The sequence below is a fragment of the Micromonospora sp. bgisy143 genome (genome assembly GCF_057708145.1).
Window position 1 is genome coordinate 341,637 of the sequence record NZ_JBYIRN010000001.1, and the last position, 56,337, is coordinate 397,973.

53 protein-coding genes and 1 riboswitch (2 of these 54 running past the window's edge) are annotated in these 56,337 nt (G+C 73.2%); of the genes, 26 read left to right on the plus strand and 27 right to left on the minus strand.

From position 1 onward, the window contains the following. From AC3EN4_RS01615 to AC3EN4_RS01655, 9 genes are all read left to right on the plus strand, one after another. Positions 1-1,941, plus strand: the 3' portion of a protein-coding gene (locus tag AC3EN4_RS01615; protein WP_435204184.1) for a 3-hydroxyacyl-CoA dehydrogenase NAD-binding domain-containing protein. The gene continues 201 nt to the left of window position 1, outside the view; the window shows 1,941 of its 2,142 coding nt (coding positions 202-2,142); its start codon lies off the left edge, out of view; its stop codon occupies positions 1,939-1,941. Continuing rightward, entirely contained in the window at positions 1,938-3,041 is a 1,104-nt protein-coding gene (locus AC3EN4_RS01620; RefSeq protein ID WP_435204185.1) for a CaiB/BaiF CoA transferase family protein, read from the plus strand. Before AC3EN4_RS01615 ends, AC3EN4_RS01620 begins: the two co-directional genes overlap by 4 nt. 90 nt (positions 3,042-3,131) lie before the next feature. Continuing rightward, positions 3,132-3,578 (plus strand): YbaB/EbfC family nucleoid-associated protein, encoded by a 447-nt coding sequence (locus AC3EN4_RS01625; protein ID WP_435204186.1) that lies wholly within the window; start codon positions 3,132-3,134, stop codon positions 3,576-3,578. Between the two features lie 3 nt (positions 3,579-3,581). Next, positions 3,582-3,923 carry a WXG100 family type VII secretion target gene (locus AC3EN4_RS01630; protein WP_435204187.1) on the plus strand — a complete coding sequence of 114 codons (342 nt, stop codon included), beginning with the start codon at positions 3,582-3,584 and terminating at the stop codon, positions 3,921-3,923. Continuing rightward, positions 3,907-4,986 carry a WXG100-like domain-containing protein gene (locus tag AC3EN4_RS01635; RefSeq protein ID WP_488179801.1) on the plus strand — a complete coding sequence of 360 codons (1,080 nt, stop codon included), beginning with the start codon at positions 3,907-3,909 and terminating at the stop codon, positions 4,984-4,986. Before AC3EN4_RS01630 ends, AC3EN4_RS01635 begins: the two co-directional genes overlap by 17 nt. A 14-nt stretch (positions 4,987-5,000) precedes the next feature. Next, entirely contained in the window at positions 5,001-5,279 is a 279-nt protein-coding gene (locus AC3EN4_RS01640; protein WP_422738019.1) for a hypothetical protein, read from the plus strand. Positions 5,280-5,413: 134 nt separating this feature from the next. Continuing rightward, the gene (locus AC3EN4_RS01645) at positions 5,414-6,730 is read left to right on the plus strand and encodes a DUF2786 domain-containing protein (protein WP_435204189.1); all 1,317 of its coding nucleotides are present in this window, start codon (positions 5,414-5,416) and stop codon (positions 6,728-6,730) included. Between the two features lie 147 nt (positions 6,731-6,877). Continuing rightward, entirely contained in the window at positions 6,878-7,234 is a 357-nt protein-coding gene (locus AC3EN4_RS01650; RefSeq protein ID WP_422740561.1) for a YciI family protein, read from the plus strand. After that, positions 7,231-8,484 (plus strand): RNA polymerase sigma factor, encoded by a 1,254-nt coding sequence (locus tag AC3EN4_RS01655; protein ID WP_435204190.1) that lies wholly within the window; start codon positions 7,231-7,233, stop codon positions 8,482-8,484. The genes AC3EN4_RS01650 and AC3EN4_RS01655 overlap by 4 nt, the downstream gene beginning before the upstream one ends. A 21-nt stretch (positions 8,485-8,505) precedes the next feature. On the opposite strand, the gene AC3EN4_RS01660 is transcribed toward AC3EN4_RS01655, so the two are convergent. The 7 genes from AC3EN4_RS01660 to AC3EN4_RS01690 form a co-directional block, all read right to left on the minus strand. Then, the gene (locus AC3EN4_RS01660) at positions 8,506-9,978 is read right to left on the minus strand and encodes an alpha/beta hydrolase (RefSeq protein ID WP_435204191.1); all 1,473 of its coding nucleotides are present in this window, start codon (positions 9,976-9,978) and stop codon (positions 8,506-8,508) included. Positions 9,979-10,100: 122 nt separating this feature from the next. After that, positions 10,101-10,370: a hypothetical protein gene (locus AC3EN4_RS01665; protein ID WP_435204192.1), complete on the minus strand. Its 270-nt coding sequence runs from the start codon at positions 10,368-10,370 to the stop codon at positions 10,101-10,103. Beyond that, positions 10,367-10,702, minus strand: a complete 336-nt coding sequence (locus AC3EN4_RS01670) for an ArsR/SmtB family transcription factor (RefSeq protein WP_435204193.1) — start codon at positions 10,700-10,702, stop codon at positions 10,367-10,369. Before AC3EN4_RS01670 ends, AC3EN4_RS01665 begins: the two co-directional genes overlap by 4 nt. Positions 10,703-10,866: 164 nt before the next feature. Further along, positions 10,867-11,040, minus strand: coding sequence for a CsbD family protein (locus tag AC3EN4_RS01675; protein ID WP_088986618.1), 174 nt, complete (start codon positions 11,038-11,040; stop codon positions 10,867-10,869). A 74-nt stretch (positions 11,041-11,114) separates the two neighbouring features. Further along, positions 11,115-13,364: a heavy metal translocating P-type ATPase gene (locus AC3EN4_RS01680; protein WP_435204194.1), complete on the minus strand. Its 2,250-nt coding sequence runs from the start codon at positions 13,362-13,364 to the stop codon at positions 11,115-11,117. 12 nt (positions 13,365-13,376) lie between these two features. Further along, on the minus strand, positions 13,377-14,315 hold the full coding sequence (locus tag AC3EN4_RS01685) for a hypothetical protein (RefSeq protein WP_435204195.1): 939 nt from the start codon (positions 14,313-14,315) through the stop codon (positions 13,377-13,379). 14 nt (positions 14,316-14,329) lie between these two features. Beyond that, positions 14,330-14,539 (minus strand): heavy-metal-associated domain-containing protein, encoded by a 210-nt coding sequence (locus tag AC3EN4_RS01690; protein WP_422738011.1) that lies wholly within the window; start codon positions 14,537-14,539, stop codon positions 14,330-14,332. Between the two features lie 95 nt (positions 14,540-14,634). Between AC3EN4_RS01690 and AC3EN4_RS01695 the strand changes: the two genes are divergently transcribed. Continuing rightward, positions 14,635-14,931, plus strand: coding sequence for a metal-sensitive transcriptional regulator (locus AC3EN4_RS01695; protein WP_334628460.1), 297 nt, complete (start codon positions 14,635-14,637; stop codon positions 14,929-14,931). A gap of 4 nt (positions 14,932-14,935) precedes the next feature. On the opposite strand, the gene AC3EN4_RS01700 is transcribed toward AC3EN4_RS01695, so the two are convergent. Further along, positions 14,936-16,984 carry a copper-translocating P-type ATPase gene (locus AC3EN4_RS01700; RefSeq protein ID WP_435204196.1) on the minus strand — a complete coding sequence of 683 codons (2,049 nt, stop codon included), beginning with the start codon at positions 16,982-16,984 and terminating at the stop codon, positions 14,936-14,938. A gap of 312 nt (positions 16,985-17,296) precedes the next feature. Here AC3EN4_RS01700 and AC3EN4_RS01705 point away from each other — a divergent pair, with 312 nt between their 5' ends. Both AC3EN4_RS01705 and AC3EN4_RS01710 read left to right on the plus strand, forming a co-directional pair. Further along, positions 17,297-18,655 carry a YibE/F family protein gene (locus AC3EN4_RS01705; protein ID WP_435204197.1) on the plus strand — a complete coding sequence of 453 codons (1,359 nt, stop codon included), beginning with the start codon at positions 17,297-17,299 and terminating at the stop codon, positions 18,653-18,655. A 166-nt stretch (positions 18,656-18,821) separates the two neighbouring features. After that, a riboswitch (cyclic di-AMP (ydaO/yuaA leader) is annotated at positions 18,822-18,952 on the plus strand. A gap of 4 nt (positions 18,953-18,956) precedes the next feature. Next, positions 18,957-19,976, plus strand: a complete 1,020-nt coding sequence (locus tag AC3EN4_RS01710) for a coiled-coil domain-containing protein (protein ID WP_435204198.1) — start codon at positions 18,957-18,959, stop codon at positions 19,974-19,976. A gap of 55 nt (positions 19,977-20,031) precedes the next feature. Here the strand turns inward: AC3EN4_RS01710 and AC3EN4_RS01715 are convergent, their stop codons facing one another. Then, complete coding sequence (locus AC3EN4_RS01715; RefSeq protein WP_435204199.1) at positions 20,032-20,733, minus strand: carbonic anhydrase; 702 nt, start codon at positions 20,731-20,733, stop codon at positions 20,032-20,034. Positions 20,734-20,892: 159 nt separating this feature from the next. On the opposite strand from AC3EN4_RS01715, the gene AC3EN4_RS01720 reads away from it, so the two are divergent. Both AC3EN4_RS01720 and mycP read left to right on the plus strand, forming a co-directional pair. Continuing rightward, positions 20,893-21,210: a helix-turn-helix transcriptional regulator gene (locus tag AC3EN4_RS01720; protein ID WP_435204385.1), complete on the plus strand. Its 318-nt coding sequence runs from the start codon at positions 20,893-20,895 to the stop codon at positions 21,208-21,210. 176 nt (positions 21,211-21,386) lie between these two features. Beyond that, positions 21,387-22,625 carry a type VII secretion-associated serine protease mycosin gene (gene mycP / locus AC3EN4_RS01725; RefSeq protein WP_435204200.1) on the plus strand — a complete coding sequence of 413 codons (1,239 nt, stop codon included), beginning with the start codon at positions 21,387-21,389 and terminating at the stop codon, positions 22,623-22,625. 59 nt (positions 22,626-22,684) lie between these two features. Here the strand turns inward: mycP and AC3EN4_RS01730 are convergent, their stop codons facing one another. From AC3EN4_RS01730 to eccCa, 6 genes are all read right to left on the minus strand, one after another. Beyond that, positions 22,685-24,025, minus strand: coding sequence for a WXG100 family type VII secretion target (locus tag AC3EN4_RS01730; RefSeq protein ID WP_435204201.1), 1,341 nt, complete (start codon positions 24,023-24,025; stop codon positions 22,685-22,687). Between the two features lie 18 nt (positions 24,026-24,043). Further along, positions 24,044-24,607 carry a hypothetical protein gene (locus tag AC3EN4_RS01735; RefSeq protein ID WP_435204202.1) on the minus strand — a complete coding sequence of 188 codons (564 nt, stop codon included), beginning with the start codon at positions 24,605-24,607 and terminating at the stop codon, positions 24,044-24,046. Positions 24,608-24,644: 37 nt separating this feature from the next. After that, positions 24,645-26,045 (minus strand): S8 family serine peptidase, encoded by a 1,401-nt coding sequence (locus AC3EN4_RS01740; RefSeq protein WP_435204203.1) that lies wholly within the window; start codon positions 26,043-26,045, stop codon positions 24,645-24,647. 117 nt (positions 26,046-26,162) lie between these two features. After that, a complete protein-coding gene (locus AC3EN4_RS01745; RefSeq protein ID WP_354855539.1) occupies positions 26,163-26,441 on the minus strand; it encodes a WXG100 family type VII secretion target in 279 nt (92 codons plus the stop codon). Positions 26,442-26,466: 25 nt separating this feature from the next. Beyond that, on the minus strand, positions 26,467-26,775 hold the full coding sequence (locus tag AC3EN4_RS01750) for a WXG100 family type VII secretion target (RefSeq protein ID WP_355049151.1): 309 nt from the start codon (positions 26,773-26,775) through the stop codon (positions 26,467-26,469). A gap of 216 nt (positions 26,776-26,991) precedes the next feature. Continuing rightward, positions 26,992-30,954 carry a type VII secretion protein EccCa gene (eccCa, locus tag AC3EN4_RS01755; RefSeq protein WP_435204204.1) on the minus strand — a complete coding sequence of 1,321 codons (3,963 nt, stop codon included), beginning with the start codon at positions 30,952-30,954 and terminating at the stop codon, positions 26,992-26,994. Positions 30,955-31,120: 166 nt separating this feature from the next. On the opposite strand from eccCa, the gene eccD reads away from it, so the two are divergent. Continuing rightward, on the plus strand, positions 31,121-32,521 hold the full coding sequence (eccD, locus tag AC3EN4_RS01760) for a type VII secretion integral membrane protein EccD (protein ID WP_435204205.1): 1,401 nt from the start codon (positions 31,121-31,123) through the stop codon (positions 32,519-32,521). Between the two features lie 8 nt (positions 32,522-32,529). On the opposite strand, the gene AC3EN4_RS01765 is transcribed toward eccD, so the two are convergent. Next, positions 32,530-33,717: a type VII secretion protein EccE gene (locus tag AC3EN4_RS01765; protein ID WP_435204206.1), complete on the minus strand. Its 1,188-nt coding sequence runs from the start codon at positions 33,715-33,717 to the stop codon at positions 32,530-32,532. A gap of 148 nt (positions 33,718-33,865) precedes the next feature. Here AC3EN4_RS01765 and eccB point away from each other — a divergent pair, with 148 nt between their 5' ends. The 8 genes from eccB (at position 33,866) to AC3EN4_RS01805 (ending at position 40,413) form a co-directional block, all read left to right on the plus strand. After that, positions 33,866-35,392, plus strand: coding sequence for a type VII secretion protein EccB (gene eccB / locus AC3EN4_RS01770; RefSeq protein ID WP_435204207.1), 1,527 nt, complete (start codon positions 33,866-33,868; stop codon positions 35,390-35,392). Positions 35,393-35,479: 87 nt separating this feature from the next. Beyond that, complete coding sequence (locus AC3EN4_RS01775; RefSeq protein WP_422737997.1) at positions 35,480-35,848, plus strand: hypothetical protein; 369 nt, start codon at positions 35,480-35,482, stop codon at positions 35,846-35,848. Beyond that, a complete protein-coding gene (locus AC3EN4_RS01780) occupies positions 35,841-37,124 on the plus strand; it encodes a WXG100 family type VII secretion target (RefSeq protein WP_435204208.1) in 1,284 nt (427 codons plus the stop codon). Before AC3EN4_RS01775 ends, AC3EN4_RS01780 begins: the two co-directional genes overlap by 8 nt. A gap of 190 nt (positions 37,125-37,314) precedes the next feature. Next, complete coding sequence (locus AC3EN4_RS01785) at positions 37,315-37,671, plus strand: hypothetical protein (RefSeq protein ID WP_435204209.1); 357 nt, start codon at positions 37,315-37,317, stop codon at positions 37,669-37,671. 231 nt (positions 37,672-37,902) lie between these two features. Continuing rightward, positions 37,903-38,700 (plus strand): hypothetical protein, encoded by a 798-nt coding sequence (locus AC3EN4_RS01790; RefSeq protein WP_435204210.1) that lies wholly within the window; start codon positions 37,903-37,905, stop codon positions 38,698-38,700. 67 nt (positions 38,701-38,767) lie between these two features. Beyond that, positions 38,768-39,106: a YkvA family protein gene (locus tag AC3EN4_RS01795; protein WP_435204211.1), complete on the plus strand. Its 339-nt coding sequence runs from the start codon at positions 38,768-38,770 to the stop codon at positions 39,104-39,106. Positions 39,107-39,136: 30 nt separating this feature from the next. Next, positions 39,137-39,544 (plus strand): pyridoxamine 5'-phosphate oxidase family protein, encoded by a 408-nt coding sequence (locus tag AC3EN4_RS01800; protein ID WP_435204212.1) that lies wholly within the window; start codon positions 39,137-39,139, stop codon positions 39,542-39,544. A 224-nt stretch (positions 39,545-39,768) separates the two neighbouring features. Beyond that, positions 39,769-40,413 (plus strand): C39 family peptidase, encoded by a 645-nt coding sequence (locus AC3EN4_RS01805; RefSeq protein WP_435204213.1) that lies wholly within the window; start codon positions 39,769-39,771, stop codon positions 40,411-40,413. Positions 40,414-40,421: 8 nt separating this feature from the next. Here AC3EN4_RS01805 and AC3EN4_RS01810 read toward each other — a convergent pair whose 3' ends face one another. After that, positions 40,422-41,744, minus strand: a complete 1,323-nt coding sequence (locus AC3EN4_RS01810) for an FUSC family protein (RefSeq protein ID WP_435204214.1) — start codon at positions 41,742-41,744, stop codon at positions 40,422-40,424. A gap of 180 nt (positions 41,745-41,924) precedes the next feature. Here AC3EN4_RS01810 and AC3EN4_RS01815 point away from each other — a divergent pair, with 180 nt between their 5' ends. Continuing rightward, positions 41,925-42,530 (plus strand): hemerythrin domain-containing protein, encoded by a 606-nt coding sequence (locus AC3EN4_RS01815; protein ID WP_435204215.1) that lies wholly within the window; start codon positions 41,925-41,927, stop codon positions 42,528-42,530. Between the two features lie 70 nt (positions 42,531-42,600). On the opposite strand, the gene AC3EN4_RS01820 is transcribed toward AC3EN4_RS01815, so the two are convergent. Continuing rightward, a complete protein-coding gene (locus AC3EN4_RS01820; protein ID WP_393394344.1) occupies positions 42,601-42,771 on the minus strand; it encodes an antitoxin in 171 nt (56 codons plus the stop codon). A gap of 200 nt (positions 42,772-42,971) precedes the next feature. Here AC3EN4_RS01820 and AC3EN4_RS01825 point away from each other — a divergent pair, with 200 nt between their 5' ends. Beyond that, positions 42,972-44,147, plus strand: a complete 1,176-nt coding sequence (locus AC3EN4_RS01825; RefSeq protein WP_435204216.1) for an AI-2E family transporter — start codon at positions 42,972-42,974, stop codon at positions 44,145-44,147. 9 nt (positions 44,148-44,156) lie between these two features. Here the strand turns inward: AC3EN4_RS01825 and AC3EN4_RS01830 are convergent, their stop codons facing one another. After that, positions 44,157-44,834, minus strand: coding sequence for a dienelactone hydrolase family protein (locus tag AC3EN4_RS01830; RefSeq protein ID WP_435204217.1), 678 nt, complete (start codon positions 44,832-44,834; stop codon positions 44,157-44,159). A gap of 168 nt (positions 44,835-45,002) precedes the next feature. Between AC3EN4_RS01830 and AC3EN4_RS01835 the strand changes: the two genes are divergently transcribed. Next, positions 45,003-45,197, plus strand: a complete 195-nt coding sequence (locus tag AC3EN4_RS01835) for a hypothetical protein (protein WP_435204218.1) — start codon at positions 45,003-45,005, stop codon at positions 45,195-45,197. 45 nt (positions 45,198-45,242) lie between these two features. Here the strand turns inward: AC3EN4_RS01835 and AC3EN4_RS01840 are convergent, their stop codons facing one another. From AC3EN4_RS01840 to AC3EN4_RS01875, 8 genes are all read right to left on the minus strand, one after another. Next, positions 45,243-47,618 carry a glycoside hydrolase family 65 protein gene (locus AC3EN4_RS01840; protein WP_435204219.1) on the minus strand — a complete coding sequence of 792 codons (2,376 nt, stop codon included), beginning with the start codon at positions 47,616-47,618 and terminating at the stop codon, positions 45,243-45,245. Then, positions 47,615-48,391 (minus strand): HAD family hydrolase, encoded by a 777-nt coding sequence (locus AC3EN4_RS01845; RefSeq protein ID WP_435204220.1) that lies wholly within the window; start codon positions 48,389-48,391, stop codon positions 47,615-47,617. The genes AC3EN4_RS01840 and AC3EN4_RS01845 overlap by 4 nt, the downstream gene beginning before the upstream one ends. Before the next feature lie 61 nt (positions 48,392-48,452). After that, positions 48,453-48,917, minus strand: a complete 465-nt coding sequence (locus AC3EN4_RS01850; RefSeq protein ID WP_435204221.1) for a DUF4442 domain-containing protein — start codon at positions 48,915-48,917, stop codon at positions 48,453-48,455. Between the two features lie 59 nt (positions 48,918-48,976). Further along, on the minus strand, positions 48,977-50,017 hold the full coding sequence (locus AC3EN4_RS01855; protein WP_435204222.1) for a hypothetical protein: 1,041 nt from the start codon (positions 50,015-50,017) through the stop codon (positions 48,977-48,979). A gap of 93 nt (positions 50,018-50,110) precedes the next feature. Continuing rightward, complete coding sequence (locus AC3EN4_RS01860; RefSeq protein WP_435204223.1) at positions 50,111-51,412, minus strand: ABC transporter ATP-binding protein; 1,302 nt, start codon at positions 51,410-51,412, stop codon at positions 50,111-50,113. Between the two features lie 132 nt (positions 51,413-51,544). After that, a complete protein-coding gene (locus AC3EN4_RS01865; protein ID WP_435204224.1) occupies positions 51,545-53,755 on the minus strand; it encodes a bifunctional glycosyltransferase/CDP-glycerol:glycerophosphate glycerophosphotransferase in 2,211 nt (736 codons plus the stop codon). A gap of 16 nt (positions 53,756-53,771) precedes the next feature. After that, entirely contained in the window at positions 53,772-55,811 is a 2,040-nt protein-coding gene (locus AC3EN4_RS01870) for a DUF5941 domain-containing protein (RefSeq protein WP_435204225.1), read from the minus strand. Continuing rightward, on the minus strand, positions 55,808-56,337 hold the 3' portion of the coding sequence (locus AC3EN4_RS01875) for an ABC transporter ATP-binding protein (protein ID WP_435204226.1). It continues 217 nt past the right edge of the window; 530 of the gene's 747 nt are visible here — the last part of the coding sequence; its start codon lies off the right edge, out of view; the stop codon is at positions 55,808-55,810. Before AC3EN4_RS01875 ends, AC3EN4_RS01870 begins: the two co-directional genes overlap by 4 nt.

A 56,337-nucleotide genomic window follows, 5' to 3' on the forward strand; every position in this document is an offset into this window, starting at 1 on the left:
CTGCCCGAGATGATCAAGGCCACGCGCGACGACGCGCCCGCGCTGGCCGAGCTGCTCGGCAGCATCAAGCGAGACCTGCGACGGTTGGAGACGCTGGGCAAGCCGGTCGTCGCGGCGGTCAACGGCTCCGCGCTCGGCGGTGGTCTGGAGATCGCGCTCGCCTGCCACCACCGGATCGCGCTGGACGCGCCCGGCAGCCGGCTCGGGCTGCCCGAGGTGACCCTGGGCCTGCTGCCCGGGGCCGGCGGGGTCACCCGGACGGTACGGATGCTCGGCCTGGCCGCGGCGTTGACCACGGTGCTGCTCACCGGCCGGCGGATGCGCCCGGCCGACGCCCTGGCCGCCGGGATCGTCGACGAGGTGGTCGACACGCCCGCCGAGATGCTGGACCGCGCCCGCGCCTGGATCGCCGCGAACCCGCAGCCGAAACAGCCGTGGGACCGGCCGGACTATCGGATGCCCGGCGGCACCCCGGCCAGTCGCTCCCTCGCCGCGCAACTGCCGGCGTTCCCGGCCACGCTGCGCAAGCAGCTCAAGGGCGCCCGGCTGCCCGCGCCGGAGGCGATCCTGGCGACCGCCGTCGAGGGCGCGCAGGTCGACCTGGACACCGCGCTGACCGTGGAGACCCGCCACCTCATCGGCCTGCTCACCGGGCAGGTCGCCAAGAACATGATCGGGGCGTTCTTCTTCGACCTGAAGGCCGTCAACGGCGGCGCGGCCCGACCGTCCGTGGACGTCCCGCCGGTACGAAGGGTGGCGGTGCTCGGCGCCGGGATGATGGGCGCGGGCATCGCGTACGCCTGCGCCAGCGCGGGCCTGGACGTGGTCGTCCGGGACGTCTCGGCGGAGGCCGCCGGGCGGGCCCGGGAGCACGCCGAACGGCTGCTGGCCCGCCGGGTCCGCAGGGGCCGCGCCACCGAGGCGGACGCTCGTACGGTGCTGGACCGGATCACCACCACCGACCAGGTGGACGCCCTCGCCGGCTGCGACGCCGTCATCGAGGCGGTCTTCGAGGACCCGGCCCTGAAGAAGAAGGTGTTCGCCGAGGTGCTTCCGGTGCTCGCGCCGGACGCGCTGCTCGCCTCCAACACCTCCACGCTGCCGATCACCGGCTTGGCCATGGGGGTGGACCGGCCGGCCGACTTCATCGGCATGCACTTCTTCTCGCCGGTGGACCGGATGCCGCTGCTGGAGATCGTCGTCGGCGAGCAGACCGGGGACGTGGCGTTGGCGCGGGCGTTCGACCTGGGCCGGCGGATCGGCAAGACCCCGATCGTGGTCAACGACGGCCGAGGCTTCTTCACCAGCCGGGTCATCGGCCGGTTTCTCGACGAGGCGGTCGGCATGGTCGCCGAGGGTGTTCCCGCCGCGTCGGTGGAGCAGGCCGCCCTTCAGGCCGGCTACCCGACCGGGCCGCTGGCGCTGGCCGACGAGGTGAGCCTCACCCTGATCCAGCGGATCCGCCGCCAGTTCGAGGCCGCCAGCGCGGAGTACCGGCCGCTGCCGGCGCACCGCCTCGTCGACGAGCTGGTCGACGCGTACGACCGGCCCGGTCGGGCCGGCGGGCGCGGCTTCTACGACTACGAGGGCGGCGAGCGGGGTCGGTTGTGGACCGGCCTGGCCGACCTGACCACCGACGCCGGCCGGGCGGTGCCGTTCACCGACCTTCAGGAGCGGATGCTCTTCGCCGAGGCGCTGGACGCGCTGCGCTGCCTCGACGAGGGGGTGCTGCGCACCGAGACCGACGCCAACATCGGCTCGATCTTCGGCATCGGCTTCCCCGCCTGGACCGGCGGCGTGATCCGCTACGTCCGGCAGTACGCGGGCGGACCGGCCGGCTTCGCGGCGCGGGCCACCGAGTTGGCCGACCGGTACGGCGACCGGTTCGCACCCCCCGGTGACCTGGTCGACCGGCTCGCCGCGCCGGTCGGCGTCGCATGAGCGCGGCGGGTGGGCCGCTGGCCGGGGTACGGGTGGTCGAGCTGGCCAGTCTCGCCCCGGCCCCGTTCGGCTGCATGGTGCTCGCCGACCTCGGCGCGGACGTGGTGCGCGTCGACCGGCCGGGCGGCCCGGGCGCCGGTCGACTGGCCGCGCCGAGTGGTGGGCCGTTGCAGCGCGGCCGGCGGGTCACCGCGCTGGACCTGAAGTCCCCGGCCGGGGTGGCGGACCTGCTGCGCCTGGTCGAGCGGGCGGACGTGCTGGTCGAGGCGTACCGGCCGGGGGTCGCCGAGCGGCTGGGCCTCGGCCCGGACGTCTGCCGGGACCGCAACCCCCGGCTGGTGTACGCGCGGATGACCGGCTGGGGTCAGGACGGTCCGCTGGCCGACCGGGCCGGCCACGACATCGACTACATCGCGCTCGCCGGGGCCCTGGAACCGTTGGGCCGGGCCGGTGAGCGGCCACACGCGCCGTTGAACCTGATCGGTGACTTCGCCGGTGGCGGCATGCTGCTGGCCGTGGGCGTGCTGGCCGCGCTGCTGGAACGGGAGCGCTCCGGCCTCGGGCAGGTCGTCGACGCGGCCATGGTGGACGGTTCGGCGCTGCTCACCTCGTTCCTGCACGGGCTGCTCGGCACCGGCCTGTGGGCGGCCCCGCGCGGGCGGAACCTGCTCGACGGCGGAGCGCCCTTCTACGACACGTACGCCACCGCCGACGGTGGCTTCATGGCCGTCGGCGCGCTGGAACCGGCGTTCTACGGCGAACTGCTGGCGGGGCTCGGCCTCGGCGAGGAGGACCTGCCCCCGCAGTACGACCCGAGCGGCTGGGACGAGCTGCGGCGGCGGTTCACCGAACGGTTCGCCGAGCGGACCCGGGACGAGTGGACGGCGGTCTTCGCCGACCGGGACGCCTGTGTCACCCCGGTGCTCGCCCCGGGCGAGGCGCACCGGCACCCGCACAACGCGGCCCGGCGGACGTTCGTCGAGGTGGACGGCGAGGTGCAGCCGGCTCCGGCGCCGCGCTTCGACCGTACGCCGACGAGCCCACCCGTTCCGGAGCGCGACGTGTCACCGGTCGAGGAGATCCTGACCACCTGGCGGTAGCTCCACAGCCGACCTTCCGGGGCAGCCGTACCGGTGTCGCGTTGATACCGTCGTGCACCGACGGTGGATCACGGACCGGAGGGGACACAGATGGCCAGTGGTATCGATCCGTCCGGGCTGAGTCGTTCGCTCGAGGACGCGATGCGCCTGCTCGGCCAGGCTTCGGGCACGATGTCGGCGCAGTCCGGCGACGCCGACGGGTCCGCGCCCGACGCCGAGCAGATGACCGGGCGGGGCACCGGCGGGGACGGTCTCGTCGAGGCGGAGGTCGCCGCCTTCGGCGCACTGCGGAGCCTGGTGATCGACCCGAGCCTGTCCCGGGCCGGCACGACCGTGATCGCCGAGTACGTGCTGGAGGCGGTGCAGGCGGCGCAGGCCGACGAGCGGGCCCGCCGCGCCGACGTGACGGCCGGGGCGCAGGTCGACAGCACCGCCCTGACCCAGCAGCTCGAACGCGTCTCGTCCGAGGCGTTCCGGGGCTTCCAGCAGATGATCGGTGACCTGGACGCGGCCACCCGCCGGATGGATCGTCGCTGAGCCATGTCGGACGGGATCGAGGTCGACGTCGACGCCCTGCACGCCGCGGCGGCGTCACTCGGGGCGACCGGCCAGCAGCTCGGTGAGGCGGTCAGCGGTCTTGAGTCGACGGTGACCGGGTCGGGCAACCCCTGGGGCTCCGACGAGGCGGGTTCACTCTTCGGCGCCGTGTACGTCGAGGTCCTGACGCACGCGCTGGACGTCTACCGGTCGATGGCCGACCAGTTGACCGAGGCCGCGGAGAACCTGGACCTCAGCGCCGACGCGCACGAGGCGACCGACCTCGCCAACGCGGAACTCTTCACGAGGATGGAGCTGCCCGGTGGGTATGCAGCTTCCGCCTGAGCTTGCCGAGGCGCTCGGCTGGGTCGGCTTCACCTGGCCCACCGCCGACGAGGAGTTGCTGTTCGAGGCGTCCCAGCTCTGGTTCGCGTTCGCCGGCCGGCTGCGCACTGCGGCGGGCGAGGCACAGGCGGGCGCGGCGCAGGTCGGGACGACGAACCGCGGCGACGACATCCGCGCGTTCGAGCAGGCGTGGCAGGCCGAGGAGGGTGCGCCGCGCCGCATCGAGGACGGTGCCCAGGCGGCCGAACTGATCGGCATGGCGTTGCTGGTCATGGCCATCATCACGCTGACGCAGAAGATCATCGTGATCGTCCAGTTGACGATCCTGGTGATCCAGGTGGCGATCGCGTTGGCGGCGGCGGCACCGAGCTTCGGCGCCTCGCTGGCCCAGATCCCCGTCTCCATCGGCCTGGCCCGGATGGCGATCCAGCGGATCATCAAAGAGGTCATCGAGAAGGTCGTCAAGGAGATCATCCCGCAGCTGTTGAAGCGCGCGAAGACGTTGCTGCGCCGCTTCACCCGCAAGGGCGCGAAGCGGGGCGGCCCCGGCCGTCGGGGCATCCCCGGCCCGCACACCACCGAGCGGTATCCCAACACCAAGCCGATGCTCGACAAGTACCGCAACGAGCACCTGCCCGGCGGGCACTTCCCCACCGCCGTACGCCGGCTCAGCCCGGAAGAACTCGAACAGCACCGGGTGTTCTTCGACAGCAACGGTGTGCTGCGCAGCGCGCGCAACGGCGAGCCGTTCGACACGTCGAGCGCCCAGACCGTGTTCAGTGGCAACGGCCAGGCGATCTTCGTGATGGACCGCAACGGCAACCTCTACGCGTCCAACTACCAGCGGGTCGGCGACTTCCACCACTCCACGCTGGGCAACGGCAACCCGGTCGCCGCGGCGGGCGAGCTGGTCGTGAAGGACGGTAGGGTCCAGTACGCGACGGCGCGCAGCGGTCACTACCAGCCCGACGTGAGCCACATGGCCAATCTCGACGCCGAGTTCAAGCGCAACGGCGTGGGTGGGGTTCCGATCCTGGGCTGGGACGGCGGCCGGATCTTCTAGGGGAGTCGACAGGCATGGGTACGGACAGTTGGAAGGGCCACGTCAACGGGATCCTCTACGGGGTCCAGTTCGACCGGGCGCTCGACGACGCGGTGGTGACCCGGGTCGCCGACGGGGTGGCCGCCGGGCTCTATCCGGGCGACCGGGCCGAGACGCGGGACGCGCTCGACCAGGCGCTGCGCTACTCGGGCCCGCTCAACGACCAGGCCGAGACGCCGCACAGCGAGGACGACATCCGCTCGTTCTTCCGCCGGCTGTCAGCGGCGCTGGCATCCGCTCCGTCCCCGTCTTGAGCACCAGCGTCCGACGCTAAGATCGACACGAGATCGGTGATATCGGGCCATCCGACTGGCCTGGATAGCGCGACATCACCGATCTCGTGTGGATCTTGCGGCCGGCGGCACGGCCTCTGACGAAGGAGGTGCCGGTGCCGGACGCCGAGGACCTGGTCGCCGACGCGCTGGCGGCGGTGCGCGGCACCGACGTACGGCAGGCCGAGCGGCAGCTCGACCGGCTGATGGTCGGCACCGGCACGGCGGACGGCGCGACGGCGGTGGACGCCGCCCTGGCACGGCGGCTGGTCCGTGGCCTCGGGCGGCTCTGGCCGCGCGGCTGGCAGCCGGTCGACGTACACCGGATCGCCCTGCGGCGGCTCGACGCCGGCGCGGCCCGGCTGGTTCGCGACGCGCTCGCCGCGCAGCGACGCGAGCAGGCCGAGCCGGTCCCCGCCTGGTGGGACGACCAACTCCGCGCGCTGGCCGCCCTGGGCCACGACGACGGCCGGGGCTCAAGCGCCGCCCCGGGCCGGGATGGCGGCCGGGGCTCAAGCGCCGGTCGGGGCCGGGAAGGCGGCCCGGACCTGCTGGCGGCATGGACCGCCGCGGAGGGGCTGGACCGGGTCGACGCGCTGCGCGTGGCCGTCGACGTCCTCGCGCTGGTGGAGAGCCTGCCGCCGATCGCGGTCTTGCGCCCCCCGCCGGGCTCGACCGGAACGGCGCTTCCCCGCGCCGCCGGTACGGCCCGCAGCGGGTCGCCCATACTGGACCGGGTACGCGCGCTGCTGGCCAAGGCCGAGTCGACCACCTTCCCGGCCGAGGCGGAGGCGTTGACCGCCAAGGCGCAGGAGCTGATCGCCCGGCACAGCATCGACGAGGCGCTGCTGGCCGCCGGTGCCGAGCGGGGCGACCAGCCGAGCGGGGTGCGCCTCGGCGTCGACACCCCGTACCCGGGAGCGAAGGCGCTGCTGGTGCAGGAGGTGGCGGCGGCGAACCGGTGCGAGGCGGTCTGGTCCGACGACCTCGGCTTCACCACCGTCCTCGGGTGGCCGGCGGATCTCGTGGCGGTGGAGTTGCTCTACACGTCGCTGCTGGTGCAGGCGACGGCCGCGATGCTGCGCGGGCGGGCCGAGCGCCGGCCGGGTTCAGGCCGGCGGACGAAGGCGTGGGACGAGTCCTTCCTCAACGCGTTCGCGCTGCGGATCGGTGAGCGCCTGCGGGCGGCCACCGACGCGGCGACCGAGGCGGCGGGCCAGACAGAGGCCGGGGCGGATCGGCTGTTGCCGGTGCTCGCCCAGCGGGGCGAGGCGGTCCAGGAGCGGCTGGAGACGCTGTTCCCCGGCGTCACCCGGCACCGGCTCAGCGTGCGGGACACCGACGGCTGGTCGTCCGGCACCTCGGCCGCCGACCGGGCGTCCCTGGACGTCGGCGGCGGCTCCAAGCCCCGGCAGGTGCCGGGCCGGCCCTGACCCGCCCGGCGTGGGAACGCCACCGCCGGAGGTTTCTGCGATTTTCTTCGGTACACGGTAGGGAACGGGGTGACGGCTCCGACCCTCCGGTGAGCCGCACCCCGTCCGGGGCGCGACCAGGAACCGAGGAGCATCCCCGTGAAGTACATGTTGCTGATCTGGAACCGGCCCGGCTTCACCGAGGAGCTGTCCGAGCGGGACCGGACCGCCCTGTTCGGCGAGGTCGACGAGATCATGAAGGAGCTGACCGAGAGCGGCGAGCTGATCGGCGGTCAGGCGCTGGCCGACCCGTCGCAGACGCAGACGGTCCGGCTCGCCGGCGGTCACCCCGAGATCGTCGACGGGCCGTTCATGGAGAGCAAGGAGCAGTTCGCCGGCTACCTGGCCGTGGACTGCGACAGCCCGCAGCGGGCCGCCGAGATCGCCGCCCGCTGGCCGGACGTGCGCTACGGCGGCGCGATGGAGGTCCGCCCGATCATGGACGAGGCCGGGACGGAGATGTGACCGACGACCGGACGGTCGAGGACCTGCTGCGCGCCCTCGCGCCGCAGGTCCTCGGCCTGCTGGTCCGCCGGCACGGTCAGTTCGACAGGTGCGAGGACGCGGTCCAGGAGGCGCTGCTCGCCGCCGCGACGCAGTGGCCCGACCAGGGCGTGCCGGACAACCCGCGCGCCTGGCTGCTCACGGTGGCGACCCGCCGACTCACCGACGAGTGGCGCAGCGAGAGCGCCCGCCGCCAGCGCGAGGTCACGGTGGCGCTGCGCGAGCCGGGGTACGCCCAGGTGGCTGCCCCGGCCGACGCCGAGCCGGCGGTACCGGACGCGGACGACACCCTGACCCTGCTGTTCCTCTGCTGTCATCCGGCGCTGAACGGGTCGGCGCAGGTGGCGCTGACGCTGCGCGCGGTGGGCGGCCTCAGCACCGCCCAGATCGCCCGGGCGCACCTGCTGCCGGAGGCGACCATGAGCCAGCGCATCCGGCGGGCCAAGCAGCGGATCGAGGCGGCCGGCGCACGGTTCGCCATGCCCGGACCGGCCGAGCGGGAGGAGCGGCTGCGCACGGTGCTGCGGGTGCTCTACCTGATCTTCAACGAGGGGTACACCGCGTCGAGCGGGCCGGCCCTGCACCGGGCCGAGCTGACCACCGAGGCGATCCGGCTGGCCCGCGTCCTGCACGGGCTGTTGCCGGACGACGGCGAGGTGACCGGGCTGCTGGCGCTGATGCTGCTCACCGACGCGCACCGGGCGGCCCGGGTGGGTCCCGACGGGGAGCTGGTGCCGCTGGCCGAGCAGGACCGGTCCCGCTGGGACGCCGCCGCCATCGCGGAGGGGATCGCCCTGATCACCGAGGCGTTGACCTGGTCGCCGCCCGGCCCGTACCAGCTTCAGGCGGCCATCGCCGCCGTGCACGCGGAGGCGACGACGGCGGCGGACACGGACTGGCGGCAGATCGTCGCGCTCTACCGGCTGCTGGGCCGGATCGCGCCGAACCCGCTGGTCACGCTCAACCAGGCGGTCGCGGTGGCCATGGTGGACGGGCCCCGGGCCGGGCTCGCCCTGCTCAGCCCGTTGGACGCCGACGAGCGTACGGCCGGACACCACCGGCTCGCCGCCGTCCGGGCGCACCTGTTGGAGCTGGCCGGCGAGCCGGTGGCGGCGCGGGAGGCGTACCTGGCGGCGGCGCGCGGCACCACGAGCCTGCCCGAGCAGCGGTACCTGGAGCTACGTGCCGCCCGGCTGGCGGCGCGGCACTGAGCGCCGCGCCGCCAGCAGGTTTCACACATCGACCGCCGGGCAGCTCGTTCCGCGCGCGGGCACGACCGCATCGAGCAGGTAGGAGTCGACGATCTGCTGCACGCACCCACTCGTGGAGTAGCTGCCGTGCCCCCATCCCTGGTAGGTGAGCAGCACCCCGTGGCGGCCCAACTGTCGGGCCACGTTACGAGCCCAGTTGTAGCCGCTCGCCGGGTCGTGCACGGTGGCGGCGATCAGCAGCGGCACGTCGGTGCGTACCCGCAGCCGGTGCTGCGGGTTGGCGACCGGCGTCGGCGTGCCCAGGCAGGTGACCAGGGCGAACAGCGCCGGCGGGTAGCGCAGGTCGGGCGCGAGCCGGGCGCTGCGGCGCAGCAGCGCGTCGTACTCCCGGTAATCGCGGACCGACAGGTTCCAGTCCTGGCAGAAAACCGCGAAGGGGTACGGGACCACGGCGTCGTCGGCCAGCGTGGTGACACCCGGCGTCGGGGCGCCCCGCAACTTGTCGATCCACTGGGCGAGCCCCGGCCACCGGTCGGTCTCGTAGAGCTTCTTGTGCGCGAGGCGGCTCAGCTCGAAGGGTGCCAGCGGTGCACCGGCCCGGTCCGGGTCGGTCAGCGTGCCGGCCTCGGCCCGGTCGTGCAGCCCGGCCCAGATCGCCCGCACGTCCTGACCGTGCAGCACACAGTCGGCGGACCGGGCACACCAGTCGAGGAACTCGTCGAACGCGTCCTCGGCGGTGACGGCCTGGGTGTCGAGGAAGGCGCGGGTGCCGAGGCTGTGGTCCACCGCCGCCTCCAACACCATGGCCCGCACCCGGTCCGGGAACAGCTCGGCGTACCGCTCGCCCAGCAGGGTGCCGTACGAGCTGCCGTGGAAGGTGAGCTGCCGTTCCCCGAGTGCGGCGCGAACCGCATCCAGGTCACGGGCGGCGCTCGTGGTGTCCACGTGGTCGTAGAGCGCGCCGGTCCGGGCCCGGCAGTCGGCGCGCAGCAGCGCGTTGTTGGTCAGGGTGGCGTCGAACTGGGCCTGGTCGGCGATCACCTGGGGTTGCCGGCCGAGCAGGTCCCGGGAGCAGCGCACCGGGTTACTGGCACCGGTGCCGCGCGGGTCGAAGCTGACGATGTCGAACCGGCGGCGCAGGTCGGCGCTGAACCGGGACATGCCGTTCACCACCCGGTCGACCCCGCTGTCGCCCGGCCCGCCGGGGCCGAAGAACAGCGTGCCCTGCCGGGCGGTCGGGTCGGTGGCGACCCGGCGGGCCAGCGACAGTTCGAACCGCTCCCCCCGGGGTCGGTTCCAGTCGACCGGCAGCGACAGGCTGCCGCACTCGGCCGGGGCCGGATCGGCCGGCGGTTCCTCCTCGGGCACGTCCTCGGCGCAGGGGTGCCAGTCGATGACGGGTCGGGCGGCGGCCGGGCTCGCCGGTGTCAGGCCGGCGGCCGTGAGGGCGAGGGCCACCGCCCAACCGATTCCGGATTTGCGTACGCGCAGCATGGGGTGCTGTCCTCTCCTCAAAGGAGCGTTACCGGTGAAACTCGCCCAGCGGGCGAGGTGATGCTGCCTCCACCCGGGCCGTCGAGTGGCCGCTCGACGGCCCGGGGCCTCGATCTGCGGGGTCAGTCGACCTCGCGCAGCACGCGTTCGAGCGTGACCATCCGGGTCTCCATCCCGCTCAGCCGGCCGTCCATCGCGGCGAGCAGCTTGGCGTTCTCCGCCTGCGCCTGCGCGGCGGTCTCGGCGAGCTTGCGGTAGTCGTCCGCGCGGTCCGCCTCGTACCGGGCCCGCCGGGTCTTGGCGAGCTGTACGACGGTCACCGTGAACACGCTGATCAGCAGGGCGAACACGCCGAACGCCCCGACCACCTCGGTCCAGTCGTGCTCGCTCATGACCGCGCCTCCGGGTCGGGCGCGGTCAGTGTCTCGACCGCCGCAGCGATGACTTCGGGGGTGAGTGTGAGCACGAACGGCTCCACCTCGTAGTAGTTCATGGCCTTCCCGTCCTCCGACAACTCCATGCGGGCGGTGACCAGCCCGGCCGCCGCCAGCTTCCGTAGGTGGACCTGCAACAGCGCGCGGCTGATGCCCAGTTGCCGGGCCAGCCCGCTGACGTACGCGCGCTCGCGGGCCAACGCGGCGACGACCCGCAGCCGGTGCGGGTTGGCCAGGGTGGCCAGCACCCGGACCAGGTCGTCGCCGGTCGGCGGCGGAGCCGCGCTCATAACCAGCCCTTGCACATGCCAAAAGAAGTTAGCAGGTGCCGCGAGGCTGCGGCGCGGCGCGGAAGCGGAATCAGGGGGATCTCAGGGTCGCGGGAAAAGTCCGGACACGACAGCACGCCGGGCCGGTGATGGTCACCGGCCCGGCGTGCGGATTGCGTCGTACGTCAGCTCTTGAAGGCGTCCTTGATCTTCTCGCCGGCCTGCTTGAGCTTGGCCGTGGACTGGTCGGCGCGACCCTCGGCCTCGAGCTGCTCGTTGTCGGTGGCCCGACCGGCGCCTTCCTTCAGCTTGCCGGCCGCGTCCTCGGTGGCGTTGTTGATCTTGTCGTCGAAACCCATTGCCAACCTCCATCGCAAGCGTCGCTACGAGGTCAGAGGTACCCCCGTCGTCACCGGTCCAACCATGTCGGCCGTCACCTGTCGACGGCGGCCGACCGGAAGCGGCGCAGCCGCAGGCTGTTGGCCACCACGAAGACCGACGAGAACGCCATGGTCGCGCCCGCGATCATCGGGTTGAGCAGCCCGGCGGCGGCCAGCGGCAGGGCCGCCACGTTGTAGCCGAACGCCCAGAACAGGTTGCCCCGGATGATGCCGAGCGTGCGCCGGGACAGCCGGATGGCGTCCACCGCGGCGTCCAGGTCGCCCCGCACGAGGGTCAGGTCGGACGCCTCGATCGCCACGTCGGCGCCGGTGCCCATGGCGAGCCCCAGGTCGGCCTGGGCCAGCGCCGGCGCGTCGTTCACGCCGTCACCGACCATCGCCACCGACCGCCCCTGCGCCTGGAGCCGCTTCACCACGTCGACCTTGCCGGTCGGCAACACCTCAGCGATCACCTCGTCCACGCCCACCTCGGCGGCGACCGCCCGGGCCACCGTGGTGTTGTCGCCGGTCAACAGGACCGGGGTGAGCCCCAGGGCGCGCAGCCGCGCCACGGCCGCCCGGCTTGTCGGCCGGACCACGTCGGCGACCGCGAGCACGCCCCGGGCCCGCCCGTCCCAGCCCGCGACGATCGCCGTACGTCCGGCGGCCTCGGCGTCCCGGACGGCCCACTCGACCTCCGGCGGTACGTCGACAGCGCGGTCGCGCAGCAGCCGGACCCGACCGAGCAGCACCACACGGCCCTCGACCGTGCCGGTCACACCCAGCCCTTCGAGGTTGGCGAAGCCGGTCACCGGGGGCAGGTCGCCCGCCTCGGCGGCGCCCACCGCGACGGCCCGGGCGATCGGGTGCTCGGAGGCCGCCTCCACGGCCCCGGCGAGCCGGAGCAGCTCGGCCCGGTCCTCGCCACTGGCCGGCACGACGTCCACCAGCGTCATCCGGCCGGTCGTCACGGTGCCGGTCTTGTCCAGCACGACGGTGTCCACCCGGCGGGTCGACTCCAGCACCTCCGGCCCCTTGATCAGCACGCCGAGCTGGGCCCCGCGACCGGTGCCGACCAGCAGCGCGGTCGGCGTGGCCAGACCCAGGGCGCACGGGCAGGCGATGATCAGCACGGCCACGGCGGCGGTGAACGCGGCGGTCGGCCCGGCACCCGTGCCGAGCCACCAGCCCAGGGTGCCCACGGCCAGGGCGATGACGATCGGCACGAACACCCCGGAGATCCGGTCGGCCAGCCGCTGCACGGCCGCCTTGCCGCTCTGCGCCTGCTCGACCAGGTCGGCCATCCGGGCCAGTTGGGTGTCCGCGCCGACCCGGGTGGCGGTGACGACCAGCCGGCCGCCCGCGTTGATCGTCGCGCCGACCACGGCGTCGCCCGGGCCGACCTCGACCGGCACCGACTCGCCGGTCAGCATGCTGGCGTCGACGGCGGAGGTGCCCTCGTCGACCACACCGTCGGTGGCGATCTTCTCGCCGGGACGGACCACGAACCGGTCGCCGACGACGAGGCGGTCCACCGGGACCAGGGTTTCCACGCCGGCCCGCAGCACCGTCACCTCCTTGGCGCCGAGTTCGAGCAGGGCACGTAGCGCCGCGCCCGCGGTCCGCTTGGACCGGGCCTCGAAGTAGCGACCGGCCAGGATGAACACGGTCACCCCGGCGGCGGCCTCCAGGTAGATGTTGCCGGCGCCGTCGCTGCGGGTGATGGCGAAGCGGAACGGGTGCGTCATCCCCGGCATGCCGGCGTCACCGAGAAAGAGCGCCCAGAGCGACCAGCCGAACGCGGCGAGCGTGCCGAGCGACACCAGCGTGTCCATGGTGGCCGCGCCGTGCCGCAGGTTGGTCCACGCCGCGCGGTGGAACGGCAGCCCACCCCAGACGACCACCGGAGCGGCCAGGGTCAGCGAGAGCCACTGCCAGTAGTCGAACTGCCAGGGCGGCACCATGGCCAGCACGACCACCGGCACGCTCAGCACCGCCGAGACCCAGAGCCGGGTACGCGGCCCGCGCAGCGGGTCCTGCACCGGCGCCTCGGCGGTCGGCGGGGCCGGCAGGGCAGCCGTGTAGCCGGTCTTCTGGACGGTCTCGATCAGGTCGTCCGGGGTGACCTCGTCGGCGTACCGGACGGTCGCCTTCTCGGTGGCGTAGTTGACGGTGGCGCTCACCCCGTCCATCCGGTTGAGCTTCTTCTCGATCCGCGCGGCGCACGCGGCGCAGGTCATCCCCCCGATCGCCAGTTCGATCCGGTTCGGCGCCTCGGGCAGCGGTCTGCTGGTGGTGGTCATCGTCTGGTCCCGTCAGTCGTGCCCGTGCCCGGGGGTGCCGTGGTCGGCCCCGCCGGTCGGTGTCGGTTCACCCGTCGCGGCCGGATCAGCGCCGGCCACCACCGTGAACTCGGCGGTGTGCACCCGTCCGCCGTGCCGGAAGTCGAGGTAGAGCCGGTAGGTGCCGGCCGAGGGCACCTCGGCGTGGAAGGTGACGGCGGGGCCGGGCGCGGTGCGTCCGTCGCCGGGCGTCCCGTCCGGGTGTACGTGCAGGTACGCCAGATCACCCCGGCGCAGCGCCACCAGGTGCCCGTACGCCCCCAGGTACGGCTCCAGGTCGGTGACCGGCCGCCCGTCGCGGTGCACCGTCAGGGTGAGCGGGGAGGTGCGGCCCGGCTGCGGCGTACCGGCCAGGGTGACCGTGTAGCCGTCGACCGTGGTGCTGGTCGCCGGGGCGGGCAGCGCCCGCTCGGTCAGCTCGCCGGGGACGGCCACGTCCACCCCGAGGGTCAACGGCTCACCCCCGGTCGGGGTGAAGTCGGCGAACGCCCGCCACTGCCCGGCGCCGGCCAGCGGGGTGGGCACCCGCCAGGTGCCGTCCGGGGCGAGTTCCGGGTGGACGTGCCGGAAGCCGGACAGGTCACGACGGGCGACGATCAGGTGCATCCGCTTGTCGTGCGCGACGTCGTACCTGGTCACCGGCCGACCGTCCGGCCCGTCGATCCGGAACGCGAACTCGCCGGCCGGCGCGGTGACCGGCTGGAGCGTGTAGCCCCGGTCGGAGACGAGCAGCCCGCCGGGGACGAGGTCGGCGGCCTCGCCGCGCGGGGTGGGGCCCGAGGTGCGGGTCACGTCGGGCCGGCTCTGCGCGACCGGGTCGGCCGGATCGACCACCCGGCCGACCCCGAACGCCGCGCCGAAGACCGCCGCGAGACCGAGGGCAAAGACCCCCAGCCTGGTCACCGTGGTCATCCCGGGCCCTCCGCTCACGCCTCGACGAGGTCGTAGCCGGCCTCGTCGACCGCGGCCCGGACGGCCCCGGTGTCCACGGGTTGCTCGCTGCTGACGGTGACCTGGCCGGTGGCCAGGTCGACGCGTACGTCGCGCACGCCCTCGATCGCGCCCACCTCGGCGCTGACCGCGCTGACGCAGTGCCCGCAGGTCATGCCCTGAACCTGGTACGTCGTCTCGACCATCGGAAGGCTCCTCTCGTAGTACCGGTACCCGGTGGGGGTATGCCGGCAGGAACGGACGTTACCATACCCCCCAGGGGTACGCTATCCTCGTTGCCATGACCACACCCACCCCGATCCGCGGGTACACCGCCAGCAAGGACCAACTGCTCGCGCGCCTGCGTCGCGTGGAGGGGCAGGTCCGTGGCATCGAGAAGATGGTCGACGAGGACCGCTACTGCATCGACGTGCTCACCCAGATCTCCGCGATCCAGGCCGCGCTCGACAAGGTGGCCCTGGGCCTGCTCGACGGGCACGCCCGGCACTGCATGCACGAGGGGGCGGCCGAGGGCCGGGCCGACGAGATGGCCAGCGAGATGATGGCGGCCGTTGGCCGTCTCATGAAGCGCGGCTGAGCCGTCACTCCCGCTCCGGGGCCAGGGACACCCGGCGCAGCAACTGCGCGTTGAGCGCCACCACGATGGTGGACGCGGACATCAGCACCGCCGCCACCGCCGGACTCAGCGCCACCCCGGCCCCGGCGAGCACCCCGGCCGCCAGGGGCAGCGCCACCACGTTGTAGCCCGCCGCCCAGGCCAGGTTCTGCCGCATCTTGCGGTACGACGCCCGGGAGAGCCGGAGCACCGCCCCGACGCCGCGCGGGTCGGACGACGCCAGCACCACGCCCGCCGACTCGATCGCGACATCGGTACCCGCCCCGATCGCGATGCCGACGTCCGCGCGGGCCAGCGCCGGCGCGTCGTTCACCCCGTCGCCGACCATCGCCACGGTCAACCCACGCCGCTGGAGTTCCGCCACCCGGCTGTCCTTGTCGGCCGGCAGCACCTCGGCGAAGACCTCGTCCACGCCGGCCCGGAAACCGAGCTCGGCGGCGACCGACTCGGCCACCGACCGCGCGTCCCCGGTGACCATGGCGATGGTGCGGACGCCGTCGGCCCGCAGCTCGGCGATGGCCTGCCGGGCCTCCGGGCGCACCGCGTCGGTGAGCGCGAACGCCCCGAGCACCGTGTCCGGCAATCGCAGGAGATACAGCACCACGGCACCCTGTGACGACCAGCGCCCGGTCGCCTCCCGCAGCTCGTCGGGCAGCGGTCCACCCCGCTCGCGCAGCAGGGCCGGCCCGCCCACCGCGTACTCCGTACCGTCGACGGTGGCCCGCACCCCGCGGCCTGGCAGCGAGCGGAAGCCGGCGGCCCCGGCCGGTCCGCCCGGCCCGGCCGCCGCCACGATCGCGCGGGCCAGCGGATGTTCGCTGTCGGACTCCACACCGGCGGCGATCCGCAACGCCTCGTCGCGCCCCACGCCGGGGGCCGTCACCAGGTCGGTGACCGCGTGCTCGCCCCGGGTCAACGTGCCGGTCTTGTCGAACAGCACCGCGTCGACGGTCCGCATGCGCTCCAACGCGAGCCGGTCCTTGACCAGGATCCCGCTGCGCGCCGCCAGCGCCGTGGAGAGCGCGACGACGAGCGGGATGGCCAGACCGAGCGCGTGCGGGCAGGCGATCACCAGGACGGTGACGGTACGCACCACCGCCTCGTCGGGCTCACCGAGCGCGGTCCAGACCAGCAGGGTGAGCACGGCGGTACCGGTGGCCACGTAGAAGAGCGCGGCGGCGAACCGGTCGGCGAGCAGTTGGGCGCGTCCGCCGGAGCGCTGCGCCTGCGCGACCATGCGCTGGATGCCCGCGAGCGCGGTCTGGTCGCCCAGCGCCTCGACACGCACCCGGATCGCCGAATCGGTCGCGACGGTGCCGGCCACCACCCGATCCCCCGTCGACCGGGCGACCGGACGCGACTCGCCGGTGATCATCGATTCGTCCAGCTCCGCGTCGCCGTCGACGATCCGTCCGTCGGCCGGCACCCGGCCCCCGGGCCGGACCAGCACCACGTCGTCGACCCGCAGCCCGTCGAGCGGTACGCGCTCGACCTGCCCGGCCGCCGCCACCCGCTCGGCCTGGTCGGGCAGCAGCGCCGCGAGCGCCGCCAACGCACCCCGGGCCTGCCCGATGGCCCTCATCTCCTGCCAGTGCCCGAGCAGCATGATGGTGACCAGCGCCGCCAGCTCCCACCAGAAGTCCAGGTCGAAGGCGCCCAGGCTGGTCGCCAGCGATGCGGCGTACGCCACGGTGATCGCCATCGCGACCAGCAGCATCATGCCCGGGGCGCGGTCCCGGATCTCACGTACCGCGCCGACCAGGAACGGCCAGCCACCCCAGAGGAACACCACCGAACCGAGCAACGGCCCGACCCAGGAGCGAACGGGCACGTCCAGCCGGAGCCCGAGCCGGTCCACCACCAGGTGGCTCGTCAGCACCACCGGTACGGTGAGCACCAGGCAGACCCAGAACCGACGCCGGAACATGGCCGGGTCGTGCCCCGCGTGCTTGTCGTGCCCGGCGTGTTCGGCCTGTCCGGCGTGCTGTCGGTGGTCGGTGGGCGGCTCGGGCATGACTCCACCATCGCGCTCCGGCCGGGCGGTGTCAGCGGTTCGACTCCGGCGACACTCCGGCACGACCTGCGCCACTCCGGCGCACTGGTTAGCATCGTCCCGCGATGACCCACCGGATCCCGCCGCCGAGACCGGCGACGGCGCCGCCACGGCGCGACGCCGTACCGCACCGACCGGGTCGCCTCGTCACCCTCCGTGATCGCCGCGTCGTCAGGCGGCGAGCCGACGCGCCCGTCACGGCGTTCGTCCGGCGAAGCTGAACCGCTAGGCCCGCCGGCACGTACCCCGCACCGGATCGTTGGGAGTCTCGCATTGGGTTCCGACCACAGCCATTCCGCTCGACCCGCCCCGCCCCGGGTACGACGGATCCTCGTCGCGACGGTGGTGCCGCTCTTCGTGGCCACCGTCGTCGCCGCCGTGGTGCTGTGGCCGCGCGACGGCGCACCGACGAGCGGCGGTGCGACGGACGTGCCGCGCTACCACGGCACGGTGACCCGGGTGGTGACCGAACCGTGCCCGCCCTCGGCCAGCCCCGAGGGCGGGGCGGCCAGCGGGCCGTGCGGCACCGTGGACGTCCGCGTCGACGACGGTCCGAACGCCGGCGGGCAGGTGAGCACGCCCGTCCCCGCCGGGCCGGGAGCGCCGCGCGTCGAGGTGGGCGACGAGGTCGTCCTGGTCGAGCTGTCCGACCCGACCGATCCCGCCACCAGCACCTGGAACATCGCCGAGCACCAGCGCGGGACGCCGCTGGTGTGGCTCGTGGTGGTCTTCGCCGCCGCGATCGTCGCGTTCGGCCGGTGGCGGGGCCTCGCCGCGCTCGCCGGTCTGGCCGCCAGCTTCGCCATCCTGCTCACCTTCGTGTTGCCGGCCATCGGCGCCGGCCGGTCCCCGCTGCTGGTGGCCGTGGTCGGCGCGGCCCTGATCATGTTCGTGGTGCTCTACCTGACGCACGGGGTGACCGCGCAGACCTCCGTCGCGGTTCTCGGCACCCTGGGCAGCCTGGTGCTCACCGGCGTGCTCGCGACCATCGCCACGGCCGCCACCCAGCTCACCGGCTTCGGCAGCGAGGACGCCACCACGCTCTCGATGTTCCAGTCCGATGTGGACCTGCGCGGCCTGCTGCTCGCCGGGATCATCATCGGCTCACTCGGGGTACTCGACGACGTGACCGTCACCCAGGCCGCCACCGTCACCGAGCTGGCCAACGCCAACCCCGGGCTGGGTCGGCGACAGCTCTACCGGGCGGCCACCCGGGTCGGTCGGGCGCACATCGCCTCCACGGTCAACACCATCGTGCTGGCGTACGCGGGCGCGTCACTGCCGCTGCTGCTTCTGCTCACCGCCGACTCGCGTCCCATCGGGCAGATCCTGACCAGCGAGTTCCTGGCCCAGGAGATCGTCCGCAGCGCGGTCGCCACGCTCGGCCTGATCGCCGCCGTACCCCTCACCACCGGGCTGGCCGCGGTGGTGACCGCGGCCGGATCGACGACCCCGACCGACGCGGACGCCCCGGCGCCGCGCCCCCGCGCGGACCGCGCGGAGGCGCTGGCCGCTCTCAGTTCCCCGCCTGCGGGTCGGGCCGACGGGCCCGATCCGCAGCGGGAGGCAAACCCATCCACCGCCACCACTGGGTGGCCAGAGCCGAACAGGAGCACGGATACGGCATGGTGACACTCCTCAGCGTGACCGGATCGGGCACCCGCCCTGAGAACCGCGTCACTGGTCACTCAACGCCATGGCGAAATGACGCTTTTAGTCGGCATCAGGACGTAGCTCAGGCGGTGGACTCTCGGGTAACCTCGCTGCCGGTCACCGACGAAGGCGCGCAGCGGCGCCTGCGGTGCCACCGCCCAATCGCCAACCGGCGAGCCGGGGACCCAGGTACGTGGGGTGAATCCGCGACAGCGGTAGGGGCCACTTCCGCCCCGAACCCGTCAGCTAACCCGGTCGGCGGTCGACGGAAGGGAAGATTGTGACGGCACCCCTACGCCGCTGGTTGACGCCCGTGGTGGCCGTGCTCGCTGCGCTGACCGTGTTCGCCGGGCCCCTCCCGGCCCACGCCGCCCCGACGACCCCCACGCCGTCCGGGCACGAGGAGGCCGACGAGCCCAAGCTGATCACCGACGTGATCGAGCAGACCAACCGGGACTACGTGGCGGCCAAGTCCAAGTTGGACAAGTCGAAGAAGCGGCAGCTCGAACTGGCGGTGGAGGTCGAGCGGGCCAAGGCCGACCTGGCCGCGCTGGAGCCGCAGGTCGCGCAGATCGCCGCCCAGTCGTACCGGACCGGTCGGATCGGCGCGATGGCCATGCTGCTGGAGAGCGACGCCCCGGACTCGTTCGTCCAGCGGGCGGCGGCGCTCGACGAGATGAACATGGTCAACGGGAAGAAGCTCGCCGAGGTCAACGCGGTGAAGGCCCGCGCCGAGCAGGCCAAGCTGGCGCTCGACGCCGAGGTACGCGAGCAGCAGAAGCAGACCGCGCTGATGGCGAAGGACAAGCGCGACGCGGAGAAGTCACTCGCGCTGGTCGGCGGTCAGGGTTTCACCGGCGGCCTGGTGGACGCCACCTCGCCGGTCGCCCGGATCGGCCCGGGGCGCACCGCCGACGGCGACTGGAAGCCCCAGTCGTGCAGCGAGGACGACCCGACCACCTCCGGCTGCGTCACGCCGCGCACGCTGCACGCGTACAAGGAGGTCAAGCGGGCCGGCTTCAACCGGTTCGTGGGCTGCCACCGCAACGGTGGACCGTACGAGCACCCGAAGGGCCGCGCCTGTGACTGGTCGCTGCAGAAGAGCGGCTTCAGCCCGTGGCACAACAACGACACCCGGATGTACGGCAACAACGTCGCCGCGTTCCTCATCCGCAACGCCGACCGGCTCGGTATCTACTACGTGATCTGGAACCGGCAGATCTGGTTCCCGGCGACCGGCTGGAAGTCGTACAGCGGGCCGTCCAACCACACCGACCACGTACACATGTCGTTGCTCTGATCGACGCCCGCAGAGCGAGGGCCGTCCCGCGTCCGGCGGGGCGGCCCTCGACGCGTCAGGCGGCGGTGGTCGCCGCCGGGTCGTCCGAGGCGTCGCCGGCCGGTACCGGAGTCACCGGTCGCACCACTCCGGCGGCGAGCCGGTACGACATCCCCACCACCGCGCACCGCTCCTGCGCCACCGCGTCGGCCAACACGGGCGACTGCGCGAGCAGCGTCTCGACGGTCTGCGCGATGTGGATGTCGACGATCCCGTCGATGTCGTCCACGCCCTCGGCCGTGGCTCGCCGCAGGCTGGGCAGCACCGCGTCGACGACCGCCGGGAGGTGCCCCGGGGGCGCGATGCCGGTGGCCGCCGCCTCGCGGGCCGCCTGCACGGCGCCGCAGGAGTCGTGCCCGAGCACCACCACCAGCGGCGTACCGAGGACGGCCACCGCGTACTCCACGCTGCCCAGCACCTCCGACCCGGTGGTGTGCCCGGCCGTACGGACGACGAAGAGGTCACCCAGCCCTCGGTCGAAAATGATCTCGGCGGCCAGGCGGGAGTCGGAGCAGCCGACGATCACCGCGAAGGGGTGCTGCCCGTCCGCCACGGCGGCCCGGTGGCCGGCGTCCTGGTTGGGGTGGTGCGGCGCTCCGGCCACGAAGCGACGGTTGCCGGCGACCAGCTCGGCGTACGCTCGGGCCGGCTCGGTCGACGCTCGATCGACGGTCCGCTGCATGCCCGGCTGTCCGCCAGGCGTACCGGAACGGCTCATCCCCGCACCTCGTCTCCACGCGTTTGACCTGCTCAAAGGCCTCTTCAGCCGGGCCGGCGGCGGGCGCAGGCTCGCGCTCAACGGTCACACGCACCGCAAGATGCGTCAAGATATGCGTGATTTAGATTTCATACGTTGACCCCGAGAGGCGACCCCACGATGGCGAGCACGGCGGCCGGCGACGGCCGGAACTGGACATTCCTCACCAACCATGGGCATGTGCTCCTCGCCATCGCCCGCGATCCGACCGCCCGGCTCCGCGACGTGGCGGCGGAGGTGGGCGTCACCGAACGGGCCGCCCAGGCCATCGTCGCCGACCTGGAGGCCGGCGGTTACCTGCACCGCACCCGGGTCGGGCGGCGTAACGAATACACCCTCAACCCCGCCGGCCGATTCCGGCACCCCGCCGAGGCCGAGGTGCAGGTCGGCGACCTGCTCGCCCTGTTCACCGCACCCGCCGCCGACGACGCTTCCTGATCGGCCTGCGCCGCGCTCCCTGACCGGCGGCGGGCCACCGCCGCAACCCGATCCGGGCCGACGCCGCAGCCCGACCCGGACCGACGCCGCAGCCCGACCCGGGCCGACGCCGCAGCCCGACCCGGACCAGCGTCGCCGGGCCGTTGCCCGACGCGGCGCAGCGGTAATCTCTGCGGGTGCGCGAATGCCTGCCGCCGAGCGCGACCGAGCCGCCCCGCCGTGCCGTCCGCGCCGTACTCAGTGGAACGCTCGCGGCCCTGCTCGGGGCCGCCCTGGTGGTGACGCCCGGCGGGCCGGCCGCAGCGGCGGCGCCCGTCTGCGGCCCGGCCGGTGAGGACGGCCTGGTGGAGATGCCGTGGGCGCTGCGCCGGGTGGACCCGGCCTCGGCCTGGCCGATCTCCCGAGGGGCCGGGGTGACGGTGGCGGTCATCGACTCCGGGGTCTCGGCCATCCACCCCACCCTGAAGAGCCGGGTGCTCCCCGGGCGCGACTTCAACAACCTGCCCGCCAACCAGGGCCAGTGCGACCTGGCGGGTCACGGCACGATGGTCGCCGGCATCATCGCCGGCCAGGACGGCACCGGAGCACCGTTCAGCGGTGTCGCCCCGGGTGCCCGGATCCTGCCGATCCGGGTGCTGCCCGACGCCAAGGGCACCAACGACGAGGCGCTGCCCGGGCAGATCGCGGCCGCCATCGACTGGGCCGTCGACAACGGCGCCGACGTGATCAACCTGTCCCTGGTGACCCTGCCCCGACCCGAACTGGCCCGGGCCGTCGAACGCGCCCTCGCCAAGAAGGTGATCCTGGTCGCCGCCGCCGGCAACCGGCAGGAGACACAGGAGGACAAGCCGGCGTACCCGGCCGCCTACCCGGGCGTCATCGCCGTCGCCGGCGTGGACGAGCAGGGCGGGCACGTCGGCACCTCGGTCAGTGGCAGCTATGTCGACGTCGCCGCGCCGGGCCTGAACATCGTCGGCCCCGCGCCCGGTGGATCCGGCTACCGCGCCGAACCGACCGGTGGCACCAGCTTCGCCGCCGCGTACGTCTCGGGGGTGGCGGCGCTGGTCCGGGCCGCCTACCCGGACCTCACTCCGGAGCAGGTCGCCGACCGGCTGGAGCGTACGGCGGACAACCCGCCGCAGGGACGCAACGCCGAGGTCGGCTACGGGGTGGTCAACCCGTACCGGGCGGTGTCGAGTCTGTTGGGCACCCGCACCAACCCGCCGATCGGCGCGCTCGCCGCACCCGCTCCCGAAGCCGATCCGCTGAGCTGGCAGCGCACCGCGGCGATCTGGGCGGCCGTGGTCGGCACCCTGCTCACCGTACTGCTGCTGATCACCAGGCCGATCGTGGCGCGGGGCCGCCGACGCGGCTGGCGTACCGACCACCGCACCGACGAACCGGTCACCGGCTGAGCCCGGTCATCGCGCGCACGGCGCTGGCGCGGTCGCGCACCAGCGCCGCGCCGCGGCGCTCAACGCAGGATGCCGGAGGTACCGCCGCCGTCCGCGCCCCACACGTCCTCGTCCTCTTCCAGCCAGGTGTTGCGAGCGGATTCCTCCTCGCCGTAGCCGGCGCCGCCACCCGTGCCGGCCACACCACCGGCGCCGCGCGCACCCGCGCCACGCCCACCGGCGCCCGCCGCGCCACGACCGGCACCGCCCCGGCCGGCACCGCCGCCACCGGCGACGCCGCCCATACCGGGTGCCATACCACCGGCCAGCTTGCCGCCCGCGCCGAGTCGACCACCGGCGCCCCGGCCGCCACCGCGACCGGCGCCCGCCGCACCGCCACCCATCATCGGGCCCATGCCCGGGGAGACCGCCCGACCGAGCGCCCCGCCACCCGCGAGAGCGCCGACGCCTCCCCCGGCGCTGCCCAGACCGCCACCGCCGCCGAGGCCGGGGGAAGAACCCAGGCCACCGGAGCCGAGGCCGCCGCCCAGACCGGAGCCGAGCCCGGGAGCGCCGCCACCGCCCGCGCCCGCGAGGCCGCTGCTGTACCCGTCGTCCACGCCGGGCACGCCCCCGGTGCCCGGGTAGTCGCCCGTGCCCGGGGTGTCGTACCCGCCGGAGAGGTCGGGGTGGGTGCCGGACCCGCTGGGCAGGTTGCCGGTACCCGGCATGTCGCCGGTGCCGATCGAGGGTGTGGCACCCAGGCCACCACCGCCGCCACCACCGCCACCGAGCTTCGGCACGCCGCCACCACCGCCACCGCCGCCGCCCCCGTTGTCCAGGTTGGGAATCTCGGGCTTCGTGGTCTGCCGGTCAAACGGGTTGGCCTCACCCGGAGTGCCGGGTGCGATGGCCTGGTAGTCGCCGCTCACCTGCTGGTAGACGCGGGCCGCGTCCTCCGACTGGTCGTTGATCCAGTCGGCGATGGCCGTCACGGGGTCGAACCAACCCAGGAAGTCCGGCGAAACCTTGGCCTCGAAGAAACCGACCCCGAGGGTCAGCTTGGCGTTGCGCGCCTCCAGGACGTCGTTGACGCAGGTCGCCGGGATCGGGAAGTCCCGCTGGGCGGCGGTGAGCTTGTCGGCAGCCGACTTCAGCGACTGGACGATGCCGGTGCCCTTCTCGGCGTCCGCCACGATCTGCCCGGTGTCCTTGGAGATCTGCTCGATGTGACCCTTGAAGGCCTCGTACGCCGGGCCCTTCCAGGTGGTGCCCAGGTCCTTGATGTTGGTGTCGAGGCTCTGCTTGACGTTGTTGAGATTCTTGATGAGCTGTTCCCAGCCGAGCGCGGCGCTCTCCACGTCGCCCGGTCGGCCGTCGATGACGACCTTCTGGCACATCTCTTCCCAGCTCAGGCCCATCTGCCGTCCTCCCCCGTCCTAGCGTCCGTCGCCGTTGCCGGCCACGTCGCCGAAGACACGTTGCATGTCGGCGGCGGACATCCTGTTCTTCTCCTCCGCCGTCTCGTAGTTCTGCTTCACCTGGCGCAGCGCCTCCGCCGCGTCGTACAGGCTCTGCGAGAGCTTGCGGACACCGGACTCGGTGCCCTGGTAGAGCCCCTGGTGCTTGGCCGCCAACCGGTTGGCCCAGTCGAACCCCCCGAGCGGGCTCGGCTGACCGCCGGCCCCACCCGCCACGCCGCTGGCCGTGCCACCCATCAGGTCCTGGATGTCGACCATGTCGTAGGAGAGCTTGTTCAGGTACGCGGCGTGGGTCTCCAGCCAGGTGATGGCCGAGTCCAGGCTGGTCGCGTCCCACTCGGTCTTGACGCCGGCCTCACCGGGCGCGGCGATCAGGCCCTCCGGCGTCGCGGCGTGGTTGACGTTGTCGATCTCCAAGCCGGTCACGGCCAGACCCGACGTCGGCATCCCGCCTACCGGGACCGGGATGTACAGGTCGTCGTTCACGTACCGTTCCGGCTGGGTGGTCCTGTCGTCCGTCATCGGTCCCCTCCCCGAAACCCTGACTGGTGGTGTGCGCTCACTGCTGCTGATGCGGGCCCGGCGACGGCGGGCCCGAGCCCGGCCAGCCGGACTGGCCCGGCGCGGTCGACGCGGGCGGATGACCGGGCGGCGGGTACCCGGGCTGGCCCGGTGGCGGACCGTACCCGGAGACGGGCTGCTGCGGCGGGCCGTAACCGGCCGGTGGCGGTTGGTTGGCGGGCCAGCCTGGCGGCGGCACGCCGGGCGCGCCCGGGTACGGGCCGACGGCCGCCGGTGGGGTGCGCCGCTTGCGGCGTCGCAGCACCACGAACAGCACGATCAGCCCGATGACCGGCACACCCAGGCAGAGTCCCGCCTGGACGATCGCGCCGGTCTTGTTCGAGACGCCGAACTCGACCGCCGGACCGTCGTCGTCGCCCGGTCGGGTCGCGCCGCCGGCGCGGGTCGGCCCGGCGGCCTCGCCCTTGAGCAGCGGGTTCGCCGTAACGGCGGGCACCGAGCGGGTCAGCGCGGCGACCGGGTCGACCCGGCCGAAGCCGAACTGCGGGTCCCGGCCGGCCGGCCCGGCGTCGCGGGCCGTCTCGATCAGGCGGCTGATGACGTTGGGCGCGTCGAGCTTCGGGTACTTCGCGCGGATCAGCGCCACCACCCCGGAGATGATGGCCGCCGCCGAACTGGTGCCACTGGCCACCGAGTAACCGTTCGGCGAGACCGCCTTGGGCGCCGGCGCGATGATGCTCTCCATCGGACTCGCGATGACGACCTCCGGGCCCTGCACCGAGCCGGCGGAGAACCCGCCGCGCTTGTCGAAGCCGGAGACGGCGATGACGCCCGGGATGTTGGCCGGTACGGTGACCTCTCGGTCACCCTGCTCGACGTTGCCGGCGGAGGCGACCACGACAGCGTCCTTGCTCAGCGCGTAGTTGATGGCGTCCACCAGCTCCGGCGGAGCCGCCCCCTCGTCGCCGAGCGAGAGGTTGATGACGTCGGCGCCGTTGTCCGCAGCCCACCGGACGCCCAGGACCACGTCCTGGCCGTCGGTGTCGGCGCCGGTCGAGACCGGGAGGATCTTCGCGGCCGGGGCGATGCCCAGCTCGTGCGTCGCGCCACCACCACGCCCGGCGATGATGCCGGCCATCGAGGTGCCGTGCCCCTTCTCCTTGTCGTCGTCCCGCCGGCCGTCCCGGGCGGCCGTGGCGTTGGTGCCGTGCCCCGCGAGCACCTGGCCACGCAGGTCGGGATGACTGGCCTCGACTCCGCTGTCGACGACGGCGACCGTGACACCCGCACCCTTGGTGATCTGGTGTGCGGCCGGGATCTTGAGGTAATCCAGGTACCACTGGAGGCCACGGACCGTGTCAGCGGCCCGGGCCGGCGCCGGCGCGACGGTCACCGCGGGGGCCAGCGCGGCGCAGAGCGCCAGCGCGGCCGCGCCCACGGCACGTGCCGATCGGAAAGGCTTCCCCGTACGCATCGCTCTCCCGTATCTCGCCGACGCCAACACGATGCGGCTCCGGCCCGGTCGAGCCGGACCGGAGCCGCATCGGTGATTGTGTCAGCCCCACACCTTGGAGTTGCTCATCTCGGTGGAGACGTAGTTCTCGCGGGCGATGCCGACGGCACCACCGATCTCGTTGAGGATCCGGTTGATGTCCCGGACCGACGAGTCCCACTTCGCCTGGTGCTGCTCGTAGGCGGTGCGGTCCTCGCCCTCCCACTGGAGCTTGGACAGCATCGACCGCAGCGTGTCCAGCTTCTCGTCGATGGTCTTCGAGATGGCCTGCATCTGCTGGTTGCTGCTCTCGAGGACCGCGTAGTCAACCTTGATCGTCACGATTTCCTCCTCTGCTGGCTACGGATCACGGGTTGAGAGCAGAGTGGAACTTGTCCAGCATCTGCTGCTGCTCCTCGTCGTTGACCTGGTGCGTCGTACCCGACTTGTCGAGCAGGTCCGCGATGTTGTCCATCGCGGTCAGCAGACTCACGGTGTCCTCGTTCCAGCGAGTCATGAGCGACTGGAACCCCGTGGACGCCTGACCCTTCCACGCCATGGCCAGGTCGTCGACCACGTTCCACAGCTTCTTCAGCTCGCCGTCGACCTCGCTGCGCGTGGACCGCACGTCACTCGCGGCGGTATGCAGAGTCGCAGCTTCGACCTCGAACGCCATGCTTCACACCCTTCCGTCATGTTGTGTGGCGTCGGCTCTGCCGCGCCCCTCCCCCGCGGCAAGGCAGCAACACCCCACCGACGGACACTCCACCAGAGACGGTAGCGGAACCGGTCCAGCCACCGCAGCCCTGACCGGGGCCATTCGATGGATGGTGGTGGATCGGACCGGTGGCTCGATCCGTACCGGCGGGCACGGACCAGCCGAGTGGCTCGATCAGGCCGGCTCGGACCAGGCGGTCTGGATGAGCTGTTGGCCGTCCCGCCGCCGGACCAGCGTGCCCCGACCGGGTGGCTGCGGGCTCGGACGCAGCGTGCCGAACACCGCGCCCTCCTCCCGGTTGCCGGACATCAGCAGGCCGGGCGAGTCCAGCTCACGCAGCCGTTGCAGCACCGGCTCGTAGAGCGCCCGGGCCACCCCGCCGACCCGACGGGTGATGATCAGGTGCAGCCCGATGTCGCGCGCCTGCGGCAGCAGCTCGTGCAGGGCGCTCAGCGGGTTGCTGCCGCCGGAGGCCACCAGATCGTAGTCGTCGACCAGGATGTACAGGTCCGGGCCCTTCCACCAGCTGCGGTCCCGCAGCTGGGCGGTGGTCACGTCCGGGCCCGGCAGCCGGTTGGAGAGCGCGCTGCGGATCGAGCCGAGCCCCTGCGCGAACGCCTGGTTGGACGGCGCGTAGTCGAGCAGGTGATCACCCTCGACCGCGCCCAGCAGGCCACGCCGGTAGTCGGCGATCACCAGCCGGGCCTGGGCCGGCGTGTACCGCTCGGCGATGCCCCGGGCGATCAGCCGCAGCAGGTTGGTCTTGCCGCACTCGGCGTCGCCGAAGACGGTCAGGTGCGGCTCGTTCGCCAGGTCCAGGTAGACCGGCGCGAGCGCCGACTCGTTGACACCGATCGGCAGGCCGGGCGCCGACCGGTCGATGATGCGGGCCAACTCGGACACCGGCAGCCGGCGCGGCAGCAGCCGTACCTTCGGCGCGGGACGCCCCGGCCAGTTCGCCGCGACGTGCCCGGCCAGCGCGACCGACGCCTCGCTCAGGTCCTCGATGTCGCGGCGACCGTCGATCCGCGAGATGGCCGTGAGGAAATGCAGCTTGTCCCGGGTCAGGCCGCGACCGGGCGACTTCTCCGGCACGTTCATCGCCGAGCGCCTGTCGATCTCGGACTCCGCGGCGTCGCCCAGGCGCAGCTCCAGCTTGGTGCCGAGCAGATCCCGCATGTTGATCCGGATCTCCGCCCACCGGACCGCGGTGAGCACGACGTGCACCCCGAAGCCGAGGCCCCGGTTGGCGAGCGTCGTGATGGTCTGCTCCAGCTCCTCGTAGTCCTGGCGCAGCGTGTTCCAGCCGTCCACCACCAGGAACACGTCGCCGAACGGGTCGTCGGCGAACTCGCCGGCCGCCCGTCGACGTCGGTAGCTCGCCACCGAGTCGATGCCGTGCTGGGCGAAGCGCGTCTCCCGCTCGTCCAGCACCGCGACCACCTCGGCCACCGTGCGGCGTACCGCCTCGACGTCCCGTCGACCGGCCACCCCGGCCATGTGCGGCAGCCGTTCCAGGCTGCGCAGCGCGCCGCCGCCGAAGTCCAGGCAGAAGAACTGCACCTCACGGGGGGTGTGGGTGAGCGCCAGCGAGGCCAGCAGCGACCGCAGCATGGTGCTCTTGCCGCTGAGCGAACCGCCGACGATGACCACGTTGCCGCCCGCGCCGGCCAACTCGACCATCATCGGATCGCGGCGCTGCTCGTACGGGCGGTCCACCACGCCGACCGGCACCGTCAGCCGCCCACGGCCCGGCCAGGACGCCGTGCACAACCCGTAGGTCGGGTCGACGGCCAGCGGACCCAGCAGCTCGCCGAGGCCCGGCGGGTCGGCCAGCGGCGGCAGCCACACCTGGTGGGCCGGGCGGCCGCGCCCCTTGAGCTGGTCGATCAGCACGTCCAGCATCGCCACGGCCTTGCCGTCGGAGGACTGCTCCGGCTCCGGCGCGGCGTCCACCGACACCTGCGGGACCTGCGCGGGAATGAAGTTGACGCCGTACGGCACGATCCGCCGCTGCACGAGGGCCTGCGACGCGGTGGCCTGCTGGCCGGGCGCCCGGTACGGCCCGGACACGTACGCGGCCCGGAACCGCAGCATGGTGCTGGTGTCGGTCTTCAGGTAGCCGTGGCCCGGCGCGCTCGGCAGCTCGTACGCGTCCGGCACGCCGAGCACGATCCGGCTCTCCACCGCCGAGAAGGTCCGCAAACCGATCCGGTACGACAGGTGCGTGTCCAGACCCCGCAACTTGCCCTCCTCGAGGCGCTGCGAGGCCAGCAACAGGTGCACACCCAGCGACCGGCCCAGCCGGCCGATCATCACGAACAGGTCGATGAAGTCCGGCTTCGCCGCCAGCAACTCGCTGAACTCGTCACAGATGATCAGCAAGCTCGGCATCGGCGCCAGCGGCTCACCCGCGGCCCGCGCCTTCTCGTACTCGAACCGCGAGACGTAGTTGCCCGCCGCCCGCAGCAACTCCTGCCGGCGCACCATCTCGCCGGCCAGCGCGTCGCGCATCCGGTCGACCAACGGCAACTCGTCGGCCAGGTTCGTGATCACCGCGCTGGTGTGCGGCAACGCCTCCAACGAGGCGAACGTGGCGCCGCCCTTGAAGTCCACCAGGACGAAGTTCAGCTCCTCCGACGAATGGGTCACCGCCAGCGCGGCCACCACTGTACGGAGCAGTTCGCTCTTACCGGAACCGGTCGCGCCGATGACCAGGCCGTGCGGGCCCATGCCCTCGTGCGCGGACTCCTTGAAGTCCAGCTCGACCACGTTGCCGTCCGGGCCGACACCCAGCGGGATGCGCAGTCGGTCCCGGTGACCGCGTGGTCGCCACGTCTGGCGCACGTCCACCGCCGCGGCGTCGCCGACGCCGAGCAGGTCCGGCAGCTCCATGCTGCGGGCCAGCGGCTCCTCGTTGCTGGTCTGCTGCTGCGACAGCCGGTACGGCGCGATCTGTCGGGCCAGCCCTTCGGCCGCCTCGGCGGAGAGCCGGTCCGGCCGGCCCAGCCGCGAGGTCGAGTTGCCCCGGACCAGGTCGAGCGCGCTGCCGTCGCCCGTGTCCAGGCAGAGCAACCAGCGGCCGGCGTCGCGCGGCACCGTCCCGGACAGGTCGATCATGGTGACGCCGAGCAGACCCTGACCCACCAGTTGGCAGGTCGGGGAGATCTCGCCACCGTCGACCACCACGACCAGGTGCGGCGCGGTGGTCAGCGGCTTCGCCTCGGCCGCGAACCGGGGTCGCCCGGCCAGATCCGCCGCGAGGGAGTCCTCGGCCTCGGCCAGGCTGGCGAAGACCAGACGACGGGCTCCGGCGGCGTCCGTCCGGCCACTGTGGTGGGCGTGCGGCAGCCACTTCACCCACTCCCAGGCCGGCTGCCGGTCGGGCGCGGCGACCACCGCGACCACCAGGTCGTCGGGGGCGTGGAAGGTCACCAACTGGCCCAGGGCGGCCCGGGTCAGGTCGAGCACCGGATCCCGGTCACCGCGCAGCACCACCCGGCTGAACGCGCGCAGCGACAGCGCGGTCGGCAGGTCGGGCACGGTGGTGTGCGCGCGGACGAACCGCCGCAGCGCGATGGCGCTCATCGGTTCCAGGTCCTCGACCGGCTTGGTCTCCGGCGGGACGATCTCCACGGCGAGCCGCTGCGGGCCCAACGCGATCCGGGTCTCGCCGAAGTCGGGCTCGGTGATGCGCCGTTCCCACAACCGGCGCGACGCCGCGATCGACCAGAGCGCGTCGGGCTCGGGGTGCCGCCAGTCCATCGCGTCGCGCTGCTGGGCCGCCGCACGCCGGGTGCGCTTGCGCATCTGCGCCAGGTAGCGCATGTAGTCGCGGCGGTCGGCGTTCAGCTCGGCCTTGTCGTTGCCGCCGTTGCTGAGCGAGCCGATGGCCATGCCGAGCATCGACACACCGAACAGTCCACCCGCGACGTACGTCATCATGCCGCCGCCCCGGCCGGCGTAGAGGAACGCCATCGCGCCGACGCCGCAGACCATCGGCAGGATCATGAGCAGCTGCCCCATCCCGCGCGGTGTCGGCTCGGGCAGCTCGGGCGGGGACTCCAGCACCACCTCACCGCGCGGCAAGGCCGGCCCCGGTTGGCGCGGAGGTCGGCGGAACACCACCGTGCTCACGGCTGTCTCCTCCCCAGAAGCGGCCCTGCCGTCGTGCCGGCGCGGCGCGAAGCTCGCGGGTGGGCACTGTACGTGCCCGTCATCGTAGGTAATCTCCCGTGGGCGCGGTGCACCCGCACCGTGGCACCGCGGCCCGCTGATCGTAGATGGACACCAGGAGGCCACTGTGGCTACGAAATCGGCGACCGGCGGCCTGAGCCGGATCACCATTGTGGCCCCCCGTACCCGGATGGACCTGGCGCTGCCGTCGGACGTACCGCTGGCCGACCTGTTGCCCACCCTGCTGCGCTACGCGGGGGAGGACCTGGCCGACGACGGGGTACGGCACGGCGGCTGGGCGCTGTCCCGCCTGGGCGCGGCACCGCTGGACGGTGGTCGTACCGCCGCTCAGCTCGGTGTCCGCGACGGCGAGGTGCTGTACTTCAACCCACGGTCGGCCGCCGCCCCGGAGATCGTCTTCGACGACGTGGTGGACGCGGTCGCCACCGCCACCACGCAGCGGCCCGGTTCCTGGCAGGTCGACGCGACCCGGTCGTTCGCCGTGCTGTTCGCCTCGGCGGCCCTCGGCGCGGGCGCGGTGGCGGCCCTGTTCACCGGCCCTCCACACCTGCCCGCGGCGCTGGCCGCCCAACTGGTCGCGGTGGCGCTGCTGGTCGGCGCGGCGGTGCTCGCCCGGGCCGTGGGCGACAGCCGGACGGGCTCGGTGCTGGCGCTGGCCGGGTTGCTCTACGCGGGTACCGGTGGCCTGCTACTGCTCGGCGGTGACCGGAAGCTGACCGAGCTGGCCAGCCCGCACGTCCTGCTCGCGGCCACCGCCGTGGTGGTCGCCGGGGCGGTGGCCGTGCTGGCCGTCGGTGACGACCGGTACCCGCTCTTCTTCGCGGCGATCGGCCTGGCCGGTGGGACCGGCGTGGGCGCGCTGCTCTGCCTGCTCCTCGACCTCGACGCGGCGGCCGGCGCGGCGGTGGTGGCGGCGGCCGCCTTCGGCATGGTTCCGGCACTGCCGATGGTCGCCTACCGGCTGGCCCGGCTGCCGGTGCCGTCGATCCCCACCGGCCCGGACGACCTGAAGACCGACAGCGAGACGGTGGACGGACGGCGGGTGCTGGAGCGCAGCGATCGCGCGGACTCGTTCCTCACCGCTCTGCTGTGGACGGTGTCGCTGCTGGTGCTCGGCGCGGAGCTGGTGCTGGCCCTGGACGGCAGGCTGGCGGCCGTGCTGCTGTGCCTGGTGCTGGCACTGTTGTCGCTGCTGCGGGCGCGTCCGCTGCTGGGCCGGGCGCAGCGCGTCCCGGTGCTGCTCGCCGGCACCGCCGGGCTGGGCCTGGCGGCCGCCGCGACCTTCGCCGGCGGCGCGCTGGCGGTCCGGCTCGGCCTGGTCCTCGGTGGCCTGCTGCTGGCGGCCGTGGTCAGCCTGATCTACGGCCTCTCCGTCGCCGGTAAGCGGATCTCACCGGTGTGGGGTCGGCTGCTCGACATCGTCGAGATCCTGCTGATCATCGCCCTGGTGCCGCTCGCCGTCTGGGTCTGCGGCATGTACGACTGGATCGTCAACCTGCGTCCCTGACGGAACGGTCAGCGGGGCTGCCGCCGGCCGACGCCGCCGAACGCCGAGGCGACCGGCGCGCTGGCGTAGACGCCCGGCCCGTGCTGGCCGTCCATCGGCCGGGCCGGCGTGCCGGCGCGCTGCGCCACCTCCCGGACGACCTTGACCAGCGCCTCGACGTGGTTGTCCATGGCCGCGACCCGCAGCAGCGGGGCCGCCACGCGTCCGTCGGGCGACACCGCCGCCGCCACCGTGTGCGAAGGCGCGGAGGTGGCGGTGATGGCGTCCACCAGCGGACCGAGTGGCGCGTCCGGCCGACCCCGCAGGGTCAGGCAGCGGTGTGTCCAGCCGCCGCCCCGCAACCCCGACCAGGTCTCCGTCGGCGGTTCCGGCACCAGGTCCAGGCCGGCGGCCGAGACCACCGCGGCGCGCAGCTCGTCGCGGCCCAGTGGCCGGTGGGACAGGCCGGCCGCCGTCAACGCCTTGCCCAGCCGGCCGATCCCGGCGGCCAGCGTGCGGTGGACGCCCGGCAGCCCGCCACCACGGGTCACCGTCTCGACCCGGGCGTCGCGGACCGTGAGCCGCAGCGCCACCCAGACGGTACGGTGCGCCGCCGGTGGCGCGCCCGCCGCCGGGTACCAGACCAGGGTGTGCGCGACCACCTGGGCCCGGGAGATCGGCGCCGAGAAGTCGGCGAGCACCCGCAACGTGCGGTCGACCGTCGACGCGTCCACCGAGCCGACCGCGGCGCCGTTTGCCGGTTGCAACGCCACCGCCGCGAACCAACCCTGGTCGTCCTGCCCGATGCCCAGCCGGGTGCCCCGGTCGGTCAGCTCGATCACGCCCAGCTCAGGTGCCAGCGCGGCCAGCCGGGGCTCCGCGGCCGAACCGCTCTCCAGGATCACCGCGGCCCGTTCGCGGCGACGCCGCAGCCGGCGGCGCAGCAGCACGTCCTCGTACCACCAGCGACCGCCCCGGCGGGCGAACACGGACAGCACCACCACCGCCGCCACGACGGCCACCGTCGCGAGCAGCCAGCTCGGACCGGCCGTCGCGGCCCAGACGGCCACGGCACAGACTTCGAGTACGACGAGCTGGCCGACCAGCACCGGACCGATGCGACCCCGACCGGGTCGGTCGGCCGCCGGGGTGACCCGTGCCGGCGGACCCGACGGCCTGGCGACGGCATCCGCGGGTGGCGCCTGAACCTGCGTCATCGCTGACTGTCCCTCCTGGACGGTACGGCTCCTGTGCCGGGTGGTCCGGCGGTGGCCCCGAGGACCGGCCGTCGGCCCCTTATCGTAGGGAAGCCCGCGACGGCACCCCGAGGACATCGTCGCGGATCCACCCCGCCGGAGGTAAGTCATGCGGACCCGCCGCGATCAGGTGCAGGCGTACCGCTTCGTCACCCGCCGGATCGTCTCCGCGCTGATGTCGGGCGACCCGGAGACCACCAACCTGCCCATGCGACGGCTCGGCATGGCGGTCTTCGGCAGCGTGATCGCCGCCGCGGTGGTCCTCGGCGGCGTGGGCGCATACGGCCAGTTGACCGGCAACACCGCTCCGCTGGACGAGAACACCCTGGTCATCGAGCGGGAGACCGGCGCCACCTACGTGTACGCCCAGGGGCAACTGCACCCGACGCTGAACTACACCTCCGCCCGGCTGATCCTGAACGAGCCGGACCCCACGGTGCGCAGCATGTCGCAGGCGTCGCTGCGGGACCGACCCCGGGGCCGGACGGTCGGCATCGTGGGCGCACCCGACGCGCTGCCGGACCGTAAGTCGCTGACCGGCCTGCCCTGGTCGGTCTGCGACGTGCCCGACCCGGTCGACCCACGTCACTCCACCACCCGCGTGGTGATCAATCGGGCGCTGCCCGGCGGCACGCCGCTCGGCGAGCGCGCGGTGCTGGTGACCGTGGACGGTCAGCGGCATCTGCTGGCCGGCGACTCCCGGCTCGAGATGCGCGGCGGTGACCAGGTCGTCGCGGCGTTGCGGATGACGGGTACGGCGCCGCTGCCGGTCGGGCAGCAGCTCCTCAACGCCGTACCGGCCGGACCGCCGCTGCGCAAGCCGGCGCTGCCGGACATGGGTGAGCGCAGCGGCCTGAGCGTGGCCGGTCGGCCCGCCGCCATCGGCCAGGTCTTCCAGGCGGCCGGCCAGCACTACGTGCTGGCGCGCGAGGGGCTCGTCTCGATCAGTGAGATCACCGCGCTGCTGCTGATCAGTGGCGGCGGTCGGATCACCGACATCACCCCCGATCAGGCCGGACGGCTGCTGACCGAGCAGCGTCTGGACCCGGACGGGATGCCGCGGACGCTGCCGACCCTGTATCCGGCCCGGGCCGGGCAGACGCTGCTCTGCGCCACCTACCGGGAGGGCACCGCCGGTGGACCGCCGACCACCACCGTGGAGGTCTTCGACCGGGTGCCGGCGGAGTTGGCGGGCGACGAGCCGGGCTCGGTACCGGTACGACAGGGCGCGCGGGACGCGGTCCGGACGGCCGAGTCGGTGCTGCTGCCCGGCGGCAAGGGCGTACTGGCCCAGGCGGCGCCCGGCGCCGGCACCAGCGGGTCCGGCGCCGCCGGCGCGACGATCTACCTGATCAGCCCGCAGGGGGTCCGGTACCCGCTCGGTTCGCCCGAGACGCTGGCCGCCCTCGGCTACGAAGGGGTCACCCCGCTGGCGGTGCCCGGTTCGCTGCTCGCGTTGATCCCCACCGGGCCGACCCTGGACCAGCAGGCCGCGCTCACCCAGTTCGCGCCCGGCGACACGGCGGCGGCCGCGGCGACGGCGCAGCCGACCGCGCCGACGCCCGGCACGAGCGCCCCGGCGGGTGACGGCACTGGTGGCGGGGTCCCCGAGGGATCGACCGGCGCCGACGACTGAGCGGGTCGGACGGGTCGCCCCGGGTCGCCGAGGTGGACTAACCTGGGTCCGCTGACGGTTGTCAACCAGAACGACGGGGATGTTGCCATGACCGGGCGTACGGAAGTCGACCTGCTGTCCCTTGAGGACTTCCACCAACACCTCGCGTTGCGGCTGAGTCAGGCCGAGTCGGTGCTGCGCAAGCTCAACACCGAGATGCAGTGCAGTCCACCGGCTCTGGGCTCGTTCGCCGACGCGACACAGAACTCACGCCGCTACAGCGAGGTTCATCAGTCCTACGTGGAGCAGGCCGAGCGGCTGCGGCAGGCGGTGCTGGCGGCGCAGCAGGCGACCGGCACCATCCTCGCCAACTACCGCACCGCCGAGGCGCGTAACGCGGCCAACGCCACCGACATCACCGCGGCGCTGACCGGGGTCGACCGGGCGTTGCAGCCGAAGGGGGATGGGCGTGTCTGAGTACACCCAGCGCTACCAGGGTCGGAGCCACCAGGAGCTGTACGACGCGGTGATGGCCGGCAAGCCCGAGCAGATCGAGGGGATCGCCGCCCAGTGGGCCTCGCTCAAGGGCATCCTCGACGGCCTCGGCCGCGAGCTGAAGGGCGACCTCGAGAAGCTCGGCAACACCTGGACGGGTTCGGCGGGCCGGGAGTTCCAGCGCCGGATGACGCTGATCGTCAACCACTCCGACGCCCTCGGCGAGGGCATGTCCGGCGTCAAGCAGGGTCTCACCATGATGGCCGGTCAACTGCGTACCGCGCACCAGAAGGCGGAGAGCCCGGAGGAGACCGACGACAACGACCAGGCCATCTCCGGCGCGCTCAAGGGCGCGGCCTTCGGCCTGCCCGGCGCGGTGGTCGGCGGCATCATGGGCCACCAGCAGGACAAGGAGGAGCAGGAGAAGGCCCACCAGCGGATGGTGAACCTGGTGGCCGAGTTGGCCGCCGGCTACGACCTCTCCGCCTACGACCGGGTGGTGGACCCGCCTCCGCCGGATCCGGAGACGCCGCGCACGGTCAACGACGACCGGCCGCCGCCCCGCAGCGGTCCGGCCAGCACGACACCGTCGGCCGCTCCGACCGCCACCGGTCTCGCCGGGCACCCGGGCGGCGCGACCGTCGCGACACCCGACGGCGTGGCTCCGGTGCCGACCACCGGGGGCGGCTCCGTTCCCGGCCACGACGGCGGCACGTCCGTCGTCGCCATCGGCCCCGGGGGTGTCGACGGCGATCCGTCGGGCACCACCTCCCTGGCCGGTGCGGACCCGCTGGTCAGCGGGGCGTTGCTCGCCGGCGGGGCGGCCGGGCTGGCCGGCCTGTCCGGGCCGACCACCATGCCCGCGAGCGCCACGGGCGGCCCGAGCCTGCTCTTCGGGGCACCCGGCGGCGCACCGGCCGGTGGGGTGCTGCGCACCTCGGCGCTCGCCGGTTCCAGCAGTACGCCCACCACGTCGGCCCGGCCGACCGGTGGGGCCGCCGCGGCCGAGAGCCGGTCGGCCAGCGGCGTCGGGCGAAGCATCGACGGCCGACGGGGCGAGTCCGGTCGGGCTACCGCGGGCGGTCGGCAGGGCCTCACGGGCAACGGTCGGACGACCGGCCGTCCCGGGGTGCTCGGCGGGCACGGCCGTGGCGAGGACGACGAGTCCGACGAGCGGCTGACCTGGCTGACCGAGGACGAGATGGTGTGGCGGGACGGCGGAGACGCCGCGCCGCCGGTGCTCGGCACCGGCGGCTGACCGCCCGGACAGCGCACCCGAGACCATGGCGACCCCCGCCGGATTCACTCCGGCGGGGGTCGCCGCACGTCGGCCCCGAAGCGGGAGAGAGCCGGCCGGCACCGTCCACAGTGCCGGCGGTGGTCGTGGTCACGCCCCTGGTGGCCACCGCCGTGCTGCGCCGCGCCCCGCCGGGCGATAGGTTGGTGGGGTGTCGTCCGCAGCTCTGGTCCGCCCGGCCCGCTGGGCCGTGCTGCGGTCGCTGCGGGAGCTGACCCGGCTGGCGGTCACCGCGCTGGTGCTCGCGGTCGGCCTCGGCGGCGCTATCGCCGCCACCCCGCCGGCCGCTGCGACGCAACTGCGACCGAGTGCCGTGAGCAGCCGGGTGGACGCCGTCCGACCCGAAGCCGCCCCGACCGTCGAGCGTACGAGCGAGCCGGCCCCGGCCCGACCGGCCGACGGGGATGCCGCCGCACCGGCCCTTGCGGTCCTCGCGGGCGTAGCGCACACGCCGGCCGGCGAGCCCGGCCGGGGCGTCCCCTCCCGACGCGGCCCGCCCACCCGCTGACCCGGGCCGCCCGGTCACCCGACGCTCCGTCCGACCCGCCGCAGGGTCGGCAGCCGGGTGCCCGCCGCGCAGCCGCATCCGCTCCGGCCCATCGGCCCGGTGACGGCGCTGCGCCCCGGCGAACCCTCCGCACAGCTCACCCCGACCACCGGCAGCCCGACGCGTCGAGCGACGGCCGGTCCGGTCGGGACCCGTCCCTCGATACCGTCATCCGACCGCGAGGTGCTGATCATGCAGACCGTCCTCTCCGCCGTCCTGCCCGACGTACCCCGAGCCGCCGCCATCTGGCTGAGCCTGCTCGGGGTGGTGGTGTTCGCCGTCGCCGCACTCCTGGTACGACCCGGTCGTCTCCGCCTCGACCCGGCCGCCCGCATCCGCGACGCGGCCATGCCCAGCAACCTCGAAGAGGCGCTCCAGGAGCGCGAGCAGAGCCGCTACGCGCAGGAGATCGCGGTGGCCGCCGAACGCGCCACCGCCACCGCCCAGCGCCGACGGGCCGAGTGGGTGGCCGCGCAGGAAACGGTCGAGGCCGCCTGGCAGGCGCTGGAGGTGGCTGAGGCAGGTGTGCGGCGACTCGTCGCGGCAGCCGCGATGCCATTGCCGCAGACCGTCCGGACGCCGGCCGAGTACGCGGACCGCGAGCGCTACCTGCACCGGGCCGCGCTGGACGCGTACTGGCGGCGGGAACTGTCGGTGGAGCAGCTCAGTGACGTCTTCGCGCACCGCGGCGGCTGGGATCCACGGCTGCACCCGGTGGAGCAGGAACTCGTGCTGCAACGGGCCGTCCGCGACAACCTGGCGGCCAGGCACGCCGCCGCCAGGCAGGCCGAGCAGGCAGCCTGGCGGGCCGCGGAGCTGGCCGTGGCGGCGGCGCGCAGTCTCCGTACGGAGGCCCACGCGGCGACGGGCCGGCGCCGGGCGGAGTCGGCCTCGGTACTGCCGCTCAGCGAGGTGCTCCGGCCGGCCGTCGAGCAGACCCGGGAGAACGTGGTGGTCGCCCGGGGCCGGGCGGCGGTCCCGGCGTTCTGACCGGGCGGCGCGGCCGTGGCGTTGGACGTTCCGGGCCGGGTCGGCGTCGGTGGGTTAGCGTGACGGCATGTCCCGACAGTCGTGGGTCCTCGTGGTGGTCGCCGGCATCCTGGCGCTCGCCACACTTGTCGGCGCGGTGGTGCTGGCGGTGCGGGTGGTGCGTACGAGGCGGCTGCTCACCGGGCTCGGCGCGGGCGGCAAGGTGGCCTTCTACGGGGCATTGATCTACACGATCTTCCCGGTGGACATCCTCCCGGACCCGATCTACCTGGACGACATGGGTGTCCTGGCCGCCGCGCTGATCTATCTCACCCGGCTGGTCCACAAGCGTCGGGCGGCGGACCGTCGGCTGCCCGGGCAGCCGGATGCTCCGCCGGCCCCGGGCCGCACCCGCTCCGTACGATGATCAGGTTGGCGCGGAGGACGGAGGACACAGGTGGCCGGTGATCATCAACTGGACGTCCACGACGACCGGGTGGCCGCCTTCTGCGCCGAGCGGCACCTCGCGACGCTGACCACGCTGCGTGCCGACGGCACCCCGCACGTGGTGCCCGTCGGGGTCACCCTCGATCCGGCGGCCGGGCTGGCCCGCGTGATCACCTCCGGGACGTCCCGCAAGGCTCGGCAGGTGGCCGCAGCCGGCGCGGAGGGCACCCCGGTGGCCGTCTGCCAGGTGGATGGCCGCCGCTGGTTGACGATCGAGGGCCGGGCGGTGCTCCGATCGGACCGGGCCGCCGTCGCGGAGGCGGAGCGCCGGTACGCCGAGCGCTATCGGACCCCGCGCCCGAATCCGGAGCGTGTGGTCATCGAGATCACCGTGACGGGACTGCTCGGCAGTCTCTGACGTCCGTCCCGTCACCTATGTCCGGTAAGCCCCGCGCTGCCGGGCGCGCAGCCGTGCGCCGCACGCCGTGCGGAATCCCCCACCGTCGGCGGTCGTTACGCCAGGTCGCGACGCCCACAGCGGTAGCCGGCGGCGGAATGCCGCCCGGAGCATGGCCGTTACGTCCCCGGTAACCACGGCCGAGACCGCCACGGAGGCGGCTACCCCCGAACGGAGACTCGACCATGAACCCGATCGTGCAGAAGAGTGGCCTGTCCGTCGTCGGCCTGCTGGTCGCCGGCGGTTGCGCCCTCGGCCCCGCCGTCGCCGCGCAGGCCGCACCCGCGCCGGCAACCCCGTCCTCGTCGAGCCAGACCGGCCGCAGCGCCGAGCGGGTCCTCGACGTCGACTACCAGGCGCAGCCCAACTTCTTCTACTGCGGCCCGGCCGCGACCCGCATCGCGCTCTCGGCCCAGGGCAAGGCGCTCTCCCAGGACGAGGTGGCCAAGCTGCTCGGCACCACCGAGGCGGGTACCCCGTCCGCCCTGGACACCACCCGCGTGCTCAACGAGCTGACCGGCGGTCACTACCGGACCACCGAGATCCGTGACTCGGTGGCCCGCCCCGACCAGGTCGAGCAGCTGCGCCGTGACGTGCTGGCCGCGATCGACGCGGGCCGCCCGGTGGTGGCCAACATCAAGGGCACGACCGTCGACACCGACGGCAACCCGCACTCGTACGAGGGCGGCCACTACCTGACCCTCGTCGGCTACCGCGACGGTGGCGACCTCGTCCGGGTCGCCGACCCGGCCGACCCGGCGCTGGGCGAGTACTGGATGACCCTGCCGAAGGTCGCCAACTGGATCGCCGAGCGCGGCTACTCCTCCTGATCGGATGCTCACCGGGCCGGCCTCTCCCGAGCGGAGGGGCCGGTCCTGCTGTCGCGTCTGCGGCTGGCCAGGTGTGCCCGGCGACGCGCGCGGACGGCCCGTGTCGGCCGGGCACGGTGCAGCTCACGCCGGACCGGCGGAGCGATGGCCGACTCGCCGGCGCCGGCCGCGCGGCGCACCATCCGGTTGGCGTCGTCCGGTTCGCAGCCGGCAGCCCGGAGCAGGTCGCTCGACGCGGTACGCAGGCCGGTGACGATCGCGTCGCCGAATGACCGGACTCCCCTCGCGGCAGCCCGGCCGGCCAACTCGGCGCACTCCTCAACCAACTTGCGGGTGCACTGCGGGTCGTCGCCGAGCCGGCACTCCGTCCGCATCTTCGCCACCGCCTGCCCCAGCCGGCCGATCGCGTCCGGCAGCTCGGTCGGGATCGGCTCGTCGTACTGCAGGGCGGTCGTCGACCAGCGGGCGAGGACGCGGCTGTCCAGCATCAACCGTTCGAGATTCTCGGCGCTGCGGGCGTACCTGTGGAACTGCTGGCGGCGGTGCCAACGGACGGGCGCAATCGTCACCACCTCCTCCGCGCCGCTCAGCGCGTCGTGCAGTCGGCCGAGATCCCCCTCGGTGCCGCGCAGCGTGTCCAGTACGTGTCTGGTCCGTTCGCTGTCGCGCTGCCGGAGCGCCTGCCCCAGCTTGTCGAGTTGTTCACACAGGATCGTGAAGATCGGTGTGGCGGCCCGGTCCAGCACCCGCATGGGGTTGACCGGCAGCAACAGTGCGACCACCACCAGACCGACCAGCCCACCGACGAGCGCGTCGAAGATCCGGGGCACCTCCAGGCTCCGGTCCATCGGGGCCAGCGTGGCGATCAGTACGGCGGTACCGCCGGCCTGACCGACCAGCGGGCCGCCCTTCCCGGCCACCAGCAGAGCGCTGGCGATGGCCAGGCCGACGACCACCCCGGTCTGCCACGGTCCCGAACCGAGGAAGAAGCGCAGCGTGTCGCCGATGACGATGCCCAGTCCGACGCCGAACAGCAGCTCGAAGGTGCGTCGGGCCCGCTGCCCGATGGCGGTGGCGATCGTACCGACGGCGGCGGCCGGCGCGAAGACGTGCGACCCCGGGCCGAGGAAGTGCTTGGCGATCAGGGCCGCGAGCGCCGCCGCGAGCCCGGCCTGGGCAGCGATCACCAGGGTGACCTCCCACTGCCGGGCACGGACCCGCCCGGCCTGGCCGCCGCGGTGCCGGACCCGGTCGACCGCCTGACCGCTGCGCTCGGCAGCCTCGTCGAGCCGCGACCGGTCGTGGCCGGCGGGTGGACGGTCGTCGGGCATGGCGGCGGTTACCCCCCGGAAGCGCGGTCAATCGTGCCGCCGCGCCCCGCGCGTCCACACCGCACCGGCGGCACCAGCCGTCACCGGAGTGCGGATCCATCGGCGTTCGTAGGTTTGCCCGACCGCTGGGGGGTACCAGGGGCCTCACACCCACCGATCCGCAACCGGTAAGGGGCCCAGATGAGCAGTCCACAGAGCACCGGGGAGCAGGATGTCGTCGACATCCTGGTCGCCGACCACCACGAGGTCGAGACCCTCTTCGTCGAGTTGGAGACGCGCCAGGGCACGCCCGAGTACCGTCGTCAGCTCGCCGACGTGGTGATCGCCGAACTGGTCCGGCACGCCGTGGCCGAGGAGGCGTACGTCTATCCGACGGCCCGCAAGACGCTGCCCGACGGCGACCAGATCGCCGACCACGAGATCACCGAGCATGCCGACGCAGAGCGCACGATGAAGGACCTGGAGTCGGTCGACCCGTCCGACCCCCGCTTCGACGAACTGCTGGCCCACCTGACCAGCACCATCCGTCACCACGTGCGGGACGAGGAGAACGACCTGTTCCCCCGGTTGCGCGCCGCCACCGCCCGGGAGGAGCTGGTCGAGCTGGCCGGCAAGGTGACGGCGTTCAAGAAGATCGCCCCGACCCGCCCCCACCCGAGCGCGCCGGACCACCCGCCGGCGAACAAGCTGCTCGCCCCCGGCACCGGGATGATCGACCGGATGCGTGACGCGCTCAGTGACCGGCCGACCTCGATGGACGAACTACGCGAGCAGCAGCAGCGCTGATCGACGGACCGTCCGGACCCGACAGTCCCGGGTCGCCGAGTTCTCGACGGCCCGGGACACGTCCGGTACCTCAGCGGACCTGGTCACCCTCACCGGTACGCGCCTGGGCCTGGTCGACGCCCTTGTCGATCTGGTCGTCGTACTTGCCACCGGTGCGCTTGTCGGCCATGTCGCCGGCCTTCTCCATACCCTGGTCGACCTGCTTGTCGTGCTTGTCCGCGAAATCCTTGGCCTTGTCCATGAAGTCACCCACGGCGCTCCTCCTCCTCGGGTAGTCCCCTTTCGCGTTCCCTGGTCCCGACCGCGCAAACGCCTCCGGTGGGGCGTGGACCGCTAAGGTCCGACCAGCGGACCCGGGCCGGCGTACGATCCGCGCGGACGACCGGGTGTCGGCGCGTGGCCGTCCGGGTACCGACCTCGCCGAGATCGAGGAGGGCCGACATGACGGCAGACGAACCCGGGGCGGACGCCGCGCCGACAACCGGCGGCGCGCAGCAGGCGGGCACCACGGCGGCGAGGACGGCGGCACCCGGCGGCACGGCCCCGGCCGGTGACACCGGGCCGCGGCACGCGTGGGCGGCGCTGCCCTGGCTGGTACGGACCGCGGTGCTGTGGAGCGCCTGCCTGGTGGTGATCGTCGCCGGGCTCTACCTGCTGGGTCGGATCGCCGTCCTGCTCGCCCCGCTCGCCATCGCCCTGGCCGCCACCATCTTCCTCACCGCGCTGTTGGACCCGGTGCTGGTCCGGCTGCGCCGCCTGCGGGTACCCGCCGCGCTCGCCGCACTGCTCACCGTACTGCTGCTGCTCGGCATCCTGGTCGGCGTCGGCGCGCTGGTGTGGAACCTGACCGCCAGCCAGTTCGACCAGCTCAGCCAGGAACTCACCCAGGGTCTCGACCGCAGCCGCGACTTCGTCACGTCCACCCTGCCGGTCAGCGAGGCCCAACTCGACAAACTCATCGACCAGGCTCGGGAGGGGCTCAGCGGCAGCTCTCCGGACCCCGTGTCGGGTGCCCGGACGGCCAGCGAGGTCGTCGGTTCCGCGCTGCTCGCCCTGGTGCTGCTCTTCTTCTTGCTGAAGGACGGCCGGTCGATGTGGCACTGGACGCTGTCCCGGATGACCGGCCCGAACCGACCCGTGGTGGCCGAGGCCGGCCGGGCCGGCTGGCAGACGCTCGGCGCGTACAGCCGAGGGACCATGATGATCGCGGCCATCGACGCGATCGGCATCGGCCTGGCCCTGGTGGTGCTGCGGGTGCCGCTGGCCCTGCCGTTGGCACTGATCACGTTCCTCGGCGGCTTCGTGCCGATCATCGGGGCGACGGTCGCGGGCGCGGTCGCGGTGCTGGTGGCCCTGGCCGCAAACGGGCCGACGACCGCGCTGCTCACCCTCGCCGCCGTGGTCGCGGTGCAGCAGATCGAGGGCAACCTGCTGGAACCGCTGGTGATGAAGCGTCAGGTGCGCCTGCACCCCGCCGTGATCCTGGTGGCGGTCACCGCCGGCACCCTCATCGCGGGCATCGCGGGCGCCTTCGTGAGCGTCCCGATCACCGCCGTGCTGTGGCGCGTCGTCGACACCGTCCAACGCCGGCGCGCTGCCGCCGACCTCACGGAGTGATGAGCCCGCTCACCAGCGGCGGGACGCGGTCGTCATCCGGGCGAGATGGGTGGTGAACCAGGTGCCGGCGTGCTCGGCGACCTGGTCGAGCGTGCCGGGCTCCTCGAAGAGGTGGGTCGCGCCCGGCACCACCCACAGCTCGCCCACGTCCCCCAGCTCGGCGAGCGCCCGCTCGTTGAGCGCCAGCACCTCCTCGTCCGCGCCGCCGACCAGCAGCAACGTCGGAGTACGCACCTGGCCCAGCGCGGTGCCCGCCAGGTCGGGTCGGCCGCCCCGGGAGACCACCGCGCCCACCCGGTCGGCGCGCGACGCGGCCGCCACCAGCGCGGCGGCGGCACCGGTGCTGGCACCGAAGAGTCCGATCGGCACGTCACCCGCCGGGCGTTCGGCAGCCAACCAGTCGACGATCCCGGCCAGCCGGCTGGCCAACATCCCGATGTCGAACCGGAGTTCGGCGGTGCGTGTGTCCACCTCCTCCTCGGCCGGGGTGAGCAGGTCGACCAGGACGCACGCGAGGCCTCGGGAGTTCAGCGTGCGGGCCACCGCGACGTTGCGCGGACTGTGCCGCGAGCTACCGCTGCCGTGCGCGAACAGCACCACGCCCACCGGTTGATCCGGCAGCAGCAGGTCGGCGGGGAGCTGGGCGTCCCGAACCGGGATGGTCACCGTGCTGCGCTGCTCGTCCATGCCGCACCTCCGTGCTCGCCTGCGCTCCGGTTACCCCGCCCGTGGCGTCGCACGCGCCCCGGGCGGCGGCCGGTGGGCGGCGTTTGCCGGGTGGGCAGCCGGGTACGCGGCCAGAGACCGCAGACCGTGTAGGCGCAGCCGCGCCCCCGACGGATCGCGAGGACCACCATGGCCAAGCAGCAGATTTCCCGGCAGCAGCAGATGGCCGAACGCGCCCAGCGTGAACAGGACGCCCAGCGCAACCAGGACTTCGGGGACCAGGACTTCGGTGACCAGGCCGCCTCGGCGCGTCTCCCCGACGATCCCAAGGCGGCTGCGCCGCGGGACGCGATCGGACGCCCCTCGACCGGCGAGCCGGTCTGACGTACGCGCGTGCCGGCCGGGGCGGGAGCACTCCCGCCCCGGCCGTCACTGCTCCTTGTTCTCGGGCAACCGGAGCAGGGGCGACCGGCCCGGCGGCTGTTCCGGCGGCGGCCCCGAGGGCTCGGCCGGCGGCACCGGCACGGTCACCGGTTCGTCGCAGGTGACCCGCACGATCTGGTCGTGGTGCCGCAGCTCCACGACGTCGTCCGGGCCGCCGTGGCGCAGCGAGTACGTCGTCTGGTGCGGGCGGACGTCCACCCGCAGCGCCAGACCCCGCCACTGTAGGGAGAACTCCAGGCGGGTGAGCCGGCTGGACAGCCGGGGCGCGAACGACAACTCGCCATCGTGGTCACGCAGCCCGCCCAACCCGCTCACCAGCGCGAGCCAGGCGCCGGCCAGCGAGGCCATGTGCACGCCGTCGCGGGTGTTCTCGTTCAGGTCGTGCAGGTCCATCAGCGCGGCCTCGCGCAGATAGATGTGCGCCAGGTCGGGATGGCCCACCTCGGCAGCGAGCACCGACTGGGTGCAGGCCGACAACGACGAGTCGCGCACCGTCCGACGCTCGTAGTAGAGGAAGTTGCGGACCTTCTGCTCGGGGGTGAACGCGTCCCCCCGCCAGTGCATCGCCAGGACCAGGTCGGCCTGCTTGACGACCTGTTTGCGGTACAGGTCGAAGTACGGATAGTGCAGCAGCAACGGGTACTTCTCGGCGGGCGTGTGCGCGAAGTCCCACTCCTGCAACCGGGTGAACCCCTCCACCTGCTGGTGCACGTCCAACTCGTCGTCGTACGGCACGTGCATCGACGTGGCGGCGTCCCGCCAGCTCGCCGCCTCCTCGTCGGTGACCCCGAGGTGGAACGCCTCGTCCCGGTAACGCATCACCACGTCGGCGGCGGTGAGCAGGTTCCGCTGGGCCATCAGGTTGGTGTAGATGTTGTCGTTCTTCACCGCGGTGTACTCGTCGGGACCGGTCACCCCGTCGATGTGGAACCGGCCGTGCCGGTCGTGGTGCCCGATCGAGCGCCACAGCCGGGCGGTCTCCACCAGCAGCTCCAGCCCGATCTCCCGCTCGGTGGCGGTGTCCCCGGTGACCAGCACGTAGCGTCGTACCGCGTCCGCGATGTCCGCGGCGATGTGGAACGCCGCCGTACCCGCCGGCCAGTACCCGGACGACTCCGGCCCCTCGATGGTCCGCCACGGGAAGGCGGCACCCTTGAAGTTGAGCGTCGCCGCCCGTTCCCGGGCCTGTTCGAGGGTGCTGTGCCGCCACTGCAGGGCGCTGCGCACCGCGCTGGGCTGGGTGTACGTGAGCACCGGCAGGACGAACATCTCGGTGTCCCAGAAGGCGTGCCCGTCGTACCCGGGGCCGGTCAGCCCCTTCGCCGAGATCGGTCGTTGCTCGGCGCGGGCGCCGGCCTGGAGCACGTGGAACAGCCCGAAGCGCACCGCCTGCTGGATCTCCGGATCGCCCTCGACCAGCACGTCGGCCGCGTCCCAGAACTCGTCCAGGTAGGCGCGCTGCTCCCGGTGCAGCCCGTCCCAGCCGTCCAACCGGGCGCCGGCCAAGGCCGCGCCGACCTGGTCGCGCAGCGCGGGCAACGAACGCCGACTCGACCAGCCGTACGTCAGATACTTGACCACCCGCAGCTTTTCGCCGGGCTTGAGCACGCAGCCGATGGTGGTGCGCACCCAGTCCTGGTACCCCTCGGACTCGATGGTGGTGTGGTCCGGGCCGTGCACCTCGTGCTCCATGGCGGCGGCGACCCGCAGCCCGGACACCTTCGTACGGTGGATGAGCTGGCCGCCGTCCGGGGTGGTCAGCTCCTCCTCGGCCTGCAACGGCGATTCCAGCACGGCCGCGACCCGGGGATCCTTGCTCTGCGCGGGCAGCGACTCGTTGGCCACCAGCTCGGACTGCACGATCAACCGCAGCGGGCCGTCGACGGCCTCCACCTCGTAGCTGATCGCGGCGACCGACCGCTGGGTGAACGACACGAGCCGGGTGCTGCGGACCTTGACCTCACGGCCGGCCGGGGAGCGCCAGTGCAGCTCCCGGTGCAGGGTGCCGGCCCGCATGTCGAGGATCCGCTCGTGGGACAGCAGCTCGCCGTAGCGGACGTCAAGCGGTTCGTCGTCGACCAGCAGCCGGATCAGCTTGCCGTTGGTGACGTTGACGATGGTCTGCCCGGACTCGGGGAAGCCGTAGCCGGCCTCCGCGTACGGCAGCGGACGCAGCTCGTAGAACGAGTTGAGGTAGGTGCCGGGCAGGCCGTGCGGCTCGCCCTCGTCGAGGTTGCCACGCAGGCCGACGTGCCCGTTGGAGAGCGCGAAGACCGATTCCGACTGGGCCAGCACGTCCATGTCCAGGCGGGTCTCCCGGATGTGCCACGGCTCGACGGGATAGGCCCGCTCCCGGATCACGCGTGCCCCCGAGGGCCGGGCGGGGCGGCGTCGCCCGCGTCGAGCAGGTCGGCGAGATCCTGCACCACGATGTCGGCGCCGTGGGCCAGCAGCTCGTCGGCCTGCCCGACCCGGTCGACACCGACCACGTACCCGAACCCGCCGGCCCGGCCGGCAGCCACCCCGGACAGCGCGTCCTCGAAGACGGCGGCCTGCGTCGGGTCGACGCCCAGGGCCTTGGCGCCGGCCAGGAAGGTGTCGGGGTGCGGCTTGCCGCGCAGCTGCTGCTCCCGGGCCACGATCCCGTCGACCCGCGCTTCGAGCAGGTCCGCCAGCCCGGCGGCGGAAACCACCTCGCGCCCGTTGGCGCTCGCGGTGACCACCGCCCGGCGCAGCCCGGCGGTGGTTGCCGCCCGCAGGTAGCGCACCGAGCCCGGGTACACCTCGACGCCGGAGGTGCGCAGCCGGTCCAGCAGGAGGACGTTCTTGCGGTTGCCGATGCCGTTGACCGTGTCGGCGTCCGGCGGATCGTCCGGGCTGCCCTCGGGGAGCACGATCCCCCGGGAGGCGAGGAACGACCGGACGCCGTCGGCACGGGGTCGGCCGTCGACGTAGCGGTTGTAGTCGGGGCCGGGATCGAACGGCTGGAAGGGTGCTCCGGTCTCCGTGGCGCGCTTGCGCAGGAACTCGTCGAACGTCTCGGTCCAGGCGGCGTTGTGCACCCGGGCGGTCTGCGTCAGCACACCGTCCAGATCGAAGAGACAGGCGGTCACATGAGCAGGTAGGCCCAGCACGGTACGAATCTAACCACCCGGTTGGGTCCGCAAACCCGTTTTGCGCCGCCGGCGGGCCGGCTCAGTTCGGCCGCAGGGTCCAGATCACCGTCATGGCCGACGTGGGCGTGCCGTCCTCCGTGGCGATCTCCACCTCAACTCCGAATTCGGGCCGCTGACCGGACTCCAGCTCCGCGACCACCTCCGACGCCGGGCGCCCGAGCCGCGCGGTCGCCAGCACCGCCCCCCGGGCCAGCTTGCGGTAGGCGATCTCGGCCCGGACGGCGAGCGGCACGGCCCGGTCGAGCAGCTGCCCGAAGGCGGCCAGCACGACCGCGCCGGAGGCCGTCTCGCCGAGCGTGAACATCGCCCCGGCGTGCGGGCCACCCACGTGGTTGTGGGTGGCCGGCGTGTCGGGGAGCCGGACGACGGCCCGCACGCCGCCGTCCGCCTCGGGCGCCACCTCGACGAACTCGATGCCGAGCGTGCGGGCGAACGGCACCGCTTGCAGGATGCCGGCCGCCACCTGGCGGGAGTCGATGGTCATGACCCGACGCTACTTCTCGGTAACCAGCCCGGCAACCAGGGTTTTCCCCTGTGCCACGGTCAGAGGTTGGAGATCGTGCGCAGGATTTCCGCGTAGAAGTTGCCGTCGATGCTGCGGAAGAGGGAGAAATCCTGACCCGGGTCGCCGAAGAACGGGCGCAGCGTCCACGCCAGCTGGGTGCCGACGAAGCCGAACAGCAGGATCCAGATGTAGAGCAGCGTCATGCTGGCCGGGCGCTGCGTTGGTTCACCGCGCCGGACCGGTGGGGTGGCCCACGGGCGCTGCTGCACCGGGTAGCCCGGCGGCACCACGCCGGGCGGGAAGACCGCGCCGGGCTGCTGTCCGGTCCACTGCGTCGGCACGGCCGCCGGGGTCGGGGCGGTGGCCGGGGTGGCCGGTGCGGCGCCGTTGGCCCCCGACGCGGCGGCAGCCGCCCCGGCCGGAACCGCGACCGGTTCGGCGACCTCCTTCGGTGCGGCGCCGGCGGGCGCGGCACCGACCTGGGCCGGCGCGCCGGCCATCGCCGGCGCGTTGGCCGCCGCCGGGGCGCTGACCTGAGCCGGGGCGGTGGCCGTGGCCGTCGCGTCCGCCGCCGGGGCGAGCAGACCGTGGTCGTTGAGCACCTGCATACCGCCGGTCAGGAAGCGCAGCCCGACCAGCGCCGACAGCGTCAGGATCGCCACGTTGAGCAGCTTGAAGAAGCCGTAGTCGGGCGCGGTGATCAGGAAGAAGAGGCTGATCGGCGCGAACGCCACCGCGAGCATCGAGGTGACGGTGATCGCCACCATCACCAGCGCCAACGACTGACGCACCGAGAGCCGGGCGCCGAACACCAGGTTGAACAGGTAGAGCGTGGGCAGGCAGATGGCCAGCGTCACCAGGAACAGCAGGGGCAGCTTCAGCGCGGACGTCAACGCCATCAGCGGGCTGTGGAACGCGCCGAGCACCGCCCCGTAACAGGCGAGGGCGATGGCGGAGCTGGCCAGCATGCGCCCGGTGAGCGCGTTGAGGTCGCCCTCGGCCACGATCTGCTGCCAGATGCCCTGGCGGTCCCGCAGGATGCGCTCGATGACGAGCGGACTGGGACGGTCACCCGACACGGGGGCACCCCTCTCGGTCAGGCACGAAATGGACTAGGTGGGCAGACGGTAGGGCACCGGACGTACGCACCGCCACCCCGCTCCGGCGTGGCGTCACCGCCACCCCACGTCGATACGTGCGCCGCGCTCGTCGAAGAAGTGCAGCGCGTCCATCCGGACCGAGACGGCGAGCGGGTGCCCGGCCGTGACCGCCGGGTACGGCGCGAGCCGGACCGCCAGCTCCGCCGGGCGGCGGTGGTGCCGACCCGGGTCGGGCAGCACGCTGGTGTTCCGCGACGTGCCGGTCGGCGTCTCCTCGGGCTCCACCGGCTTGCCGGTGAGCCGCTGCATCACCGCGCCGAACCGGCGCAGGCCACGCTGGCCGACCGGCGGCGGGTCCAGCGGCGCGCCCATCTCGTCCACCATGATCGCGGTCGCCCCGATGTCCAGGAACGCCAGCGACTCGTGCCCGTGGTGCTCCAGGTAGCGGATCCGGCCGCGCAGCACGTCACCGGGGCTGTCCGGGGCGACCGGGGTGAGCGCCTCGGCCCGCATCCCGACCACGATCCGCTCGCCGTGGTAGTGCGCCACGGCCCGACTGCGGATGTCGTTCCAGGGCAGGTAGAGCGACTGCTCGCCGAGGTTGAGCGCGATGTACCGGTCGAGGTGGACGTAGACCGACGCCTCCAGCAGGTTCATCCGGGGGCTGCCCAGGAAGGCGGCCACGTAGAGCGTCGCCGGCCGGCCGTACACCTGGGTCGGCGTGCCCACGTCCTGGAGGACGCCCCGCCGCATGATGGCCACCCGGTCCGCCATGGTCAGCGCCTCGGCCTGGTCGTGGGTCACGTAGACGGTGGTGACGCCCAGCTCCCGGGTCAGTCCGGAGATCTCCGCCCGCAGCTCGGCGCGCAGCCCGCTGTCCAGGTTCGACAGCGGCTCGTCCATCAGGAACAGCCCGGGACGCCGGACGATCGCGCGGCCCATGGCGACCCGCTGGCGTTGGCCACCGGAGAGCTGGCCGGGCTTGCGACCCAGCACGTCGCTGATGCCGAGCGCGCTCGCCACGTCGGTGACCCGCTCACCGCGGGGTTCCGGTTCCACCCCGGCCAGCCGCAACGGGAAGGCGATGTTGTCGCCGACGGTCATGTGCGGGTAGAGCGCGAAGTCCTGGAAGACCATGGCGATCTTGCGATCGCGGGGCGGCAGGTCGTTCGCGAGCTCCCCATCGAGCAGCACCGCGCCCTGCGTCGGATCCTCCAGTCCGGCGATCATGCGCAACACGGTGGACTTGCCGCAGCCCGACGGCCCCAGCAACACCATGAACTCGCCGTCGTTCACATCGAGGTTTATGCTGTCGACGGCCAGCGTGCCGTCCTTGAAAACCTTTGTCACATCTTTGAGTGCGACGGTACTCACCGTCAGGTCCCCCACGTCTCTCGGCCGAACTCCTGATGACTGTGACCAGGATCATTGGTCCCGCACATCGGGTAAACGTCTCATGTTCGGCTTATGACGCCGCCATTACGCGGCGCACGAGAGGCGGAGCTGTCAGCAGCCCGCCGGTTGGTCGGGCGGCTCGCCGAGGAACACCCGGCGCACCACCCGCTCGGCGGCCCGCCCGTCGTCCAGCCCGCAGAACCGGCTACGGAAGCGCTCGCGGGCCTTGCTCGCCGCGTCCGAGCGCACCGCATCGGTGCGGAACAGGTCGAGCAGATCGGCGAAGGTGGCGGCCACCGCACCCGGCGGCTCCGCCGTGACGTCGAAGTAGACACCGCGGGCCAGGCGGTACGCCTCCCAGTCCGGTGTGTAGAGAACGATCGGCCGGTCCAGTACCGCGTAGTCGAACATCGCCGACGAGTAGTCGGTGACCAGCACGTCGGCGATCAGGTAGAGATCCTCCACGCGCTGGTAGCCGCTGACGTCGCGGACCCGGCGGAACTCCGCCGGACGGCCGGGCCGGCGCTCCCGGTCGTGGAAGTAGTGGCTGCGCATCAGCAGCCGGCCCGAGTCACCCAGCGCCTCGACGAACCGGTCCGGGTCGAACGGCGGCCGGTAACCGGGCAGGTGCTCGCGGTGCGTCGGGGCGTACAGCACCACCTGCTCGTCCGGGGCGAGGCCGAACTCGGCGCGCAGCCGGCGTACCTCGTCGGGACCGGCGGTGACCAGCCCGTCGTTGCGCGGGTAACCCACCTCCAAGGTGGCGTACGTGGCCGGGTAGGCCCGGTCCCACATCTGGGTGGAGAAGCTGTTCGAGCTGACGCTGTAGTCCCAGCGGTCCACCCGGCGCAGCAGGCCGGGGAAGTCCATCCGACCCGCGCCGATCGGGTAGCGCTGCTGGTCCAACCCCATCACCTTGACCGGGGTGCCGTGGTGGGTCTGCACGTGCACCTGCTCCGGCCGCTTGCGGACGAAGTCCGGGTAGTTCACGTTGTTGACCAGCCACCGGGCCCGGGCCAGCACCCGGTAGTAGGCCGGCGTGCCGGCGACCACGTACTCCACCCCGTCCGGCACGGCGTCCACCCGGTCGCGGCGCACGATCCACACCCCGCGTACGCCGGGCGCCAGCCGGCGGGCGGCCTCGTAGATCGCCGCCGGATTGCAGGAGTAACCCCGGAACCAGTACGCCGCGTACACCGCGAGCGTCGGGTCCACCGGCCGGCGCAGCTCCGCCCGGTAGTACTCGCGCAGCAGGCCGTCGCGGGTCAGCCGGGCGCCACGCCGGGCCACCGGACCGACCCGACGCCGGGCGGTACGCGCCTGCCGGCGGGCCGTGTCGCGGGCCCGGCTGGCGGCCCGCAGGGCGCTGAACGTCCGCCACCGGCCACTCGCGACCAGCCGGTGCTTGACCCCTTCGACACCCTCCGGCACGGGGTACCCGCCGACCGGCAGCCACCGCGCGTAGTCCGCGGTGATCTGCGCGAAGAACGCCGGCCGCAACTCGGGGGCGATGCGCTGACCGTTGCCGAGCACGGTCAGGTAGTGCCAGATCATCCGCTCGAAGACCGCGGGCCGCAGCGCGTCCACCGTCGGCGACCAGGCGTCCATCAGCTGGAAGACCCGGTGCCACTGGGCGAACACCTCGAAGTGCCGGTCCCCCCGGGTCTTGGTGATCGCGCCGGCGCGGCGTTGCCGGTAGTTCACGCAGACCCGGTCGAGTACGCCGATCCGACGCGCCGCCATCAGCACCGGGTAGCTGAACGAGACGTCCTCGTACCACCCGGCCGAGAAGCGCAGGCCCAGGTTGACCAGGAACTCCCGGCGGACCAACCGGTTCCAGGCGGTGTGCAGCAGCCGCATGGCCTCGGGCCGTTCCCGCAGCCCGAACGTCTCCGGACCGGGCGACTCCGGGAACACCTCGGCCATCGCGCTGCGGGTGGCGGTGTTGTTCCAGTGTGTCCGGACGTGGTCCACCAGCAGCACGTCCGGCCGGGTCGCCCGCAGCCGCTCGGCCACGTCCGACAGGCAGTCCGGCACCAGCCAGTCGTCCCCGTCGAGGAACCACACGTACTCGCCGACGGCCCGGTCCAGCCCGATGTTGCGGGCCGGACCGAGACCGACGTTCTCCGCCAGCCGGACGGCCCGGACCCGCTGGTCACGCGCCGCGTACTCGTCGATGATCTCGCCGCTGGCGTCGGGCGAGCAGTCGTCGACCGCGATCAGTTCGAGGTCGGTCTCCGGCTGGCCCAGGATCGAGTCCAGGCACTCGCGCAGGTAACCCTGCACCCGGAAGGCCGGCACCACGAAGCTGATCAAGGTCATCCGGCCGTCCCTTACGTCAGCGCGGCGCGGCACCTCCCGCGCCCACCGGCGCGGCCGACGCCCGCGCGCGACGGGCCGGCCGGACGAACCAGGCCAGGACGACGCTCACCACGAAAACCACGAGAAGGTACGCACCGAGTGTAGCCATGCCGATACTCACGGTGCCGGCAATCGCCAGGAGGGCGAGCAGCACCGATCGTCCCTCCCAGCCCAGCGTGGCGGGGTGCAGCGGAGGCGCCGTCTGGCGCTTCTCCAACCGGGCGGTCAGGTCGTAGTGGTGCACGGTGAGCACGAAGACGTACCCGAAGATCAACCAGCCCGGTGCGCCACCGACCACCCCGACCGCGATCGCGAACAGGTACTCGGCGGCCCGCAACGCGGCCGGCACCAGCCAGTCCAGCGGCCCGTTGTGCGCGGCCCCGGCGCCGAGGCCGCCGACCAGCAGCACCAGCAACGCCACCGGCACCGCCCAGCGCAGCCCGTCCGGCGCGTCCCCCAGCAGGGCCGCTACCAGCAGTGCCGCCGGGCCGAGCGCGGCGATCACCGCGAGGGTGAGCGGCCCCATCGGGCGGACCACCGGCAGCCGACGGGCCAACGGACCGTCGTCGCGGTGCAGGGTGGCGTCGACCGTGTCCAGCACCGGCACCCACATCCAGCGGGCCCGCAGCGTGCGCAGGGCACCGGTGTACGCGAACGCCAGCCCACCCCACACCAGCACCGCGATCAGGCTGACCAACGGGTTGAACAGCGCCACGGTCAACGCGATCAGCGCCCAGCGCTCGCCGATCGGGAAGACGACGGTCCGCTTCAGCCAGTACGACACCGAGCCGGTGTCGGCCTGCACCCGGGTGGACGCGGCGTTCAACCGGTCACCGATCCCGCCGCTGCCGCCCGTCGTGGTACGCGGCCGGCGAGCCGCCTCGTCGTGCAGCACGCCGTACCAGGTGTCGGTCATGTGCCGGACGGTCTGCAACGTCATCGCGGCGATGGCGAGGGCCCAGCCGTTGCCCAGCCCGGCGTGGCTCACCCCGAAACCCAACCCGGCGTAGACCAGGTACTCCTTGGCCCGGTCGGCCATGGTGTCCAGCCAGCCGCCCCAGGCGCTGAAGTGCCGGGTGTAGCGGGCCAACTGGCCGTCCACGCAGTCCAGCACGAAGCCGAGGTACAGCAGCACCGCGCCGCCGACCAGCGCCGGTCGCCCGCCGACCCCGAACAGCACCGCGGCGGCCAGCGCGAAGAGCACCGAGATCACCGTCACCCCGGTGGGGGTGAGCCGCAGTCGGGCCGCCCACCGCACCACGTACGGCGACCAGGTGCTGACGAAGTAGGTGGAGAAGAAGTCGTCCCGCTCCTTCACCGAGAGCCGCAACTCGGCCCGGTCCTCGTCGACCGCGGTCACCGCCGCCTCGGCGGCGACCAGCGCGGCCTCGTCGTCGACCCGGTGCGCCACGAGCAGACGTACCCGCTGGGCGAAGATCAGGGTGCCGAGGGCCGCGAGACCCGCGACGAGCCGGTCCACGGCGGACCCGGGGTCGTCGTGGCCGGCGGACCCGCCCGCCGGCAGCGGCGAGACGTCGCCGGCCGGGCCGACCGGGGCGACGGGACGCGCGCCGACGGCGGCGGCCCGCGCGGCGGCGGCGAGGGTCGGCAGGTCGTCCACGCCGACCCGGAGCGCGCCACCGAACACGCCGGTGGCGTCGCCGTCGAGAGCGTCCAGCGGTCCGGCGTCGACCACCTGGCCGCGCTCCTCCCGCACCGCCGTGCGGCCGGGCACCGGCGGGTCACCCAGCACCAGCGCCACGGTCGGTCCCACCGGACTGGTGGCGAGGTGCCGCAGCACGGCGGTGTGCGCCACCAGGTCGGTGCCGGTGATCAACAGCGGACCGTCGGCGGCGTCGGCCACCGTGGCCAGCTCGTCCAGGGTGGCGGCGAAGCGCACCTCGGTCGCCCCGGCCCGGCGCAACTGGTCGGCGAGCCGGTCGGCCAGCGGCTCGCCGCTGGAGGTGGTGAGGCCCGCCGCGGACGTTCCGGCGGCGAGCACGATCGCGAGCGTCACCGCGGGACCGCGGCGTGGTACGCGTCGAGCGCCTCGGCGATGGTGCCGTCGAGCGTCAACCGGCCCGCGTCGAGGTACAACCCCCGACGGCAGAACCGGGTCAGGTCCTTTTCGTTGTGTGACACCAGCACGAGCGTGCGCCCCTCCCCGAGCAGACGGTCAATCGTCGCGTAACACTTCTTGCGGAACTCCGCGTCCCCGACCGCGGTCACCTCGTCCATCAGCAGGATCGGGTGCGGCAGGTGCGCGATGATCGCGAAGCCCAGCCGCACCTTCATCCCCGACGAGTAGTGCCGCACCGACGTGTCGATGGCCCGTTCCACCTGCTCGCCGGCGAACTCGACGATCTCGTCGAAGTGCCGCTTCAGGTAGCTCGTCGACAGCCCGTGCAGCCCGCCGACCAGGTGCAGGTTCTCCCGGCCGGTCAGGTCGTTGGAGAAACCGGCCGACAACTCCAGCAGCGGCGCCACCGCGCCGCGCACCCGGATGTCGCCCTCGTCCGGGATGAGCACCCCGGCGATCAGCC

Excerpts from the sequence above, each read along its gene's own strand:
- AC3EN4_RS01620 (WP_435204185.1), top strand. The coding sequence starts at position 1,938 with ATGAGCGCGGCGGGTGGGCCGCTGGCCGGGGTACGGGTGGTCGAGCTG.
- AC3EN4_RS01625 (WP_435204186.1), top strand. The coding sequence starts at position 3,132 with ATGGCCAGTGGTATCGATCCGTCCGGGCTGAGTCGTTCGCTCGAGGAC.
- AC3EN4_RS01630 (WP_435204187.1), top strand. The coding sequence starts at position 3,582 with ATGTCGGACGGGATCGAGGTCGACGTCGACGCCCTGCACGCCGCGGCG.
- AC3EN4_RS01635 (WP_488179801.1), top strand. The coding sequence starts at position 3,907 with ATGCAGCTTCCGCCTGAGCTTGCCGAGGCGCTCGGCTGGGTCGGCTTC.
- AC3EN4_RS01640 (WP_422738019.1), top strand. The coding sequence starts at position 5,001 with ATGGGTACGGACAGTTGGAAGGGCCACGTCAACGGGATCCTCTACGGG.
- AC3EN4_RS01650 (WP_422740561.1), top strand. The coding sequence starts at position 6,878 with ATGTTGCTGATCTGGAACCGGCCCGGCTTCACCGAGGAGCTGTCCGAG.
- AC3EN4_RS01660 (WP_435204191.1), bottom strand. The coding sequence starts at position 9,978 with ATGCTGCGCGTACGCAAATCCGGAATCGGTTGGGCGGTGGCCCTCGCC.
- AC3EN4_RS01665 (WP_435204192.1), bottom strand. The coding sequence starts at position 10,370 with ATGAGCGAGCACGACTGGACCGAGGTGGTCGGGGCGTTCGGCGTGTTC.
- AC3EN4_RS01670 (WP_435204193.1), bottom strand. The coding sequence starts at position 10,702 with ATGAGCGCGGCTCCGCCGCCGACCGGCGACGACCTGGTCCGGGTGCTG.
- AC3EN4_RS01675 (WP_088986618.1), bottom strand. The coding sequence starts at position 11,040 with ATGGGTTTCGACGACAAGATCAACAACGCCACCGAGGACGCGGCCGGC.
- AC3EN4_RS01680 (WP_435204194.1), bottom strand. The coding sequence starts at position 13,364 with ATGACCACCACCAGCAGACCGCTGCCCGAGGCGCCGAACCGGATCGAA.
- AC3EN4_RS01685 (WP_435204195.1), bottom strand. The coding sequence starts at position 14,315 with ATGACCACGGTGACCAGGCTGGGGGTCTTTGCCCTCGGTCTCGCGGCG.
- AC3EN4_RS01690 (WP_422738011.1), bottom strand. The coding sequence starts at position 14,539 with ATGGTCGAGACGACGTACCAGGTTCAGGGCATGACCTGCGGGCACTGC.
- AC3EN4_RS01695 (WP_334628460.1), top strand. The coding sequence starts at position 14,635 with ATGACCACACCCACCCCGATCCGCGGGTACACCGCCAGCAAGGACCAA.
- AC3EN4_RS01700 (WP_435204196.1), bottom strand. The coding sequence starts at position 16,984 with ATGCCCGAGCCGCCCACCGACCACCGACAGCACGCCGGACAGGCCGAA.
- AC3EN4_RS01715 (WP_435204199.1), bottom strand. The coding sequence starts at position 20,733 with ATGAGCCGTTCCGGTACGCCTGGCGGACAGCCGGGCATGCAGCGGACC.
- AC3EN4_RS01720 (WP_435204385.1), top strand. The coding sequence starts at position 20,893 with ATGGCGAGCACGGCGGCCGGCGACGGCCGGAACTGGACATTCCTCACC.
- AC3EN4_RS01730 (WP_435204201.1), bottom strand. The coding sequence starts at position 24,025 with ATGGGCCTGAGCTGGGAAGAGATGTGCCAGAAGGTCGTCATCGACGGC.
- AC3EN4_RS01735 (WP_435204202.1), bottom strand. The coding sequence starts at position 24,607 with ATGACGGACGACAGGACCACCCAGCCGGAACGGTACGTGAACGACGAC.
- AC3EN4_RS01750 (WP_355049151.1), bottom strand. The coding sequence starts at position 26,775 with ATGGCGTTCGAGGTCGAAGCTGCGACTCTGCATACCGCCGCGAGTGAC.
- AC3EN4_RS01765 (WP_435204206.1), bottom strand. The coding sequence starts at position 33,717 with ATGACGCAGGTTCAGGCGCCACCCGCGGATGCCGTCGCCAGGCCGTCG.
- eccB (WP_435204207.1), top strand. The coding sequence starts at position 33,866 with ATGCGGACCCGCCGCGATCAGGTGCAGGCGTACCGCTTCGTCACCCGC.
- AC3EN4_RS01775 (WP_422737997.1), top strand. The coding sequence starts at position 35,480 with ATGACCGGGCGTACGGAAGTCGACCTGCTGTCCCTTGAGGACTTCCAC.
- AC3EN4_RS01790 (WP_435204210.1), top strand. The coding sequence starts at position 37,903 with ATGCAGACCGTCCTCTCCGCCGTCCTGCCCGACGTACCCCGAGCCGCC.
- AC3EN4_RS01795 (WP_435204211.1), top strand. The coding sequence starts at position 38,768 with ATGTCCCGACAGTCGTGGGTCCTCGTGGTGGTCGCCGGCATCCTGGCG.
- AC3EN4_RS01805 (WP_435204213.1), top strand. The coding sequence starts at position 39,769 with ATGAACCCGATCGTGCAGAAGAGTGGCCTGTCCGTCGTCGGCCTGCTG.
- AC3EN4_RS01810 (WP_435204214.1), bottom strand. The coding sequence starts at position 41,744 with ATGCCCGACGACCGTCCACCCGCCGGCCACGACCGGTCGCGGCTCGAC.
- AC3EN4_RS01815 (WP_435204215.1), top strand. The coding sequence starts at position 41,925 with ATGAGCAGTCCACAGAGCACCGGGGAGCAGGATGTCGTCGACATCCTG.
- AC3EN4_RS01820 (WP_393394344.1), bottom strand. The coding sequence starts at position 42,771 with ATGGACAAGGCCAAGGATTTCGCGGACAAGCACGACAAGCAGGTCGAC.
- AC3EN4_RS01825 (WP_435204216.1), top strand. The coding sequence starts at position 42,972 with ATGACGGCAGACGAACCCGGGGCGGACGCCGCGCCGACAACCGGCGGC.
- AC3EN4_RS01830 (WP_435204217.1), bottom strand. The coding sequence starts at position 44,834 with ATGGACGAGCAGCGCAGCACGGTGACCATCCCGGTTCGGGACGCCCAG.
- AC3EN4_RS01835 (WP_435204218.1), top strand. The coding sequence starts at position 45,003 with ATGGCCAAGCAGCAGATTTCCCGGCAGCAGCAGATGGCCGAACGCGCC.
- AC3EN4_RS01850 (WP_435204221.1), bottom strand. The coding sequence starts at position 48,917 with ATGACCATCGACTCCCGCCAGGTGGCGGCCGGCATCCTGCAAGCGGTG.
- AC3EN4_RS01865 (WP_435204224.1), bottom strand. The coding sequence starts at position 53,755 with ATGACCTTGATCAGCTTCGTGGTGCCGGCCTTCCGGGTGCAGGGTTAC.